Below are 55,208 nucleotides of genomic sequence, written 5' to 3' on the forward strand. Positions count from 1 at the left end.
CGTCTGGCACTGGACGCCCTTCGTGTTCCTCCTGACGCTTGCCGGCCTGGAATCGCTCGACCAGGAAGTGTTCGAGGCTGCCAAGCTGGACGTCAAGAACCGCTGGCAGGAATTGCGCTACGTGACCATCCCGCTGATGATGCCGACCATCCTGATCACGCTGGCATTCCGCATGATCCTTTCCTTCAAGGTCTTCGACGAGGTCTTCCTGCTGACGGGCGGTGGTCCCGGTACGGCGACCGAAGTCATCAATTTCTCGATCAACCGCGTTTTCTTCGCGCAGGATCGGGTCGGAATGGGATCGGCAATGTCTCTCCTGACGATCTTCGGCGTCGCCGCACTGATCGTCGTTGCAAATACCGTGGTCCGCCGCCGCCGCAAACAGAAGGATGCCGCAGCATGAATGCCAAGAGAAGCCTCAGCGGCATCGGCGGAAACGTGATGGCTTGGGGTTATGCCCTGATCATTCTGGGCCCGATGTTGTGGATCCTGTCCAATTCGTTCAAACGGCAGATCGACATCCTGATGGGCACAACGATTGCGCCATTCACGTTCGTCAATTACCAGCTCATCATCAATTCACGGCAGTCGCACTTCCTCTGGAATCTCTGGAATAGTGCCGTTGTGGCGGTGATCTCGACACTGCTGGTACTGGCCATCGCAACAGTTGCGGCCTTCACCGTCGCGCGCCTCCAGCCGCCGCGCTGGGTGACCTTCATCCTGCTCGGCTGGGCGCTGGTCTTCCACATGCTGCCGACACTGACATTCGTCGGGTCCTGGTACGTGATGTTCACGCAGGTCGGCCTGCACGGTACCTATACGGCGCTTACTCTGGCGCAGGTGGTGCAGGGGCTGCCGATGGCGCTGTTCCTGATGATCGGCTTCGTCATGAACATTCCGAAGGAACTCGTTCAGGCGGCGCGGCTTGACGGCTGCACCTATGCGCAGGTCTTCCGTCACCTGATCTTCCCCCTGTCGCTCGGCGGCATGGCAGCGGCCGGTGCGCTCGCCTTCATCTCGGCCTGGAGCGATTTCGCGATTGCCCTTAATCTCTCCAACAAGGATACCATGACCGCACCCGTGGCGATCGCTACCTTCGCCCAGGAACACCAGATCCTCTATGGGCAGATGGCCGCCGCCTCCATGCTCTCCATGATCCCGGCGCTCGCCTTCATCATGTTCGGGCAGCGTTTCGTCGTGCGCGGTCTTCTCGCCGGCGCCGTTAAATAGGAAAACCAATGGCACACTTGCAGCTTCATAAAGTCGGTAAATCCTACGGCGCGGTCGAGGTCATTCCCGGCATTGATTTTGAGATCAATTCCGGCGAGTTTCTGGTTCTGGTCGGGCCTTCCGGCAGCGGAAAATCGACACTGCTCAAGATGATTGCGGGGCTGGAGGAAACGACGTCCGGCAAGATCATGGTTGATGGCGAGGACATTACCCATCTCGACCCGTCGGCCCGCGACCTTGCGATGGTTTTCCAGTCCTATGCGCTCTATCCACATATGACGGTCAGGGACAACATGTCCTTTGCGCTCCGGATGCGTGGCGAGGATCCGGCCGAAATCGACCGGCGGGTCAAGGAAGCTGTCGTCATGCTCGATCTCGGCGGCCTTGAAAACCGCAAGCCGGGACAGCTCTCCGGCGGCCAGCGTCAGCGCGTCGCAATGGGGCGCTGCGTCGTGCGCAATCCGAAACTCTTCCTGTTCGACGAACCGCTTTCCAACCTCGATGCAAAGCTGCGCGCCCAGACCCGCATCGAGATCCGCCGCCTGCACGAAAGGCTCAACGCAACCTCGATCTTCGTCACCCACGACCAGGTGGAAGCGATGACGATGGCGGACCGCATCGCGCTCCTGAAGGACGGCAAGCTGCAGCAGATCGGCTCGCCGCAGGACCTCTATCTGAGGCCGAAAAATACCTTCGTGGCGACCTTTATCGGCACGCCGGAGATGAATCTCGTGGCGAGCCAGGTCGAGATGATCGACGGTGGACTCTGGCTCGGTGGCGCCAGCGGAATGTCGCTGCCGGTGTCGCCGGAGCGGCAGGCGAAGCTTGCTGGCGGGATGGCCTCCCGCAGGCAGGTCAAAGTCGGTATCCGACCGGAGCATTTCGAGATCGTTGCGACCGGCACGAAGGGCGCGCTCGAGGTCAAGGTCAATGTCACGGAATGGTTGGGCCACGAGATATTCATCTTCGGCCAGTCGGCGCTCGGGCCGATCGGCGTGCGCGTGCCGGAAGGAATGGCGGCGGCGCCGGCGGCGAACGATGTCCTGAACATCCGCCCGGTCGCAGATCGCTGGCACGTTTTCGATACCGCAAGCGGCGACAGCCTTCTGGCCGAATGACAAATCAATTGGTCAGGTGCGAGGTGCTGAAATGGTGATATTGTTCGGCCAGACGTTCACGAAGCGCGAACTCGGACGAGTTTTTCCCGATCTCATGCAAGTGGCGGGCTTCAAGAGGATGACGGTCGAGGACGGGGCGGGCCGCGGCATGCGGCTCCTCCAGATCGACAGCGGTGGCGGATTGCGGATCGATCTCCTGCCGGACCGGTGCTGCGATATCGGCCAGGTCTGGTGCGACAATATCCCGTTCGGCTGGATCAGCCCGATGGGGACGCCCCTCCCGTCCCTGATCGGCGAGAACAACGCTCTTTCCGGTCTGATGATGACCTGCGGCTTTGACCATATCCGCCAGCCGGACACCGATCAGGGGCGCAGTTTCCCTTTACACGGCAACATGATGAACCTGCCGTCGAAGATCACCACCACGGATACGGTCTGGGATGGTGACGAATGCCTCTTCCGGGTCAAGGCCGAGGTGACCCAGTTCAACCTGAACCACGGCACGATCCGGCTGCAGCGGCATGTCTATGTGCCGCTCGGAGGCCGCTCGCTGGTGGTTTCCGACCGCGTCACCGTGCTGTCCGGCAATCTGCCGATCATGGCGATGTATCACATCAACCTTGGTTTTCCGGCGATGACCCCGGCAAGCGTGCTGCATCTCAACGGCGAAGATATCTCAGTGGATTGCCTGGGCGAGAATAAGATCAAGACCCGCCCCTCCGGCGCGTCGGTATCGGAGGTCGAGCTAGCGGCTGGTGCCGGCGGCGGTTCGCGCTTCCGCCTGAAATATGACGGGCGGAAACTGCCTTTCCTGCAGACGCTTCGCAACTCGCACGATGGTGTAAATGTGTTCTGCATCGAGCCGGCGACGCATGATCGCCTACCGCGAAAGGAATTGCGCGAGGCAGGCGCTCTGGGGCCGACGGAGCGCGGCGGCACGCATATGTTCCATCTCGAGATGCTTTTCGACAGCGGCAGATAATGTCCGGCAGGGGCTCACCGATATGGGGAGCTTGGAAGAAACAATGAGCGGATGCTGTTCGGCGGTGAGCCGGAATATGGGAAATGAAGTATTGGGCGCTGCTGCGAGGATCACGACGCGCGGCAGGGCCGGCGTGGTTGTCGCGGTGAAGGGCGGCGAAAGCTTTGTTGGAACCTGTGAGCCGATCCTGACCGTCGATGGCGAAGGCCCGGAACGCAGGGTCACAGTCACCGATTTTTTCCTCGAAGCCGAAACCGTCACCGTCTCTCGCTTCGCCGAATTTGTGGCAGCCACCGGTTATGTCACCGAGGCGGAAAAGTTCGGCTGCGCCGCGGTGTTTGTCGGCCTGCTCGAGGATCAGAAGCTCATCGCCGAAAATGTCGCCCGCACGCCCTGGTGGGTACGTGTGGATGGCGCGGTCTGGAACATGCCGGAAGGACCGGGCAGTTCGATCGAAGACCGCATGGATCATACGGTGACGCAGGTGTCTTGGAACGATGCGCTCGCCTTTGCCGCCTGGGTCGGCGGTCGCTTGCCGACGGAGGCGGAATGGGAGCATGCGGCGCGTGGCGGCAATCGCCGGCGGAAATATCCCTGGGGTAACGAGGAGCCGACGGACGACGAAGTGTTCTGCAACATCTGGCAGGGACGGTTTCCGCAGGTGAATACTCTGGCGGACGGTTATTTCGGCACGGCACCCTCGCGCAGTTTCACGCCGACAGGGGACGGTTTCTACAATCTGTCCGGCAATGTCTGGGAGTGGACGAGCGATCCGTTCCGGGTTCGCTCGCTATCGCGTCAGGCGAAGCTGCGCAACGAACAGTCGAAGAAGAGCGCCGACAAGGTGCTGAAGGGCGGCTCTTTCCTCTGCCACAAGAGTTATTGCTACCGCTACCGGATCGCCGCCCGTATGGGGCTTTCGCCGGACAGCGCGTCGAGCAATACCGGCTTCCGCATCGCCTACGATGCGCAGCCGTGCGAGGGCGACGCGATCTGACATGCTAGTTGGCCGGGAGGAAAAAGCTGCCATGCGTCCGAATATCCTGATGCTTTTTCCCGACCAGTGGCGCGGCGACTGGCTGGGCGCGATCAGTAACTTGCCGTTGCGCACGCCGAACATCGATGCGCTGATCGCAAGAGGCGTTTCCTTCGGCCGAGCTTGGACGCCCAGTCCCCTCTGTGCGCCGGCACGCTCCTGCTTTGCAACCGGCAAGGGCTACGGCCGGGCACCCGTCGCCAACAATCTGATGGACAACCCGCCCGACACCCCCACGTTTTATGCCCGCCTGCGTCACGGCGGATATCAGGTCGCCAATGCAGGCAAATCCGATTTGCTCAAGGGCGCTCATAGCTGGGGCATCGACGGCCGGCACGTGGTGAATGGCGTCGATCAGCTTGCCCAACTTGGCTTCAGTCACGGCTTCGACAGCGCCGGCAAGAAGGCGGCCGAAAAAGCCTATGCCGAAGGTTGTCCCGAACCCTATACCGAAATGCTGAAACACCGCGGCCTGATAGACCGCTTCATGGCCGATTATGCGCATCGTTCGGTCGGAAAGGAAAAAACGCCGATGGCGGACTGGATCGAAGGCCGCATCCAAAGGCCGCCCGATGCTTATGCCAACGTGGCGCCGGTCGACCTGCCGGGCGATGCCTATAACGACAATTTCGTCGGAGCGGCGGCGGACCGCATCATCCGTGACTTCGATCCGGCAAAACCCTGGTTCCTGATCGTCAATTTCCCCGGTCCGCACGAGCCGATGGACGTAACTGCAGACATGGCCACCCGCTGGAAGGACGTTGAGTTTCCGCTCCCGCATCTGAGAGACAATGCCGATGCCGCGCTGCAGCAGGACATCCGTCGGCGTTATGCCGCGATGCTCGAGAATGTTGACCGCTGGCTCGGCGTCTATATCGAGACGTTGCGGGAGATCAGGCAACTCGACGAAACGCTGATCGTCTTCGCCAGCGACCACGGCGAGATGCTTGGCGACCGAAATCTTTGGAAGAAACAGGTGCCGTACGAGGCCTCGGTGCGGGTGCCTCTGGTGCTCGCGGGACCCGGCGTAAAGCCGCAGGGACATGTGCCGGGTCTGCTTGCAAACCTTCTCGATCTCCCCGTCACATTCCTTTCCCATGCGGAACTTGCCGTCCCGGGCGACTATGAGGGTTGTGACCTGACCCGCATTCTGAAAGGCGAGAGACCGCCCGAAGGTCGGCTGTTGACCTCCGGCCTCGGCGGCTGGCGGGCAATCACCGATGGGCGCTACAAGCTGCTTGTCGGCTTCACGACCGAAATATTCCAGGAGAACCTGCAATTCGGCAGCTTGACGCCGGAGACGTTCGAGACCGGCTTGCTGTTCGACCTCGAAAAAGATCCGCTCGAAACCGAGAATCTTTGGGAAAGTGCCGCCGAAGTCCGCGATCGATTGCTTGCACAGTTACAGATCGAGGTCGACCGCTAGACATATGGGGGGCAGAAGCCCTCACCAAGGCAGAATCTGGCCATTGTAATTGTAGAATGTGCCGGTCTGATGCGGCCCTGCCTCGGCAATGATTTCCCGCATGCGGTTGACGCTTGCCGATGCGGCAAGCCCCGCATCGGCGGCGAACGGTACGTTGCCGGGATGGATGCCAAGCACGCAGATCTGCCGCGGCGCGAGATCGATCGCGAAGCTTTTCATCACCATGTTGAGGCCGGCCTTGCTGGACCGGTAAGCGTAGGAAATGCCGGTATTGTTGAGGCTGATCGAACCCATGCGGCTGGAGATGAACGCGATCACCTTTTGCTCGCTTCGCGCCACGTTTTCGATGAATGCCTTCGAGACGACGAAAGGGGCGATGAGATTGACTTCCAGCATCCGGCGCCAAAGGTGGAGGTCGGTGTCCGCCAGCGAAAGGTGCGGGCCGGGAATTCCGGCGTTGTTGATGAGGATATCGATCTCCCGGTCCTGAAGATCGGCGGCAAGCTGCAGCACGGCGCCTTCATCCGTTACATCAAGCCCGACGACATCGACATTCGGGCCCAGGCGATGTCTTGCCGAGAAACCAGCGGGGGAGAGACAGGTCGCGATGACATGGTCGCCTTTTGCCGCATATTGTAGCGCAAATTCTTCGCCAAGGCCGCGGTCGCAGCCGGTAATCAGTATGGTCGCCATGAGTCACTCGCAATATTGAATCTGGAAAATTGGTATCGTTTTCACTGCATGCGTCAAGGCAAAAATTGCATTGACCAGCTGCAAAACTGGCATTACGAAGACAAGAAATGAAAACGCTTCCAAAAAGGGCGAGCCGGTGAAAGGCCAGGTGAAACAGCTGCAGTCCGGTCGTCCGAAAATGGCTGATGTCGCCCGCATGGCGGGCGTATCCGTCACGACGGTTTCCCGCTTCTACAATGAGCCTGATGCCGTGTCGGAAAAGATTCGTGCGCGGATCGCAGAGGCGGCGCAGGCGCTTTCCTATGTGCCGAACGTCATGGCGGGCAGCCTGGCTGCAACGCGCAGCAAGATGGTGGCCGTTGTCGTGCCGACGCTCAACAATTCCGTCTTCGCGCTCATGCTGGAAGAGATGAGCAGCGTCCTGAACCGCCGTGGTTATCAAGTTATGCTGGCATCCAATGACTATTCCATCGAACGCGAGGAAGAGCTCGTCAAGTCGCTGCTTTCCTGGTCTCCGGCCGGTATCGTCCTGGTCGGGCGGCATCATTCGCGCGGCACGTTGAAAGTGCTGCTCGAGGACGGTCTGCCGGTCGTGGAAGTAGGCGAATATCTGGACGGCGCGATAGACAGCAATATTGGCTTCTCGCACCGGGATGTCGGGCGGCGGGTCGCCCGGCATTTTGCAAACCTCGGTGTCCGTCGCCTCGGGCTTGTGCTCGTGGCGCTGCCCGGCGACCGTCGGGCAGCTGATCGTGGCGCAGGTTTTCGCGATATCGCGCGGGAGGACGGGCTTCATCTGGAAGAATTCACCGTGCCCGAGCGGGCCTCGTCGAAGGTCGGTGCCACGGCGTTTGGCGAGCTGATGAGCCGGGCAGACGCGCCGCAGGCGATCTTCTTTTCAAACGACATGCTCTGTCTCGGCGCGCTGTTCGAGGCCGTCCGTCTCGGCATCCGCGTTCCGGACGATGTCAGGCTCTGCGGTTATGGCGACTTCGATTTCGCGACGACGACCTCGCCGTCGCTGAGTTCCGTCCGCCCCCCGGATCGCGAGATCGGCCGGCGGGCGGGAGAGCTGTTGCTCGAAAGATTCCGGGGCGAGGGCGCGCCGGTATCCATCGATCTCGGCTTCGAACATATCGTGCGGGCATCCGGCTGACCGGAGATCCGCGATCTTGCAAGCTCAATTCCCGGAGGAACAGGTGCCAAAGTCCCAGGAGCGTCCGAACATCATCTTCGTGATCACGGATCAGCAGCGTTTCGATACGATTGCCGCCGGCGGGTTCCCCTACATGAAGACGCCGACCCTCGACCGGATGGTCGGGGAAGGCACCTATTTCCGGCAGACCTATGTAACGTCGCCGTCCTGCGCGCCGTCGCGGGCGAGCCTTTTCACCGGTGTCTATCCGCACACCAACGGGGTTTTTCGCAATGACGAGCCCTGGGCCTTCAGCTGGGTCCAGCAACTGGCCGAATCCGGCTATCGTTGCGTCAATATCGGCAAGATGCACACTTCGCCCTTCGAGGACTCCTTCGGTTTCCACGAACGACACGTGGTGGAGAACAAGGATCGCGCCACGGCGCGCCTGCCGTTCTTTCTCGATCATTGGGACAAGGCGATCTGGACCCGAGGTTTCGAAAAGCCGAGCCGCGTAACCTATCGCCGGCGGGAGGATTATCGCTCCTCCCTCGGCGCCTTCATCTGGGAACTGCCCGACGAACTGCATTCGGATAATTTCGTGCCGGAATTCGCCCAGATGTGGCTGGATTCCTATACGGGCAACGAACCGTTCTTCCTGCAGATCGGCATTCCTGGGCCGCATCCGCCTTACGATCCGACCCAGGAATATCTCGATCTCTACGCCGATGCCGACCTGCCGGAAGCAATCCTCAGCGACGAGGATCTAGCCTCTCAGCCGACAGCCTTGAAAAAATTGCGGGAGCAGCATCTCGCCGTAGACCATGACGCGGTCGTGCATCTCGCGAACCCGACCAAGGAGCAGTTACGGCGCCAGCGGCAGCACTATTTCGCGAATGTCTCGATGATCGACGCGCAGATGGCCAAACTCATCGAGGCGGTCGAGCGGCGCGGCGTACTCGATGACACGATCATCATCTTCACCTCCGACCACGGCGACAGTCTCAACGACCACGGCCACAGCCAGAAATGGTCGATGTATGAGCAGAGCGTCCGCGTGCCGGCGATCGTCTGGGCGCCCGGCCGCGTGGCGGAGGGCAGGGTGGTCGATGATCTGGTGTCACTCTTCGATTTCGCGCCGACCATTTTGGAGCTCGCCGGCCTGCCGGTTCCGGACTGGATGGAGGCACAGTCGCTCCTGCCTTACCTTGATGGCGAGGAATGCGAGCCGCGGAAATTCGTGTTCTCCGAACATGCGGGAGACCGGATCTTCAACGGCACGGAATTCATGACGATGATCCGCAGCCAGCGTTACAAGCTCGTCCACTTCGTCGACAGCGACGAGGGACAGCTGTTCGACATGGACAACGACCCGAAGGAAATCGACAATCTCTGGGATGATCCGGCGTATCAGGCGACCAGGCAGGAACTCATCACCGAAATCCTGAAATGGCGGATCAGAAGCTCGCTCAAGACGCAAGGGTGGACGTTGGCAAGCGTCAAGCTTGGCGCCAATTCCGGGCGCACACCGGAAAGCAATGCCCGTCAGGGCGGGGGGTAACTTTCAGAGGCGGGAAGGTGCGACACCCACGCCACACCTTCACGAGGGCAGGCGGCGCACAGGCAGGTTTTTTGCGGCCACTATGACAGGCGAACTCTCACTGATTTTGAGAGTCCCGCCGCCGGGTGCTTTCACGGATGATAAGCTCCCAATCGACAACTGTCGTCTTCGGTGCTCCATCGTTGATCCGTGCAAGGATCGCTTCCGCGGTCAGCTTGCCGATGCGCTCACGATCGGGACGGATCGTCGTGAGAGACGGGCTGACGCAGCTTGATGCCTCGTTGTCTCCGAACCCGATGACGCCGATTTCACCCGGTATCCGCCTGCCGCGCCTCTTGAGCGCCCGCAGGGCGCCAAATGCGACGACATCGCTGTTGCAGACAATGGCGTCGACCTCGGGACGCTGCTCCAGCAATTCGTGGGTCAGACGCTCTCCGAGATCCGGGCTGCCGTTTTGCTGGGCGGTGAACCTCACGATTTCCGGAAGCCCTGCCGCGACAACCGCGGCTTCAGCGCCGCGTAACCGCTTCTGGGCGCGTCTGTCGTTTTCGCGAAGGCTGCCGACAAACGCCAGGCGTGCATAGCCTTCAGCGATCAGATGGGCGGCCTGTGCCGCGCCGATGCTCGCGTGATCCATGCCGACCGCCGTATCGATTATCTCGCCCCCGACGTCCCACATCTCGATGATCGGGATGCCTGAGGCCTTCAGGAGTTCCACCACCTTCGGGGGATGATCGACGCCGATGATGGCGACCGCCGCCGGCCTCCAACTGAGTATCGAGCGGACCAGGCGTACCTCCTGGTCGGGATTGTATCTGGTATTGGCCAGCATCACCTGGAGATCCTGCTCCAGCAGGCCCGACTGCAGTGTGTCGACGATACTGGCAAATTCCGAATAATAGAGCGAGGTGACGACGACACCGACGATATCCGAGCGTGTCCCCGAGAGGCCCCCGGCAAGGCGGTTCGGCACGTAGTTCAGCTCTTCCATCGCCGCGTTGATGCGGCGGCGAAGCTCGACCCGCACCGTATTCGGAGCGCGCAGCGCCCGCGAGACCGTGTTGACCGAAACGCCCACCCGCTCCGCAATCGAGGCCAGGGTCGGGACGTTGCGCGTCTCTTTGTCAGCAATGCCCATATTCATTCCGGAGCCCAAAAAAACGTATGAGTGATCGTTGCGTTACCGTTAACTTTGTGCCATCGTTTTGATGGTGAGGCAAGCGGAAGAGGGACAAAACCAGTTTCTTTAGCCCGAAATGATTGGCGCCAGCCGAAAACCGGCGGCGTGGAGGAGCAGGACATATGGCTGAAAGGCCAAACATCATTCTGATCATGACGGATCAGCAGCGCTACGATTCGATCGCGGCGCTCGGATTCCCCTATGCGGTGACGCCCAATATCGATGCTCTCGTCGAGAAGGGCGTGGCGCTGACCAATTGCCATATCACGGCGCCGAGCTGCGTTCCGTCTCGTGCGAGCCTCTTCACCGGCTACTATCCGCATACGACGGGCGTACTGGCGAACGGTCAGAAATGGCAGCGGACCTGGGTCGAGCAGCTTCGGGATGCGGGTTATCGCTGCGTCAACGTCGGCAAGATGCACACCATCCCTTACAATTCGGATTCCGGTTTCCATGAACGTTATGTGGTGGAAAACAAGGACCGCTACATGGAAGGCCGCTGGTATTTCGATGAGTGGGACAAGGCGCTTGCCGCCAATGGCCTCGTCAAGCAGCAACGCGAACTCTACCGCAAGCTCGACGACTACCGCGACCGGCTCGGCTGCTTCGACTGGGAATTGCCCGAAGAGCTGCATGCCGACGCGTTCGTCGGAAACATGGCGAAGTGGTGGGTGGATACCTATCCGCCGACCGAACCGCTGTTCCTGCAGGTCGGCTTCCCGGGACCGCATCCGCCGTTCGATCCGCCGGCCCGTTATTCGGAGCCCTATCTGAAGCGCAACGACCTGCCGCTGCCGGAACCGGCGAAGGAAGAGCTGGATTCGCTTCATCAGGAGCTGAAGGACAAGCGTAGGCATGACGTCGAGGTCGATCATGATTCCGTCGTCTGGAACCTCGATCCGACGCCTGACCAGATGCAGCGGCTTTGGGCGCACTACCTCGGCAATGTCACGCTGATCGACGAGAAGGTCGGCGAACTGCTCGAGGCGCTCAAGGCCCGCGGTTACCTGGAGGATGCGATCGTCATCTTCACGTCCGACCATGGCGAATGCCTCGGCGAACACGGCCTGATCCAGAAATGGTCGATGTACGACATCGTCACGCGCGTGCCCACGGTCATCTGGTCGACGGCAAACCGGTTCGAGGGCGGCCGCTCGATCGACGGGCTCTGCCAGCTCTTCGACCTCGGTCCGACGATCCTTGAATATGCAGGCATCACGCCGCCGAAATCCTTCGAAGCGCAGAGCCTCAAGCCGGCGCTGGAAGGCAAGGACTGGACGCCGCGCGCCCATGTCTTCTGCGAGCAGATCGGTGATGTGGCGATGGCCGGCGGCGTGGAATTCATGACCGGCGTCAGAAGCGACCGATGGAAGCTCGTCCATTTCAAAGGCTCGTCCGACGGGCAGCTTTTCGATCTCGAAAGCGACCCGAAGGAGGTGAAGAACCTTTGGAGCGATCCGGCCTATGTCGAAAAGAAGGGGGAGCTTCTGGACGTGATGCGCGATTGGCTGATCGAGTCGAATTTCAAGACGCGCGATGTGATGGTCGGTGCCCGATGAGCCATCGATATTCGCAAACCGGACAAGCTTTCGTGAGGGAGTCATGACCTTGTCAATTCCAACGACCGAGGAAAAGCCGGAACCCGCACAGCAGCCGTCCCTGCTGTCGCGTCCGATGGGCATGCTGGCGATCAATATCGCCGCTGTTATCGTCGGCATCCTTCTTTGGGCGATCGTGACCGCGCAGGGCGTCGTCGGCCTGCCGACACCGCTCGCGGTTGCCAGGCAGGCAGTCATTCAAGCGCAGAACGGGCTTCTATGGTCCGATGCATTGGCGAGCCTCGGCCGCGTCTTCACCGGCTTTGCGCTCGGCATCGCCGTGGCGATCCCCACCGGTTTCCTGATGGGCTGGTACCGCACCGCCCGCGGCATTATCGAGCCCTATGTGCAGTTCTTCCGCACGATCCCGCCACTCGCCATCATCCCGCTGGCGATCGTCACCATGGGCATCGACGAGACGCCGAAGATCTTCGTCATTTTCCTGGCGTCGTTTCTCTCGAGCGTCGTCGCGACCTATCAGGGGGTCGTCAACGTGGACAAGACGCTGATCAACGCCGCCCGTGTTCTCGGCGCCAACGACTTCACCATCTTCCGTCGGGTCATCGTGCCGGCATCGCTGCCCTATATCATGGTCGGCGTCCGCATCGGCCTCGGTTCGTCCTGGGCGACCGTGGTGGCGGCGGAACTCATCGCGGCGCAGTCCGGCCTCGGTTTCCGCATGCAGCAGGCGCAGCTCTATTACGACCTTCCGACAATCTTCGTCAGCCTCATCGCGATCGGCGTCCTCGGCCTCATCATGGACCGGATCGTCATGGCACTCGATAACGTGCTGACCGCCTGGCAGGAAAAGCTATGAGTATCAAGATCTCGTTCCAGAACGTCACGAAGACGTTCAACATTGCCGGTCAGACGTCCTTCAACGCGTTGCAGAGCCTCAATCTCGATATCGAAGACGGCGAATTCATCACCGTGGTAGGCCCGTCCGGCTGCGGCAAGTCGACCGCCATGAACATCGCCGCCGGCTTGACGGCGCCGTCCTCGGGCCAGGTGCTCGTCGACAATGTGCCGGTAAAAGGGCCGGGGCCTGAACGTGGCGTAATCTTCCAGCAATATGCGCTCTTCCCCTGGCTGACGGTTCGCGAGAATGTCGAGTTCGGCCTGCAGATTGCCGGGCACCCAAAGGCGGATCGCCGCAGGATCGCCGATCACTTCATCGGGCTCGTCGGCTTGAGCGACTTTGCGGGCTCGCTACCGAAGACGCTGTCAGGTGGCATGAAACAGCGCTGCGCGATCGCGCGTGCCTATGCCGTCAATCCGAAGATTTTGCTCATGGATGAGCCTTTCGGAGCACTGGATGCTTTGACCCGCGTCCAGCTTCAGGATCAGCTGCTGGCAACCTGGAGCAAGGAGCGGCGCACGGTGATGTTCATCACCCATGATGTCGACGAGGCGGTCTATCTGGCGAGCCGCGTCGTCGTCATGGCCGCCCGTCCGGGCAGGCTGCACAGGATCATCCCGGTCGATCTGCCCTATCCGCGCACCGAGGAGATGCGCCTTTCGCCGGAATTTTCGACATTGCGCAACGAGGTCTGGCGGTCGGTCTATCACCCGGCCGCGGCCTGAAACACTGCCATATCATCGGCTGTCACAAGGAGGAGATGAACATGCTGACGAGACGAAATATGATCAAGACGACAGCGGCGATCACTGCCGCGAGTGCGTTTTCGATCGGCGGAGGGGCGCGTGCCCAATCCGCCGACATGACCATCGGCTATATTGCCGACTTCCCGAATGCCAGCGTGCTGGCGATCGCCGAGGACCAGAAGCTGTGGGAAGCCGAAGGCATCACGCCATCGGTGAAGGTTTTCACCAACGGTCCGATCCAGATCCAGGCGATGGGCGCTGGCAGCCTGAACTTCGGCACGATCGGTCCGGGAGCCCTGTGGCTGCCGGCGAGTGGCCGCGCCAAGGTGGTCGGCGTCAACGACATCGGCTTCTCCGACCGTGTCATCGTGCAGTCCGGCATCAACTCGATCGCCGATCTCAAAGGCAAGAAGGTGGGCGTGCCCCAGGGGACGTCCGGCGACATGATCCTGCGCATGGCGCTGACCAAGGCCGGCATGACGATCGGCGACATCCAGGTGGTGCCGATGGACCCGGCGACGGTTGTCTCCGCCTTCACGTCGAAGCAGATCGACGGCGCCGGCATCTGGTATCCGCTGATCGACACCGTCAAGCCACGCGTGCCGGACATGAAGGAGCTGGCATCGAACCAGGATTTCTACCCGCAGACCTCGTTCATCAACACATTCGTCGCACGCAACGAGATCGTCCAGGAGAATCCGGACCTCGTGAAGACATTCCTGCGAGTCATGAAGAAGGCGATGGACTATCGCGCCGCCAACCTCGATAGGTCCATCCAGATCACCACGGCCTTCCTCAACGCGCCGGCTGATGCCACCGAGAAGGTTGCCCGCAGCCGCAAGATGCTGACAGCCAAGGAACTGGACGACTTCACCAAGGACGGCACCGTCAACAAGTGGCTGTCGGACTTCAACAAGATGTTCCAGGAATTCGGCACGGTGAAAGATCCGCTGCCGCCGGAGCAATTCTACACGGCTGACCTGTTTACCGGCGCTTGAGCCTTTATCGCTCCTCGCCGAGTCTCTTCGACGGGGAGCGGATACCGTCCAGCGTCGTGAAATCTGTCGGTATGCTACGTTTTGCGCTTAAGCCCAGCAACTGGTGCCTTACAGCGAAAAATCCACAGCTTTCTCTCGCAGGGAGTATTTTCCGTAAATTGACGCTGTAGCCGCGTCAGTTGAAAATCCTCCGATCGATGGCCCCAGGCGGTTGAGCCTTGCTTCTCCGGCAGTTCTACGACATTCGGCTCATACGAGGGGACGCTGCGGACCGTTTGTGACTTCATGAGCAGTCATGAATGGTCCGCGGTTCCAGATCCGTAATCGTAGCTCATGAAGAATTGTTTGGCGGAGATATCGCGCTCAATTTCGGACCCGCGGAGGCGTGAGAATTCATCTACACCCATCGTTACACGGCATTGCCGAATGTTACGGCGGATGACGGGCTCGCTCCGGGGGTTAGAGCGAGCCCACCCGTGGTACGGCCGTAGTACCGGGTACCCGCAAGGAATGGGGGCGCGGGCAATCAAAGAAGGCGCCGAATAGCATTCTCATTCAATTCGTCTATTAGAAGTATAGGCGTTGAACATTTCGTTATCCCTGACGGATTGTCTCGAAGCCGTTCGGTGAGGTCGCGCCCATAAGTGCAAGGCGGCAGTGGACACCAACGGCCGTATGGCGGGGAGCTTGGGCGCCGTCGGCCCTTCGTTCATTTCCTGTTAAGGGAACGCCAGGCCCGCACGTCGTCACCAGTGATCCAGATGCGTCCGTCGAATGCAGCCTTTTCGGTTTCGATCTTTCGGGTTACGATTTCGGCGAAGACATCGAGATATTGCGCAAGCCGGGTAGCATCACACCGGGGAGGGGACTGCATGCCTGTCAAGGCATCGCGTGAGATCTGGACGGGTTGGCAACTTTTGCCGTCGCTCATGATGATGAGCGCATCCCGTCCAACCATGCGATATCCAAGGGCGTTAATTGTCGGTTCCATCCTAAACTCCGTCAGGCGTTTTTGACCGAAGGACGTGAGCTAGGCATCCCTCAGAAGCCGGATCGGGCTGGTGTCTGAGAGGGCAGGAAAATGCGAAGAGCGCTCTCGATCAGGCCTGAGAGCCTGGCCGTGAGCGCCCGCGACGCAGACACAGCGCACGCATCCGGAGGATGCGCAAAGGACGCGGAGCTCTTTCAGTTCATCTTTGCGATACTCTTTGAGGCGGAGAGAGAGCCGGATGGAGCAAGACTTACGCGAACGACATCGCCGGCCTGTATGCGCGTATGCTCCCCCGCCGGCATTTCCCTATATTCGCCGCTGACTGGACGTACGACCGAGAATTTCGTCTCAATCATGTCTTCGAGACTGCTCACGCGCCGTGCCGTCGCGCCGATCTCGGCGATTGTCTGCAAACTGAAAGCGATTTTTTTCTGCAGCCGGATCATGTCGAGCTCGATGTCCCTCAATTCAGTGGCCGCATCATTGTGGCGTTTGCTTTCAAGTTCCAGGATTCGGCGTTCGACTTCGTTCTTGTTCTGTTGCGCGCGAGCGAGGAAGGAGCTTGATTCGAGCAACTGCTGGTTCATTGCCAGCAACTCCCGTTTGCGTTCCCTGAGAGCGGATTGGGAGGCGGCTCCCCGTGTTACGAGCTCTTCCGAGGCATTGACATCGAGCCCCAAGAGATCGAATTGCTCATTGCGCAGGGAGGCGCTCTTTTCGAGAGTATCGATTTCCTGGATAAAGTTCTGCCGCTGCCCTTCTAGGTTGGTCTTTTCGTCCTGCATGACCGACAGCCGGAGCTTGTAAAGGCTTCGCTCCGCATCGACGATCTTCTGAACGACGGCAGGATCCCTGGTCAATCCGATTTCGTTGGTCTTGTACTCGAATTCAGCATTGTTCAGCTCTGCCTCCAGTCGAACGCGCTTGACGTCCTGGGACAGCAACTGCAGCGACATATCCTCGTATTCCTGTTGCGCAGAAATGAGTTGGACGCCGGACATGTCCGTTCGCGCCGTCGGCTCGCGCAATCCACCGCCGAGTGCAAACAGTTCCAGCACGGTCATGCCGGGGCGGTATTCGTACTTTCCGGGTTTCTGAACATCGCCGACAATGAAGATAGGCGCATATTCCTTCACGGCGACGGCAACCGACAGATTGGCCAAATGCTTTGCGAGATCCTGGCCGATCTGGGTGCCGATCTGGTCAACGGTCTTGTCAACGACCTCGATGTTGCCAAGGATAGGATAGCCGATGGTGCCTTCCACGCTGACCGGGAAAAGGCCCGTCAGGCCGTTATCCCCATAGACGGATATCATCAACACATCGCCAATGGCGACCTTGTAGGCCGAGATTTCCGAGGCCGATACTTGCATTGGCGACAAGAGCAGGATCAGGAGCAGGAGGGTATTCTTGAGCCAGGATCGCCGTTGCGGATGTGAGTGTCGGGCGGGACGCGTGAATCGCATGTTCTTCACCTCGTATTCGAGACAGCGATTGGGGGACGGGGATTGTATGCCGGCTTTTGCATGGCCTGGTTTTTTGCCTTGAAGCTCATGATCCAACGTGACCGGCGCCGCTGTTTTTCCCGATGGACGCCGTTGAGAATGATTCCGATGATATGCCTGCCCGCCACGCGAAGCTTGATGACTGCATTCTGGATGATTGCACTGTCGGCAGCGTCTTTTCTGGCCACGAAGGCGACAGTGTCCGCGAGGGTTGCAATGCGCAGCAGATCAAGATCGTGCGACGCCGACGGCGCATCGATCAGCACGAATTCATAGCGTTGCCTCATGTCCGAGACGAGAGCGGCAAATCCCTTGTTGCCAAGCATGAAATCCGGTGGCGCGGCGTCCGCGTGCGCGACAATGACGTCCACGGAAGAGGAGCTATCGTGTTGGACGACATCATCGAAGGGAATCTCACGGGCAATTGCGCGTCCGAAGTTGGGCAAGGGCTGAATTCCGAACTCGCGGCTAAGCCCCGGATTGCGCAAATCCGCATCGATTACGACCAGCCTGACACCGCTCAGGGCCAGTGATCGGGCCAAGTTTGCGATGACGAACGACTTGCCTTCGTGATCAGTGGACGATGTAAACGCAATGACACGGGTTCTGTCGTCGGACAGCTGTATATACGCCTGAAGCTCCGCTACGGCGCTGTAGAAATCGGCAGCGCCGCTACTGAACTTGTCGAAGCTATTCCTGAGCATGTTGGAAGGAACGCGCGGTATGCGGCCGATTACGGCGAGGCCTGTCCTCTGCTGAAGGGAGGAAATGGATCCTATCGACCGATCCGTGAAGTTCAGGACGAAGGCGGCAGCCAGGCCGGTGCTCGCTCCCAGTAGAAGCCCCGCCAGGCCCCAAACCGTCGCGTCCGGGCTGGTTGGCCTGCGGCTCGGCATGGCACGCGAGATGATTCTCGCTTCGGCAGTAGCAATGCCGTCCTGTTCGATGGTTTGCTTGTAGCGCGTAAGATAGGTTTCGTAGATCGTGCGGTTTGCAGTGGCTTCCCGGTCGAGTTGAGCGGATTGGACGAAAGCCATGTTGGCTGCGGATATGGCCTCTTGCACTTCGTTGATCTTGGCCTCAACTTCATCCTGTTGTTTTTCATTCACCTCGATCTCGTTGCGCAGGCTGCCGATGATCTGGGCAATCTCCTGCTCGACCTGCTTCTTCAACGAGGCGAGCTGGGAGGAAAGCTGCGGCAGCTGGGCGTTCATGCGTGCACCGCTTTGGTCAATTTCCGCAATGGCCCTGACCACGCGGGCCTGCTCGGTACGCAGGACCTGAATCGTGGGTGATGAAAGAACCTCGGTCAAACCGATTCCGTCACCGCTCTTTTGCACTTCCAAAGCAGTTGCAAGACGGGCTTTCGCCCCGGCAAGCCTTGCCTGCAAGGATGTCAGTTCGACATTCAGCCCTGAAAGTCGCTGTGCCTGCAGTGTGACGCCGCCGGCGTCAATCAGCCCCGATTTCTCGCGGAACTCCGTTGCCACCCTCTCCGATTCTTCAAGCTTGGTGCGCAGGCTGCCAAGGCGTTCTCCCAGCCATTCGCTGACCCGACGTGTCGCGGTAGTCTGAAGGTCGATCTGGTAGTCGATGTAAGCTTCGCCAAAGGCATTGGCGACCATTGCCGCATAAGCCGGGTCGCTTGCATAGTAGGAAATGTAGATGGTGTAAGATCGTCCGTCGTTGATGACGCGCACGTTCTTCATCAGATCGTCGATCATCTTCCGAGTTTCGGCATCGTTGGGAAGAGAGTCCGGTTCGTTATATAAGCTGGCGTATTTGCCTTGCGGGCCGTTGACCGGAGTGGCCTTCTGGAGGCTCATGAGAACCCGTTCGGCCATCAATCTGGATCCTATGATGTCAAGCTCCGTGCGCAGGACCGGGCTTTCCTGCGGCAGAGGCGAAACGACGGATTCAGTTGGCAAAGCCTGGAGCTTGCGGACGTCGAGTGCAAGAATTGCCTCGGACTTGTATCGCGTAGGGCTGTGAAAATAGCCGAATGCGGCGATGGCGAAGCTGGCGAGCATGCAGAGGAAAATGACCTTCCGGCGTTCCCAGATGATCGAGAGGAAACGAGGGATGCCATCCTGCTCATTAGGAGGCGACGACGACTGGATCATTGCGATACCTGCTGTAAACCGTATTCCGATATGCCTCAAAACATGCGGCTAGTGTTCACACACCACCATATCGCCGATCTTGCAGGCCACCTCAGTTCGATTGGTTGCGCCAAGCTTCTTCATGATATTGCGGATATGCACTTTGATCGTGCTTTCACAAAGGTTGAGCTCCGAGGCGATATCCTTGTTCGCCTTGCCGCAGCGCAGCGCCTGTGCAATGGCGGATTGCCGATTTGTGAATTTCATGGCCGGCATAGTTCTGGGCGACGAAACGCCAAGAAGATCCCTTATATTGACGATACTGCTTGCCGGGATGAACTTGCCGCCGGCGATCGCGAGGCTTATCGCCTGAATGCACACATCTATGCTGACGGAGGTCGGTATATAGCCGCGAACACCGAGCCCGATTATGTCCAGAACCGTGTTGATATCCTGGTTGTCCGACAGGACCACGACCGCGGCCGGGGCCACCGCCTCCACGAGTTCGGCGATCTCTGCGACCAGCTGCTGGTTGCTGGCCGCGCAATTGCCGGCGTTGAAAAGTACCGCCGAGGGTATGCCGAGATCCGCTCTCGCTTCCTGCCATTCCTGAAGATCGGAAAATGTGAAGACCCGTCGATTGATATGATGGCAGTTGAGGCCATGGGCCAGGCATTCGCGCTCCAGCGTTCGCCGGTCTATGAGTGTTATGTATCCGCTTTCCGTCCGGCACCGAAGATCGAGCTGCGGGCTCTCGATGTCGTCTTGTCGTAGTTTTCCTCGCAGCTCATCGTATTTGTCGAGCCGAGCAGAATTATAAATCCCATCGTTCTCTACCATCGCTACGTACTCCCCCTTGTTGTGACATCAGATATTTCAGACGAACATGTGCTCTCTTCTTTCTTGACCGATCGAAGGACCCCCCCTCCGATCAGCCTTTTCATTGAACTCAGACCAGGACAAACTTCCTGACGGTAAATGCCTCTGCAAAACGGGCCGGCGCACGACATTCCATGCCTCTCAGGCGGGCCAGGCCTTTGAACGTATCCGCATCGAACCAGTCTTTGGACCTTTGTGTGCCGAAATGCTCCAGGAGAAGCGCAACCTTCATGTTCAAGGCATCCTCAGTCAGCGGCACGTAGGTGTTGCGACTGCAGAAATCCCCATCCCACTTCGGAATCTCGTATTCCATTACGAGATGATCTCGAAACACGTTGGTCGTTAACTCGTTGATCTCCCGATGATCCTGATGGGCATCCTCACGGCTGTGCGTGAAGATCACATCCGGATCGATCTTCTCACGCAGAGCCAGGAGCCAGGACTTGATCTCGTTGCTTTGGCTCGGGAAGAAGCTGTCCCGAAACGATCCGAGTTCGATGGAATAGGACGCCGCTTTTCTCAGAAACGCTTCAGCAGAGTTCCGCGCTTCGGCCGCGCGTTCCTTCCCACCGCTCAACACGCACCAGTGCACGTCGAGTTGCACGCCCTCCGAAAGCAGACTTAGGATCGTGCCGCCGGCGCCGATCTCAATATCGTCGGAGTGTGCTCCGACACAAAGCACGGACAACCGATCGCCGGGTGCGGCCAGACATATCCTTTTCATGGGATCTGTACCGCCGCCTGGGGAGCCATTCTTGTCGTGGCATTGCGCCTTATCCAAGGCATATCACCACGCTCCACCATGGCTTCCAAAGTTTGCCAGTCGCGAAGCGTATCCATGGATCGCCAGAAGCCCTCATGCTTGTAGGCCATCAGTTTGTCTTCGGCGATGAGACGGGCGAACGGTTCCAGGACGAGTTCCTCACCGTCACGCATGTAGTCGAAGATCTCTCTCCGCATCAGAAAATAGCCGCCGTTGATCCACATGTCGGACGTCTCGGACGATCTGAACTCCTTGACCCGTCCGTTCTCCTCGATATCGGCAAGGTGGTAGGTGAGAGGAGGACGCACCGCGAGGAAACACGCAATCTTGTCGCTTTTTTCAAACCGCTCGATCATGTCATCGAGATCGACATCCGTCAGGCCATCGCTATAGTTCGCCAGGAATATCTTTTCGTTATCGAGGTGATGGCGCACCGCCCACAGACGCTCGCCAATATTGCGCCAGATGCCCGTGTCGATCAGCGACACACGCCAATCTCTGGGCGGACCCTCGAGCATCTCGACCCGTCCGGAGCTCGATATGATGCAATCACTATAGCTTTCCGGCCTGCTGTTGAGAAAGAAGTCCTTGATGGTGCTCGCCTTGTAGCCAAGGCAGAGGATGAAGTCGTCATGCCCAAAGCTGGAGTAATATTCCATGACATGGCGCATGATGGGTTGGGAGCCGAGCGGGATGAGGGGCTTCGGGACGCTTTCCGAATATTCGCGGATGCGTGTGCCTCTGCCGCCGCAGAACAAGACGACCTTCATTGTCCGAGCTCCTTCGGATCGATGACGGAGACGTCCGGTATCGGGATCACGAACTTGCCGCCCCAATTGCCGATGTCCTTCATCTGACTGACGATTTCACTCTTGAGATTCCAAGGCAGGATGAGAATGTAATCCGGTTTGGCACGCTCGATCTCGCTGACGGGCTTGATCGGGATATGCATGCCGGGGGTGAAACGGCCGTGCTTGTAGGGGTTCCGATCCACCGCGAAATCGATGAAATCCGTGCCGATGCCGCAGTAGTTGAGCAGGGTGTTGCCTTTTCCGGGCGCGCCATAGGCGCAGATGGATTTGCGCATCTCCTTGAGACGTATGAGGAACGACAGGAGGTTTCGCTTTGTCTGCTGTATCGCGTCGTCGAATGCGGTGTAAGTTTCAATCTGGTTGAGCCTGGCTTCGCTCTCACGGTGTCGCAATGCGTCCACCCGGGGCTCACGCTGCCTTAGGCTGGAGGCATGGGTGAGATAGACTCGCAGGGACCCCCCATGGGTGGGCAGTTCCTCCACGTCAAACACCTTCAAATCATGCCGCTCAGCCATTTTTTCGATGGTCAGAAGCGAGAAGTAGGAGAAGTGCTCGTGATAGATCGTGTCGAACTGGTTTTCCTCGATCAGCCTCGCGATATGCGGGAATTCGAGCGTGATCACGCCCGATGGCTTGAGCAGAACCTTCATGCCGGCAACGAAATCGTTGAGGTTGGGCACCTGGGCAAGGACATTGTTGCCGATGATGAGATCGGCTTGCCGTCCTTCTGCTACCATCTGCTTTGCCAATGTCTTGCAGAAGAAATCGGTGATGGTCGGAACACCCTTTTGTACCGCGACCTTCGCAACATTGATCGCTGGTTCGATGCCGAGAATGGGAATATCTTTCTTCAGGAAGTGCTGCAGCAGGTAGCCGTCGTTACTGGCAATCTCAACAACAAAGCTATTGTGATCCAATGCAAATCGCTCGATCGACGCTTCGCAATACTGCTTCGCGTGCGCAACCCAGCTATCCGAGTACGAAGAAAAATAAGCGTATTCTTCAAATATATCCCGCGGTTCGACATATTCCTGGAGCTGGACGAGGAAACATTCACTGCAAACGAAAGCGTGCAGCGGATAATATGGTTCCATGTTATTGATAGCCCCTGCAGGCACAAAACTTTCGCAGGGCGGCGACATGCCGAGATCGGCGAATGTATGTTGGAGTGGTGAGCCGCATAGCCGGCACAGCCCCACATTTTGCGCAGTATCCATGCTGAAGGAAACTTCAGTCCCGCCATTCATATCGTCACCCCCGTTTACGTATATTAATTGAATGTCGTTTTTATTATTGGAAAGACTTTATTACGGAAGGACGGAGGAAGCGATATTGTATTCCGATGTAGGGTATCATCCAAAAGATGTATTAGACATCTGTCTTTTAGCGATCTTATCAAATGGTTGTAGTTTTTCAGTTTTGTGATCACATTTGGGGGGCGGTGGCTAATACAACTTATAGATCACTTTGCGGGATGAGCGGGGTGAAGGAAAGTCATTGGTCTGAGGGATGGGGATCACGTCCGCTGCGGAGGTAGCAATGCGGTTTGTCAGAACGAAAATTGAAGGTCTTTGGCTCATTGAGCCCGAGCGGTTCGTTGACCAGCGCGGCTCTTTCGCAAGGACGTTCTGCAAGCAAGAATTCTCTGACCACAACCTGGCGACCGACTTCGTTCAGCACAGCATTTCCATATCGACACTCAAACACACGCTGCGTGGACTTCATTTCCAGAAAACACCGCATCAGGAGACCAAACTGGTCTCCTGTGTAAGGGGAACGATCTGGGATGTGGCGGTGGATTTGCGCCGCAGCTCTTTAACCTACCTGCATTGGGTTGCCGCGGTACTCTCGGCCGAGAACGGATTGCAGTTCTACATTCCCGAGGGATTTGCGCACGGTTTCCAGTCGCTTAGCGGTGACGTCGCCGTTTCTTACATGATCTCAGCACCATATGCCGCAGATAGTGCCTGTGGCATACGCTATGACGAGCCTGCGATCGGTATCAGCTGGCCGGCAAAGCCATCGGTGATTTCGGAGCGGGATCTGAGCTGGCCCAGATGGGCCATGTCCGACATTTCTACTGTTCTGTGAAGCCCAGGTTCGCAATCAGTCCGACTTCCAGAAGCGCGGCGGCCGCAGCGGCGATCTCCGAAAACGGCATCTTCGATCTTTCCGAAATGTCCAGCAACGAGTTGTGTCCATCAGAGAGATTGAGCACCCATAGATATGCCAGGGTTCGGTCGCTGTTGGTCTTGTGTCCTCCGATGACGGAGAAAAGCCCGTACTTGCTCAATTGCGGCTCTCCCTTGGGAGAGAGGTTCAGAGGTGTCCAGTTCCCTTCCAATGCATCGATCATGTCCTTTACCATTCGGAAGGAGGTTCCGAGATGTTCCGGACGAATGAAATCAAGATTGTCAGCTGATGTATGATATTCGGGAAAGGTGCCGAATGCACTTCTCTGCAGAAGGCCCACGGGAAGATCGAAACCCGGCGAACAAAACTGTCGCTCGTCATATCCGTAGGGACTGAAGTCCTTGATGGTGAGAGGGATACTCTCATCTCCGCAACGCGTGCAGGCGGCAATGCGATCGATCATCGTATTGCCTCGCCGGCTTCGCTTGTAGTTCGGAACCGCGCCGTCTCCAATGCAGGACAGAACGAGGCCGTGAGCTATATCCGAAAGACGATGTTCGTTATTGGCCAGCCAGGCGAGCGAACCGATGGTTCCCGGCGCGAATATGAAACGATAGCTATAATGCGTGCTGGCCGCCTTCATGTACGCGGCGAGGCATGTAAGCAATGCCAACCCGGAGCAATTGTCGTTTGCGAGCGACGGATGGCAGATGTGTGCATAAAGGAGGACTTCCTTTTTACTCGCCCCCGCGTGAAGATATTCGCCATAGACGAGATGGCCCGGCCGCTTTTCGGTATCGATGACGACGTCGTAGACGTCATCCCGGAGTTTCAAGAACTCCCGGTGCGCCATGCAGAAGCCCCAGGCATCGGTGTAGTAGGCGGTCTTGTAAGGAATGAGGTCCGGCTGTGCCGGCAAGGTATAGATATGAGTTTTTAGCTCCGCCAACGGCATAACGCGCCGTACCGGAATGCTGTAGCTCATGAGATGGAGGTTGGACGCCGAGAAATCGATGACTTTCCGTCCGCTGGAATCCTTCACATACGCGTCTCTGACAGTCCATTCGTCGGGAATCGTCCAATCGAAAACGCGTATGCCGCTCGGAACCTCCCGGCACTCGACATCGATATAATCTCGCATGATGCGGATCGTATCCCTGACGCCCTTGCCCGTGATGCTGCGGCATATCGGAAAGAGCCGACAGGCGAGCATGTAGATCGCCTGTCCCATTTCTCTGTCATTCCGGGAAGCCGCGGATGAGCCGAGCGTTTTCCCAACGCTATCCATGTCGGCCTCAGATTCCGGCTGCCGCAATATGGGTGGCGGGTTCCGGCATCCGCCGCGGGCGTCGCAGATTTTCATCGATCTCGTGATCACGGATAAGCTTTTGAATCTGGCCGATGCGCTGATAATGCGGGCCTTCAAACTCGGCGAGCGTGAGGCCGGCGCTCGTATAGGCCTTGTAAAGCTGCGCGGCGCCGGCGGCCGCGGTCCAGGTCGGTTTGAAAGCCGGGAGCGTTCGCTTAATCTTACCGAAATCCACGCGATAGGAACGGGTATCCGGACTTGCGTCACTTGCATATTGCAGGCGGCATCCGGGAACCGTCATGGCGACGATCTCGGCGATCTCCTTGATCTGATAATTGTGTGCGTCCTGGCCCACATTGAACGCCTGATTGCGGACGTCGTCAGCCGGTGCCTCCAGCGCCGCCAGAAATGCGCGCGATATATCCTCGATATGAACGATCGGACGCCATGGCGTGCCATCGGACTTCAGCAGGATAAGCTTTTCGGTCACGGCCCAAGCCGTCAGATTGTTGAGCACGATATCGAAACGGAGCATGGGAGAAAGCCCGTAGGCGGTCGCCGGCCGCATGTACACGGGGCAGAAGTTGGCGTCGGCAAGGCCTGCGATTTCCTGTTCGGCGAGAACCTTGGAGATGCCATAGGCCGAGACGGGTTTCAGTTCCGCGGTCTCATTGACGAAGCCTTCGCCGGCTGCGCCATAGTTGCTGCAGGACGAAGCAAACAGAAAGCGCTTCACACCGGCTTTCTTGGCGGCGACCGCCGTGCGGACGCTGCCGCGGTAGTTGATTTCGTAGGTTATCTCCGGATTGAGATTACTCAGCGGGTCATTGGAAAGTGCGGCCAGATGGATGACCGCCTCAAATCCCTCGAGGTCGGCTTGTGTTATGTCGCGAACGTCCTTGCACACGCCCGGGACCCTGGGCAACTGCCCTCCGGGAAAGTAGGTGCAGCGATGGTAGAATTCGCTGTCATACCCGTGAACCTCATGGCCCGCCTTCAGCAGCATGGGCACCATGACCGAGCCGATATATCCTCTGTGGCCGGTAACCAGAACTCTCATTGCCGTTTTCCTTCTCAGCAGCTCTTGACGCGGAGAAGCGTATCGCCTCGACAGGCAGTGTTGGACTGAGGAAACCGGTCGCTGCAGGCATGCGATTTGATGATGCAATCCTAGCCACTACGTCTTTCTGACGATCTCAGAGCGGTTGGCGCAGCTGGCGTTGGCTCCGGGTGGTATGCGACCGGCGATTGTTGGTTGAAGCGCCGGAAGACAACATCGGAGGGTCTCCCGATGAGATATTTCTCGACGCCATGTTCCAGTGCTTTCTTGTAGATGCCGAGCGCCCCATCGATAGCGCCAACCGTTCTTTCTATGTCGTCGTCCATGTGTGTATAGCTGACGACCAGCGACGGGGCGAGAAGACCGCGGCGTATGGTTTCCTGCAGGAAGAGGGAGCGAAAGGCCTGGGAGGCTTTTCCTTCTTGATCAAGGGTCGAATAGGTGAGGCAGGCCGGATGACCGTGGACGCCAAAGTGGTTTGCAAGCCCATGGCCTGCAGCAACCTGGTTGACCGCTGCCCGTAACAGATTTCCCTGGCGGACGAGATGCTCAACGACGGGTTCATGTCGATAGACGTGCATGGTGGCGATAGCCGCCGCCATTGCGTGGGTTTCCGCACCATGGGTCGTCGAAAGCAGAAATACGCGCGGCTTGGAAGTCTGCTCGATACCGCCGCGTTCCATGAATTCTCGCTTTCCGGCAAGCGCGGAAATGGAAAAACCGTTGCCCAGCGCTTTGCCGAAACACGACAGATCCGGCATGATACCATAGGCTTTCTGTGCGCCGCCGGTGTGCCACCGAAAACCGGTGATCATCTCATCAAGAATGAACAAGGTACCGTTTTCGTGACATAGTGTTTTCAGCTCGTGAAGGTAATGGTCCTTCGGATCTTCTCCGCGCGACGCTTCCAGGATGAATGCCGCGATCTGGCCCGGATATCGGCTGAAGAGACTGCGCGCGCTTTCCAGATCGTTGTACTTGAAGCCGACTGTAAGAGACTGAATCGCTTTTGGAATTCCCGCATTCATCTCGGTTGTCCCGATGAACCAGTCATCGACCGAAAAGAATGGGTGATCGCTGCAACGGGCGATGAGATTCCGTCCCGTGACCGCCCTTGCAAGGCGCATGGCCGCTGACGTCGCATCCGAACCATTCTTGCAGAACTTGACCATCTCGGCGGTTGTAATCGTTTCCAGAAATGCGGAGGCGCAATCGATCTCGATCCGGGACGGACGCGTGAAATTGCAGCCTCGCTCCAGTTCCGCTCTGGCCGCATCGACAACGTGGAAATAGGCGTGGCCGAGGCCGACAGCCCTGTTGCCCATTCCGTACTCGATATATTCGTTGCCATCGACATCCCAGACGTGGCAGCCATACCCTTTTTCGATGAAGCCGGGGGAAAGGATGGGATATTGATCATCTCCCTTCGCGTAAGTGTGGGCACCGCCAGGTATGAGCTGGTGTGCCCGCTTGCGAAGACGATCAGAGTTTTCAAAATTTTGGATCAGGTTTTCCATCTACGAGGCCCCCGGTTGCGATCTTCGAATGACGATTAATACCGTATCCGGGCTGCACGTTTTCATTCCACCATTTGACGGGCCGGCTCGATCGAAAGGTTTAGGTTATGCATTCATGAACCGGATCGAAAACGATATGAGCGGATTTCATTGGCTACGAAGAGCAAATGATCTGACAACGCCTCTGTTTTTGAGTCCGTTGCGACAAAGAGCCGGTCACAGGAGATCGTTCTCTTCCGAGGGGCAGATGGCGTGCGACCGGCGCATACCCGTCAGTTATGCGGGGGTGAACCACCAAGATCCATCGAGGCGAGCACGCCTCAGACGAGGATCGACCGCGCGGCCTTGATAGAGAAGCCAGAATGGGGATTTCTACTTAAACAAATCGGATATCTTGAAAATGATCTCCGTCCTGTTTCTGGCATGCAGCTTTTTCATGATATTCCGGATGTGGACCTTGACCGTGCTTTCGCGGAGATTGAGCTCATAGGCAATGATCTTATTGGGCTTTCCGCGTGTCAGTGCGTCGATCACATCGGCTTCACGTTGTGTGAACATGGCTGTCCGGCGCCGCTCCTTGTCCTCGGCTACAACGAGCAACTGACGAAGGTCATCCGGGTTTTCCACCGAGATAAACTTACCTCCCGCCAGAGCCAGTGAAATGGCGCCGACGCAAACATTCAACCCGATCGCCGAGGAGATATATCCTCGGACACCGGCTTCAAAAGCCCGGAGAATTTGCCGGAGGTCACGATTTTCCGCCAGAATGACAATAGGTAGTTCCGGAAATTCCGAAATAAGGCGTTTGAGATCATTTATAAAGAGATCGTCGCAGACGTCGTTCCGGCCGATATTGATCAAAATGCCGGCGTGCCGGGATTCTGCGGTGTTCCTCCACATATCGAGCGACGAGAACAGTTCCACATCCATCCCGAGCCCATGAGCAATCAGACTTTGAGCCAGGCATTCACGGTCTAGCGCTCGATCATCGATAATCGCCAGTTTAGGTGTCTCTGTGTCGGGCATTTCGGAGCCGCGCATCGAATTGGCGACCACCCTAAATCGCGCCGCGTTCGGCATATAGCCATAAGTAGGGATTGCTGTTGCCACTTTTTTCCCCCTTCCAACCCTTATTTCCAGCGAAAGTGCTGGATTCAAGTAAATCTTCGGCTTCACATAATTGTGATCCCGTTGAATTTTTTATTATATTTTAACTCTATTAAATAAAAACTTGCAAATGTAAACACAATACTTTCGTTGAGGTGATTTTTCCGATGTTTGCTTAGAGCTGAGGCGCTACGCGATGCTTCCGACTTGGTGCACAACGTGCCCAGGCACTCTCTCATGGCAGTAAGCTACAATGGAGCGACGCAAGTGGAAAAGCATCGGAAAATACCTAATTCTTCGTATACCTTCATTAATACGACAAAAATCGGGGGCGCGGAATTGCATCAAAATAGGTAAGAAAACGTGAAAAATTACTGGCTTGATCCCCTGCTTAATTATTTGGGCAATGCCCTACAACTTAAGGGTATATCCCTTTCGGGGGCGTATCTAGGTAATATATCGAAACCGAAACTATATAGAAACCTGGCCGAGCCGCTCGATTTCATCGGAAACCGCGGCTGAACGGAAGAGCCTGAAACAATCCAGGATGGCGTCTTTTACCATCGGAGTTGGTCATCACCGAACCCGCTAGTGACAACATGATCTCGAAACCTAAGGAATGCTCGCCGAGCCGATGAAGTCCTCTCACTTCGTCGAGGGACAAGCAACTGGCACCGGCGGTCCTTCATCAAAACAGCAGGCGGGAAGTAAGTATGGTGAAACGCCGCTTCAGTCGAAGAAGAAAGGCGCGGCGATCCGGCAGAGATTCGGACGAACCGTTACATGGCCTCGCGTCGAACCCGATAACCGGCTTCAAGGTGGTTGGCATAGGCGCATCCTCGGGAGGGCTGAATGCGGTCAGCTCGCTTTTGAAAGCCTTGCCCTACCGGACCGAATGCGCATTCATGCTTGTGCAGCATCTCGATGCGGCTCACCGAGGCATGTTGGCCGAATTGCTGTCGGCTGAGACTTCATTGAAGGTGCTCCAAGCAACGGATGGCATCGTCATCAAACCCGAGCATCTCTATATCATTTCGCCGGAACTCTACATGGAGGCGGAAGCGGGCAGGCTTCATCTCGCCCCGCCTCCTACCCAGGGCGATGCGCGGTTATCATTTGATTTCCTGTTATATTCCCTGGCGCGCGAATATGGTGCCCGCGCGGTTGCAGTCATCTTGTCCGGTACCGGGGCTGATGGCTCTGCTGCGGTCGCCTCAATAACGGATGCCGGCGGCCTCGTCGTCGTACAGGATCCGCAAGAGGCCGAGTTCGACGGTATGCCGCGCAATGCGATCAGGTCGGCTACAGATCCGGTCATCCTGCCTGTTGCAAGGATGCCGGAAGCAATCCTCAACCGGACACCTGTGGCTCCAGCAAACCTCCGCGCTCGATTGGCGACCCGTCCCGAGCGCACATTCCCACCCTCCGGAAAAGGTTCCCTGGCTGAATCCGTCTCTCGGGTCTTGCTTGATCGTTATGCTCCGGCGGCGCTTCTTATCGATCGGCGACATGAATGCCTCTATTCGACCGGCTTACTGGCTAAATTCCTCAATGTCGCGCCGGGGTCCGCATCTCACAATCTTTTCGCCATAACCCCCAAGAGACTTCATAGAAAACTCAGATCTGCGATCCAACACGCGACGGAAGACCGAAAGCCTTTCGTCGCAACAGGAGCAATGATCGAAAACAACGGCGACAAGATTCATTTCAGCATTCACATCGAGCCACTGATCGACCACGGGGAACACTATTTTCTGGTTTGCTTCGTCGAGGATATTTCTCCGGACCATGGGATGGAGCGGCCGCAGGGCGCACGTGCAGATGATGCTCGCGTTGCGGAGCTTGTGGCCGAGCTGGAGGAGACGCGGGCCGAATTGCAGGCCGCCATCCGGAACCTGCAGACCGCAGGCGAGGAGCAGCAGATCATCAATGCAGAAGCTCTCTCTCTCAATGAGGAATACCAGGCGGCAAACGAAGAGCTCGTAACCTCCCAAAAGGAATTGCAGTCTTCGAACCAGGGGCTGGCGTCTGTCAACAATCAGCTCCGGGAGGCTTTGGAGAGCCAGCGGGCAATCTCGAAGGATCTCGAGAATATTCTCAACAGTACAGACATTGCTACGCTGTATCTCGATACCGAATTGAATATCCGCTTTTTTACGCCTGCAACCCGGTCTCTGTTCAACATAATATCTTCCGATGTTGGGCGGCCGCTTTCCGACTTCACGACATTGACGGATGATGGGACGTTGCAGGCTGATGCGCTCGACGTCCTGAAAAGTGAGGGGGCAGTCGAAAGAGAGATCAGTGCGCGCGACGACCGCTGGTACATCCGCCGGATAAGGCCCTACCGAACCCAGGAAGGCCGGATCGAGGGGGTTGTGGTTATCTTCATCGATGTGAGCATTCAGAAGCAGATCCTGCAGGATAGAGAGGCGGCGAAGAGATCCGCGGAGCTCGCCACTCAAGCAAAATCTCACTTTCTGGCTGCCGCCAGTCATGATCTTCGTCAGCCTCTGCAGACGCTGAAACTCCTCCAGGGGCTGTTGGAGAAAATGGTCAAAGACGAGCAGCCGCGAACACTTGTACTGAGGATGGAAGAGACGCTCGCCTCGATGTCGGGCATTCTCAATACGGTTCTCGACATCAATCAGATCGAAGCCGGCATGGTGCAGCCGAAGTTTGAGAGCTTTGCAATCACCAATCTCCTGGTTCGGATGCAGAAGGAGTTCTTCTACCCCGCGCGTGCAAAAGGACTCGAACTGCGGGTTGTCCCTTGCGGGCTGGCGGTACGCACGGATCCACGTCTGTTGGAGCAAATCCTCCGCAATCTCATGTCGAATGCGCTCAAATACACGCTGAGCGGAAAGATCCTTCTCGGATGTCGTCGGCATGGCAGCAAACTTCGGCTTGAAGTCTGGGACACCGGCATAGGGATTCCCGAAAATCAGATCGAAAAGATCTTCAACGAATACCATCAGCTCGACATGCCCATTCGGGGCAGAGACCGTGGTCTGGGGTTAGGCCTTTCAATCGTTAAGCGTCTGAGCGATCTGCTCGGATCGAAGATTTCAATACGGTCACAGCTTCAGAAGGGATCGGTTTTCTCGATCGAGATCGATCGCGCTGCTATCGACCAACCCCTGGTGGCGTTGCCCTCGTTGGAACTTCGGACGGAAAGGCCTCAAAACTCTCCAGTGGCATCAATCCTTATCATAGAGGATGAGGATGCAATGCGAGACTTGTTGAGAATGGGGTTGGAGCAGGCCGGGCATACCGTCGCGACCGCAACTAACGCTTTCGAGGCGGTAACCCTTGTCAAGCAGGGACGCTTCATACCGACCTTTGTCCTGGCAGATTACAATATCTCGTCGGCAATGGACGGCCTCGCGACGATTGAGAACATACGCAATATCCTCGGGCGTCGGATTCCCGGATTGATACTGACAGGCAACATATCGAGCAACGCACTCAAAAAATATGCCCAGCACGATATCCCGCACCTGAACAAACCGGTGAAGCTGAGGGAGGTCATTCAGGCGGTCGATGACCTTCTTGCGCATTCCGACAAGGGGAATGCAACAGACGATAGTCATGCCGCGAGGTCGGACGCCGCTCTCAGTCCACTGATCGAGGTGATCGACGATGAGCTAGGCGTTCGGGAGAGTATACGCACCCTCTTCGAGGGGATGGGCTGGGCAGTCCTGACTTACGCCAGTGCAGAAGAGTTCCTGGCCGGCTACGATCCGGACAGACCGGGCTGCCTTGTGCTGGATGCCTATCTGCTCGGCATGAGCGGGCTTGAACTGTTGCGCATATTAAAGGAAAGACAGCATCGTTTTCCCGTCATTGTCATCACCGGTCACAGCGATGTGCGCATGGCCGTCGATGCGATGAAGCACGGGGCGGCGGACTTCATTGAGAAACCTTTTTCCCTTGAGGATATTCAACGGAGCGTCACAACGGCGCTCGAACAGGTGCGCGATACAAATGACCGTTCCGGCCGCCGTGACGCGGCCCGTACCAAGCTCGCTGCCTTGACGCGGAGGCAGCGGCAGATCCTGGACAGAATTATCCTCGGACAGCCGAACAAGATCATCGCTGCAGAGCTGGGATTGAGTCAGCGGACTGTTGAAAACCATCGGGCTTCCATCATGCGCAGAACAGGCTCGTCCTCTTTTCCCGCCTTGCTGCGGCTTGTGGTTATGGCAGAGGAATAGTGTCGGGCCGCATGCATCAATGAAAGCGGCGTCTGAAAATTTCCGGCCATCCTGAAAGAAGAAATCTTATGCGGCGACCGGCGTCGGGCCGATGCAGGAGATAGCCGACAGGTGGCAGAAAAGCCTTAAGTGGTGAGATGCGAAAAGCCTGCCTCAACAATTTGAAAGCCTCGATATCTCCCCGGAGAAGGTGAGAGATGCCGGACCAGTAGGCTCGGTTTGCAATACCCCGCCGGGCCAGCTGCCGCATTGCGTCACTGCCCACCATGTTCTTTCCTTCATGGCTGAAGAAGCTCTCGGCAGCCGCGGCCGTATGAAGGATGTGCTGTATCTGGCGCGACGCAAATGCCTTGGAGCGGTTGTTCGCATGTGACCGAATACCGGCCTGGACACATCCAATCTCGGCTACTGAGCCATGCAACGCCAGCCGCAGCCAGATTTCATAGTCGTCGCTGTGGGGTAAGTCAGTGCGATAATGGCCGACGCGCTTCTGGATGCTCGTCCTTACGACGACAGATGATCCGGGTATCTGGAACACTCCCATCCTGCAGAAGCGTTCGATGAAGGCTCGACCTTCGTGAAGTTCGAACGGCGTTGGATAGGGTTGAGCTGGAATCCGGGGAATTGGCGCGTCGTCTTCAACAGCGACGTCCAGTCCATAGCAGAATGCGATCGACGTGTTGCGCTCCATGAGGTCGACCGCGCGCTTTAGAGCTCCGGGGACGAGAAAGTCATCGGAGAACAGCAGCAGGAAATAGTCGCCCTGGGCCCAATCCACGCCCTGATTGAAGGAGGCATGCGTTCCCAGGTTTTCCTGGCGGAGAATAAGCTCGACACGGTTGTCGTGGGCGAGCGATCGTGCGATCTCCGCGCTGTCGTCCGTCGATGCATTGTCGATAATCAGGACGCGGACCTGGACCTCTTCCTGATTCAGGATGCTTTCCACGCAGGTGCGCAGGTATCTTCCGTAATTATAGTTGGGTACGACGACGTCAACGGTCCTCATCTGTCTATGCTCTCAAGGCCGGAAAGTGTCGGCGCAGCCACGGCGCTGCGTTTGACAGCGTACGCAGGATCAACCGAATTTCCGTCAGAAATGGATGATTTGCGACAATCACGCCCGGGAGCCACCCTGCAGCGGCGGTCAAAAGCATCAGCCCGAAATGCAGGAAGTTCATCTGAAGGTTCCACCCGTTGAAGGCAAGAAACGCCAGCGGTCCCATCAGGGAAAAAAAGGTGACGACGACGCTTGGAAGAATTGCCGCCATCAGTTCCGCGAATGTAAATCCCAGGTGTTTCCTGGCAAAATATAGAGAGATCAGCATCTGTGCGGGTAGCGAGATGAATTGGCTTGCTGCCATGGCCGTGATGCCATAGGTGCTGGCCCCGCAGAGCAGGACCAATGCCAGGCAACGGCACAGGAAACCGGAGAGAAACGCGTCACGGTTGTGCCCGAGTGCAAGCAGCAGCGGATTGGTGACAACGACTGCGAACCAGAAAACTGCCGCAAGCGAAAGAAGTCGAACGAGCAGAATTGCATCACCCCATTGAGGCCCGAGAATGAGATCGACGATGGGGGTGGCTGTCAGTGCGATGAGAAGTACGCCCGGCCAATAGAGTCCTGACAGATAGCTGAGCGTATTGAGGTAGGCTTTCTTGATGTTTCCGCCCCCTCGTACGCTGGCAGCCAGAGCCGGAAAGGCCATCGCATAGAAGGCCGACATGACGATCCTGTCGGGAATTCCGCACAAGGTGTTGGCTCGATTGTAAAGACCGACAGAGGACATCGATATGATCTTGCCGAGGATCAGCTGCGGAACAGTTTCATAGATGCGATCGACTGCCTGAGAAGCTCCCTTGAAACGCCCGAACGCAGCCACCGTCCGCCAGGATTCCAAACTCGGCCGGCATATAAGGACGAGAGAATGGGGAGAGACAAAAGCAGACAAGCCGGCGAGCGTGATTGCGCCGGCGAGCGTAGCCCATGCATAACTGATATAACCGAAACCGAGAAATCCCAGCAGGATCGTCGACGAAGCGGAAACGAGCAGGGCGGCACTGCGGATTTTGGCGAGCACGCCAAACGCCATATTACGCCGCAGGGTTGCGACAATCGGCTGCGAAACCACGTCGGCGAAGGCCGACATCATGATAAGAAACAGAAATAGCGGCAGTTCGGGTGAATCATAAAACTGCGCGATCTCGTTTGAGATGATCAGGATTCCAACAGTGATCAACACGGTGAGCACAAAGAGCATCGTAAAGGAGGTTCGGAGATCCTTTTCCTCGATCTGCGGCCTTTGAATGAGAAATTCCGGCGTCACGAATTCTCGCAGCGACAGGGCGATCGCGCCAATACCAATACCCGTCACCGCGTGCCCGATGGCATCAGGCGTCAACAATCGTGCCATCGCGGCCACGACTGTGATGTTGATAGCCAGGCTCAGATACTGCTCTATCGACGACATAATGAACGCGCGGCGAGGGGTACTCATGTGCCGCTCCGAAATCCGGTGAACCTTGCGATCCAATGGAGATAGTCGGTTCTTTTCCTGTGCCGATACATTTTAAAGACCCCCGGGGCTACTCAAGGATTGGGCATGCGTCATTCCAGATGTTGTTTTGTACTCACGTCAGACCGGAGGCGCTGAAAGCAACTGCTTGCCCAAAATCTGCTGCTGCTCGAGAAGCTGACTTTGGAAACGCTCATTTACGAGGCTGATCTGGTGTTTGATGGCTTCTCGATTATCGAGCATCTCCAGAAACAGGTTCTGAAGTCCGTCCACGTCGAATGCTTCTATATGCCGACAAAATTGCTGTTGGCCGAAATCCCGCATCAGATCATCATTCTTCCTCGCATATCCGAGCGATATCGTCGGCCGGCCAAGCTTCAATGCGCAGACGAGATTGTGATACCGCGAGACGACCGCCAGATCGACGGTTGAGATCCGCTTCATCAGGTCGTGGAGTGATCCTCCTCCCGAAGCGATCTCGACCCGAGCCCAGTCCGCTTTTGCGACCGTGTTTGCGAGGATGTCGACAATATCGTCGCACGCGCGCTGGTCGGTGACGTCCCCCATAAACAGATTGACACGGTATCCTTCCGCGACAAGCCAATTCGTGAAAGCGGAGATCTTGCGGATGTAGTTTTCATAGATCGCGTCGGCATGAGACTCGCCGGGCTGCCATCCGCGATAACGCATGATGCCGACTCCAACGCACAAACCTTCACCGGCCGACTTTTCAGGGCCGCATGCGGGAAGTGGAAGGCTGAAGGCAATGTCCGGGTAGCGGTGATCGCGGGAAACGTCGACACCGAGTGACCGCATATATTCCAAAGAGTAATCGTCGCGATATGACCGGTATGAGGCCATCTTTGCCGCAGACACAAGAAACCATCGGCTGAGGCGGCCTTTTATCGGTCCCGCACCGATGCTGACGAAAGCGATCTCAGTTCGGCATAGCCGGGCGACGAGGCACCAGCAGAAGATCACGAATGGCCAGCCAAACGCATTCTCCTGGAAATCATCGAGGATCCCGGTTCCTGGGATGATCATCAAATCAAACCCGTTCAGTTGTGCAATCGCGATGCCGAGCAACGCCAGCCGACGGGGCAGTTTCAGGAGGAGCCTGTCCAGCCTCCTGGCCCATGGAGCGGAAAGGGCGGGGCCGCCAACGCTCATACACCGTATATTATAACGTGCTTCAATGACGGCCGGGTTGGAGCAGATACATAAAAATTCAGCGTCAGGCCGCAACTTGCGCAAATAGATGAGCATCGCCTCCAATGACCCGTCATTGCCGGAGTTGCCGGATCCGAATTGCCCGAGCAGGCTGATCTTCATCTGGTCTTCCATGAGCGCGAGACTGCAGCCGGTGATACCGTCGCTTCTAAAGACACTGATATCGGCTCGACGAGTGCCTACACACATCGTAATTCGGCTGGAATCATCCCCCAAACGAATACGTGCTCTTGCAGCCATCCTTCTAAGGACGATGCGACTTAACCCAGCATTCGACTACCTCCAGACAGTCGGGGCCCTAGTATCCTCGAACTGAGCGGAAACGGTGCTTTCGATCATCCGGATGGATCGACCGTCGCTTCGCCTGCGATGAGAGAGGCCGTAGATGAAGCTTGCTTATTTCGTGCTTCCGCATGTCGGCGGAACCTATTCCGTTTTTAAACATCTGCGGGCTGGTCTGGCGGTATACGGGATCGATGTTCGGTGGTTCGGTACGTGCCGGCACGGATATGAGCTGCCGGCCGCGATGCGAGAGGAAGGCCTACTTGGATTGTTGCTGGAAATGCCAGCTTCCCTCACGGAAGGCGCCTGTGCCAAGCGAATGGCGGAAGTCATCGAAAGCGAGGGTTTTGACGGGGTCGTCATCAATGTCCTCGGCGACAGGCTGCAGACGAATATCGCCCGATACCTGCCGGAACACATCCTGCGCATTCTGGTCGTCCACAGCATCACCCCGGGTACCTATGCTGCAGCAAGGTCGATCCGCGATTTCGCGCATGCAACGATCGGCGTATCGGAGCGATGCCGCACCGACTTGGTTGAACGTCACGGCTTTCCGGCCGACCGAACCTACGCAATTCCGAATGCGGTCGATACGGCCGCCTTTCGCGAGCAGGAGGGCCGTCGTGTGCGTGCTGGACCGGAATTGCGTACTCTCTTTGTCGGACGGATCGAAGATACATCCAAAGGCGTCCTGTGGCTCCGTGAGATTCTCGATGGGTTGCCGGAGACCGTATCCCTGACGGTGGTCGGTGACGGACCGGATATGCCGAAGCTCAAGCGACGTCTTGCCGGGCATGCGGATCGCGTGCGCTATACCGGAACGATGCCGCTTGCTCTGATTCCGTTGGCGATGGCGGAACATGACGTTCTCATCATGCCCTCCCGTTTCGAAGGCTTCGGACTGACTTTGATCGAAGCAATGGCGGGAGGATGCGTCCCGGTCGTGTCCCATATCCGAGGTGTCACGGATACGATCGTCGAGAATGGCAAGAACGGTATGCTTTTTCCCGTCGGAGACTATACCGTGGCTGCGAATGCCGTAACGCGCCTCCATCAAGATCGCGATCTGCTTGAGCGCATGTCGTTTTCGGCGCGCGCAATAGTCCCGGAGCGTTATAGCATCGAAAGAATGGCGGATCGCTATTACGACGTCATAAGCTCGGCGATGATCGGCTGGCCGAAGCTGTCGCCTGTGCTGGATATTGACAGCTGGTCGATCCCTCCCGGACTGCGGCCAGGGTTGCGCACTTATATCCCGCTGCCGATCAAGAATTGGCTGCGTGTCGTACGTGAGCGGCTGTGATACGATGAAACGCCATCTCCTATCCCCTGGGCGCCGCCTTCAGAAAAGACCGGCGAACGACGGCCGAATGCGCTCCTTGATAAGGATGTCCATCAGCTCCTGTCTGCTGTTCATGCTCACGTCTTCCTCCTTTGCCGAAGGTATCGAATTTCCGCTGCGAACAGCACAGGGTCGTCATTATCTGGAAGACAGCCAGGGCCGTCCATTTCTTATCTCGGGTGACAGCGCCTGGTCGCTGATTGCGGATCTCTCCCTGAACGACGCGGAATTCTATCTCGATACGCGAAAGCGGCAGGGCTTCAACACTGTCCTGGCATCACTGATCGAGCATAGGTTCGCGCATAATGCGCCGGCAAATTTTTACGGTGAAGCGCCATTTCTCGGCCCCGCCTTCGAGGTGCCGAACGAGGCCTATTTCCGAAGGGCCGAGATGGTCATCCAAGCCGCCGCCGACAGAAATCTCCTCGTCCTCCTGTGCCCGGCCTATCTCGGGGCCGGCGGCGGGCCGGACGGCTGGTATCTGGAAATGGTTGCCGCAGGGCCGGAGAAGTTGAAAGCCTACGGGCGGTACATCGCCCGCCGCCTCGCCAAGTTTTCAAATATCGTTTGGGTACAGGGCGGTGATTACGATCCCGCCGACAAGGCTCTGGTGACGGCGATAGCCGAAGGGATAACCGATGTCGCTCCCGATGCGCTTCAGACCATTCACGCCAATCGCGACACGGTCAGCAGCGTCTATTGGCAAGGGGCGGATTGGCTCGATATCGATACTGTCTACACATACGACGATGTCGCCGAGGCAGTTTCCGCACGCCATCGATCCGGGCCTCGGAGGCCTTTCTTCTTTATGGAGGGGAAGTACGAGGGTGAGCATGGCGTTGACGAGCGTGAAGTCCGTTTGATTGCTTACAGTGCGCTCCTTTCAGGCGCTGGCGGCCAGATGTTCGGGAACAATCCCGTTTGGCATTTTTCCGGTCCCGGTCTCTACGGCTCCTCGGAAACCTGGCAGCAGGCGATTTCGAGCCGTGGTGCTGAAAGCCTGAAGCATCTCAATACATTCTTCGGCGGACTGGAATGGTGGAAGCTGACGCCGGATCAGGGTTCCTTGCTAAAAGACGCGGAAGGCATGGGCCACCGCAAGATATCGGCGGCGCGCAGCGTGGATGGCTCCTTTGCCGTGATCTACGTCAGCGACGCCACCAGGTTGACGATCGATCTCGGCAGCCTGGCGAGAGGTGACAAGCTACTTCGATGGTACGATCCATCCAGCGGTGTTTTCATAGAGGGTAATGAGCGGCTTGGCGCTGACGGCGTGAAAGAAATCGCTGTCCCCGGTGCATCAAATGATTCCGGCTTCCACGACTGGGTGGCTGTCTTGTCTCACGACGACGAGGACGTCGCTCGTCCTGCTCAGCATTTGATGCAAACACCTCCAAAATCTCTCGCGGACTAGGTGCCAGGGGGGCACCAGAAGCTCGCCCGCCTACGCCTTTCGAGACTGGAACCGCCATAGGGGTAAAAGGGGTAGGTATCCGCGGCAATACCTCCTTCCTATGTCGGAGAGCTTTGCTCCCTTTGCTCGCGTACCGCCCTCTGCCGAGGTTTTTTAGAATCATGTCGAAGGTCGGCGTAATCGCTCGACCAAAGCTTACGCTCCTCCGTGGCAAGGGAATTCGAGATGTCCGGGCTATTTGTCAATACGATCGCAACATTCATCCTGAGCGTCTCATTGATCGTTGGTCTGCGCCGTCTGGCCGTGGCCTTTCAGCTTGTCGATCGCCCGGATACCGTCAGGAAGCGCCATAGCGGTGCCATTCCGCTTTGCGGGGGGATCGCCGTATTCTCCGCCTTCGCCATTGCCACCTTCTTCGGAGGAAGGCCCGATCTACTCGGATTGAATTTCTGGCTGGGACTGCTGATCATCACGTTCATTGGTGTCGTTGACGACCGCCTGCCGCTTCCCGCCATCGGCCGTCTCGTTCTGCAGCTGTCGATAGCGGTTGCCCTCGTTGGCGGTACCGATATCGGTTCATTATCGGTGGGGGCTCTGCTTTCCGAAGATACCGCACTGTTCCTGCCATTCTTTTTCTTTATTGGCGTTCTGTTCGTCGCAGGGCTTGTGAATTCGTGGAACATGCTCGACGGGGTCGATGGGCTTGCGGGTGGCGTGGCGGCTGTTTCCCTGATCTGGTTGATCGTCATCGCCGGATCGGCAGAAATGACGGAGTTCATTGCGTCGATCGAGACGCTTTTGATCTGCCTCTGCGCGTTTCTGGTGTTTAACATGAGAAGCCCCTGGCGCATGCGTGCCAGCGTGTTCCTCGGCGATGCGGGCAGCACGGCTCTCGGCGCAACAATCGCCTATGTCATCCTTCTACTGGCGACCAGAAGCAGTGCGGTTTCCTTTCCCGCATTGTTGTGGGTCGTGATCGTTCCGATCGTCGATACGCTGAGCCTGATCGCTCGCCGGCTGCTTGCCCACCGCAGTCCGATGTCGGCCGATCGCTGGCATCTCCATCATCTGCTGCTCGACCATGGCCTGGGTCATGCTGCGACAACCAACACCGTGATATTGGCGTCGGCGATCTGCGGCGGAATCGGCTATGCAGGAATTCGGGCAGATGTGCCTGGCGAGATCATGGCAATCGGGCTCATCGTGCCGATTGCCATTCACACGATGTTCGTTCTTGCCGCAAGTGGCTACCGAGTCAAAGTGCAGCCCGACGGAAGCGGGGCGGGATTGCGATCAAGCAGAACGGACGTGCTCGGCGGCGCCACGAGCAGTATGGTTTTCAAGGGGGCGGCAAAGCCGGTCTTGAAAGATGAGTGATTGTTCCTCGGTGACGCTGCACCTTCGGCCGAAACCTGCCGGGACATATGTGCCGCCCCTCATCAGGGCTCAGCCCTTTGGGCGGTTGGCTCGCATCTTGGCCCATCTGGGTGCCGTGGTCGCCGGTATCCTTGTGCTTTATGGCCTGGCGCTCATTTCCGCAGGTTCGTTGCTGATGGCGCGGGACGTTCTCGCGAACGCCGATATCATCGTGGTGCTGGGAGGCGACGGGCCGCCACGAGCAGCGCGAGCGGCGGCACTCTGGCATCAGAGAAGGGCACCACTTGTGCTGGTCACAGGCCGCGGCGACTGCAATTTCATTCGCCAGCTGCTGATTGAGGCCGGCGTGAAGCCCGAGGTGATCACGACGGAGTGCCAGTCCGCCAGCACATGGGAGAACGCCACGTTCTCGCAGCCTATACTCACCGGCATGCAGGTCCGCAGCGCGATCCTGGTGACGAGCTGGTTTCACTCGGGCCGCGCGGTAAAGCGTTTCCGCTCTCTAATGCCGGACATTCGCTGGATCTCTGTACCGGCTGAAAGGGAGAAATCTTATTGGAGGCTCGTTTTTGATATCGACGGCGTCCAGATCGTCAAGGAATATATCAAGACCATCGCCTACGACGTAAGGGGCCAAATCTCCGCTGCTGCTGCTCCCAAAGCGCTGCTGCTGGCCAACACGGATGCCGGGCGATGAACATCTTCCTGGTCTTCTGTCTGATCGGCATCGTACTCCTGCTTCTCGGATGGGGAATGCTGCGTCCAGAAAGGATCTACGAGTTCCCATTCCTCACCGGAGTCATCACATTCAGCTTCATCCTTCCGCAGGTTCCGGGTCTGGCGACGGACAGCTTTCTGCCGGAGACGGCATTCGCCAGGACAATCGCGTTCACGATAGTCTGCCTTTTCATGTGCTGGTGGGGGTGGAGCCAGAAGGCACGGCCGTTGGCATTTTTCCGTCTCGACTTTGATGAAGGCCGCCTCTTGATCATAGCGGCTCTGCTTTCTGTTGTCGGGGCCTATTTTTATTTCAAGCTCAGCCGTCTTCCCGGTGAACTCACCATTGCCGTGCAGATGACCGGTACTCCGGTCATGTATATCTTCTTCTCGCGTCTGTTGAGTTATGGACTGGTCATCGCCACACTCTGCTTCGCGCGACGTTTTTCCTGGTGGGCCGCCACCATCATTGCTTTCGATCTTGTCTTCTATCTCGATCGGATCGTGATCACCGGCAAACGGGCAGAGACGGTCGAACTGATCATGATCTTCATGCTTGCATGGTGGTGGTACAAGGGCCTGGCCATTCCGCGCACCCTCATCATCGTCGGGGTTTTACTTGGCACGCTGCTGATGAACAGCATGGGGGACTATCGCACGATAACCAAAGCGAATTCTGCGCCTGTGTGGGATGAAATCAAGAGAATCGACGTGGTGGATAATCTGTCGAAAGTCTTGAGAGACGGCGGAGAAGAAATGCGCAACGCCATCGTTCGGATCCATCATGCCGCCACGACCATGCAATTCGATTACGGCAAATTCCATTGGAACAGGCTCGTTTTCAGTTTCGTGCCGGCCCAGGTTGTTGGCGTTGAGGTCAAACAGTCTTTTATGTTGCCCGTGCCGCCACAGGCTCGGGACTTTAATCCGGTCGTCGGCACGACCGAAACCGGCATGGCAGATGCGTTCGAATCCTTCTGGTACCTTGGCGCGTTCAAGTTCTTCATTCTCGCTTACCTTCTCCGCCGCATCTGGGTCACGGCCAATAGTGGAGAATTCGCCGCGCAATTTACCTATGCGCTTTCGATCATTCCTTCGATGCATGCGATTTCCCATCAAACCGACTGGGTGCTGATGGTCTGGGTGCACATGCTGATGTTTGCTGCGCCGGCTTTGGCTTTTGCGATCATCCCTTACCGTCGCCGCAACCGGTATGAGATGCATCCTCCCTCGCTTGCGGCCAATGGATAGGTCATGCTGTCAAGATACGACGATCCGACCTTCAAGCACGCCGCCATCCCTTTGCCGCGGTTTGGAGGGCCGACATTCGCCCTGCGTTTCCGGCTGAAGCGACTGGTCTGGATGACGGCCTGGCGTTTTCTCGCCTCTTGGACACCGCCGCCATTGCGACGCTGGCGCAATCTTCTTCTGCGTATGTTCGGGGCAGACATTCACTCGACCGCGATCGTCCACGCAAAGGCAGTGATCTGGTGGCCGGGACATCTCGTCATGGAACGTTACGCCTCGATGGGACCGGGCGTCATCTGCTACAACGTCGACAAAATTACAATTGGTGAGTTTGCCTCCGTCTCGCAGCGGTCGCATCTATGCACTGGTTCGCACGACATCCAGGACAGCGCCTTTCCGCTGATTACCCAACCCATTACGATAGAGGCTAACGCCTGGATCGCGGCGGAAGCCTTCGTAGGCCCAGGTGTCGTGATTGGAGAAGGGGCTGTTTTGGGGGCGCGGGGCGTTGCCGCTAAATCGCTGGCGCCATGGACGATCTATGTCGGCAACCCGGCAAAACCGGTCGGACGGCGGCGATTGGAAGCTGCGGCTTCCTATGCGCTCAAGCGGTAGCTGCGCAATGTCGTGTCGGCAATTGCCGGCCAGGTGAATTTCTCCAGAACCAGCCGCCGTCCATTCTGCCCCATCGATTGCGCTCGCGCGCGATCATCAAGGATCGCCGCCAGAGCTTTTGCAACCTCTCCCTGGTCGAGCGAGACGATGATCCCGGCGTCGGCCGCGGCAACCTCCGGAAAATGGCATTGATCGGTGATCACGACAGGGGTGCCGCAGGCGAGCGCTTCCGTGATCGCCATGCTGAAACCTTCCTGCCTGCTCGGCAGACAGAAGCAGTCGGCATCCACCATCGCCTCGACCTTGGTCTTGCCATAGAGCGGGCCTGTAAGATGTACCCGATCCTCGATGCCGAACTGCCGGACCAGGGATATGAAATCCCCTTCCGCCCCTCCCGCCGGGCCTGCGACGACCAGATCGACATCGGGATACGTTTCACAGATTTCGGCGAAAGCTTTGGCGAGAATATCCAGGCCTTTCTTGAAGTGCAGGCGGGAGAGAAACAGGATGTAGCGCCGGTTCGCCGGAAGGGCAATTTGGGGCCGGAAAAGCCCTTTGGGTGGAAGGGGATCAAATTCCTCGGCAAATACCCCGTTCGGGATGATGAAGTTCGGGGCCTTGAATTCAAGCGGCTTGATTGCCGATGCCTCGTCCACGTTCAGGAGATGGAGGAAGGCCGCATCATTCAGCATCCTTCTGTAGCAAAGGCCCAAGGCGATCTTCTTTTTCCATGATTTTTGCTGGAGGCTCCAATGATCGAGCATTCCGGCCGGGCAGACGCAATAGGGGATGCCGGCCGCTTTCGCCAACTTCGCGGCATACAGGAGGAACGGTTCCCAGATACCATGAATGTGCATGAAGGATGCTTGTTCAAGGACCCTGCGAAGCATTCTTCGGCCCTTGAAGCAGAAGAGCCTCTCAATCCTGTTTGCGTCCGGGAGGATATGCCAGTGGATCTTGGAAAAGCCTGGTATGCTCTGCCCGATCTCCATCACCTGCGTGTTCACCGCTGTGTTCCCATAGGTGACGATGTGGACATCGAGGCCCATGGCCCCTTGCGCAGCGGCGATGCGCATCGCGACTGCCTGCAAGCCGCCGTTTTTGGGGTCGATCGACGCGATTACGTGCACGATCTTCATCGGAAAAATTGCCGTTGAACTTGCGTTTCAGGAACAGTTCTTGTTCCGGTTGGAACGTCTGGCTGGTTTCCATCCGAAATCGACAAGGCCGCAAGCAGTCGCTTTCCGTAAGCTTCCACAGTGAAATCAGCCGCGCGATGCAGTGCGTTGGCGGACATCAATGCCCGCAGCCCGTCATTTGCGGCGAGACGCTCCACCGCCAATGCGATTGCCTCGGCATCGCAAACAGGCACGATGAACCCTTCTATGCCATCGCGCACGACAGTACCGCTATTCTCTGTCGTGATGACGGGCAGGCCGGCGGCGAGCGCCTCATAGGCTGCGGTGGCCGATCCTTCGCAGAGCGACGGAAGGAGGAAGACATCGGCCCAGCGAAATTCATCGGCGACCTGGGACCGGGGAATGATGCCGCGAAGTTCCACCCATCGCGAAATGTCCTGCCGGACGGTTTCGGAGATACTGAGGCGGCCGGCCATCCGGAATGTCGCGGCCCCTCCTACCAGTCGCGCGGCCTCGGCAACATAGGGGGAGCCCTTGCGTAGCCCAACCTCTCCGACCGTCAGAACCCGTAGAGGTCCGGGCGATCGTCTTCTCCGGTCGATAGTGAAAGCCGAATTGACGCCGTAGGGCACGACGATGCAGCGTTCACCGGGACCTCCGCAGGCGATGACATGTTGTCGGACGAAATCCGAAGGACAGACGATGTAGTCGGCGAGAGCCCACTCTGCCCTTTCCCGGTTGGCGAATATGCGGGCATAAGGGTTGTGGCGAGGCAGCCCGGCCCACTCCGGAAAGCGATGCATCTCGCGATCCACGAGTGTTTCCACCACGTCGCGCGGCGCAATCATCTGTTCGACTGCAGTCCATAGGCCGCGCCGCTTTGCGGCGTGCATCTGTTCGAGGGCATCGCCACTGAAGGCATAAAGTCCTGCGGCGTCGTGGAATCCATTTCTCGCAACCATCCGCGAGAATGTCGATCCTGCCCATACCGCGTGGCCGGTCTCCTCGATGGCATCCTTGACACGCATCCGGCGCAGTGCCGAGCCGATTCCGAAGCCCGAAAAGACCGTGGTGAGCTCTGCTGGAACGCCCCTGGGGCGGCGACCGGCAAGGCGTTTGAGGGGCGCAGGAAAAAGACCGGAGGGCAAATAGTTGACTATTCTTGGCCAGCCCTTCGTCGCGCAGATGTCGGTGTAGAAATGGGCCAGCCGATCCTGCGATGCGAATATCCTGGGCACGGCGTAGTGCATACGGGCGCCGAGCTGGCTGACGACGACCTTTGCGTTCATGGCGAAATACCCTGAGCGATGGGAGAGACGGACGGGCTGGCATTCCGGACCCGCGTGATCAGCGCGCACCAGGCATCGATCGCTTTCTCGCGCGAATATTCTTTCAACAGGAGCTGACGAGCCTTTTGCCCCATCTCCGTGCGGAGCTCAGGACTATTTCGCATGTCGCATATGGCTGCCGTGAGGTCATCGACTGCGCCGATCTCGACACTTCTTCCGCACCCGGTGGAAGCGAGCACGCGCGGTACTTCGCCATCCGGATCCCCGATGAAGATTGTCGGGCGACCGGCCGCGAGGATGCCGTAGAACTTGCTCGGTACGATGCAATGCTCGAGTTCGGGCAGCAGCGACACGAGGTGCACATCTGCAGCGTTCAGGCTTTCGGACAGATTGGCGATAGGCTGCAACGGCTTGAAGATCATGTTGTCCAGCTGGAGCTGCCGTGCGGCCTCCATGACGGCAGCATGCTGATACCCGCCTCCGATCAGAAGAAAGCGGATGTCGTCCCGGTCTTTCAGTCGCCGTGCGGCATCGATGATCGTCTGGAATTCATGCGCTCTTCCAAAATTACCGGAATAGCCGACCACGAATGTGCCGCTTAATCCCCATTGGCTGCGGAGCCTGTTTCGGGACGGTGTGATCGGATAGATCTCCTCGCCATCCGACCAGTGGTGCATGACGACCAGTTGATCTCGCGGAAGTCCCTGTTGTTCGATATAGGCCGCCATCCTGCTCGTAGAACAGACTGCAATTCCGGGCGAGTTCAGTGACCAGTTGCGCGCCTTGCGAGCCAATTGCACGGGTAGCCGCCAACGCCGGAAAAAGCCGAGTTCGACTGCGGTTTCCGGAAATAGATCCATGATCCAGTTTACCATGATCCCGCCCTTCAGGCGCAGCGCAACGGCACTCGTCACAGACAGGAATGGAGGGTCGGTGCATACCACCGCCATATCGCCCGCCGAAACATTGCGCAGAAGCCAGAAGAACGCGAGGACGTGAAAGCAAAGATAATCGATCGCCCTGCCGACCACCGTGTGCCGGCCAAAGCGGAATGTGGCAAGGCGCTTGACCTGCACACCCGCAATGACCTCGTCTGCAGGCAGGTCGGTGGTGCGCTGGTTGTGGATTTCGCGGCTGGCGACAGCCATCACATCGAATCCACGTTGCACCAGTGCGAGCGCAATCGAGGTGGTCATGCGGCTGGTGGCCGACTGATCCGGGAAGAAATAGCGGTTGATGAAAATGATCTTCATGCCGTGCCCCCGCAAGCCACCCAGGGCTTACCGGAGCAATCTTGGCAAGCCGGAGCAAGACCGCAAGCTGATCGAAGGTGATAGGGCCGTCGGAATCATACCTACTGCGATCAGTTCAGGCGTATGTCGCAGAATGTAAAAAGCGGCCCGCCGGCTTGCCCCAAATATTGTTCGAGGGGTGAAGTGGGCGGCGACTGACCGTCGACGAGTGGCGCTCAGGCGACATGGTCACTTAAGGCATTGCGCAGGTCGCAACGCGGATGTCTCGTCGAAAATCGGAAGGTGACATTCCAGCAATATGCCGGAAGGATTTATTGAAGGCGCTGATCGAACCGAAGCCGCTGTCCATCGCAACCTGCAGCACGTTGGCTCCCTCCTGCATGAGAAGGGCCTGGGCACGCGATAGCCGCAGCAGATTGACGTATTTGCCGAGCGTCATCCCGGTGGATTTCCGAAAGATGTTCATCGCATATTTGGGGTGAAGTTCGGCGGCACGGGCGATGTCGATCGTGTCGATATCCTGCATGAAGTTTGCCGCGATGAAATCGCACATGCGTGCGACGCTTCTCGCTGATTGCGCATAGGGCTGGTCGGAGCTGATCGGATCGGCTCCCGATAGCGCATCAGGGACCATGCAATAGGAATCGAAGACAATACGCTCTATCCGCAAGAGCAGTTCATCGACGGCATGTTGCCGTTTGAGGGGATTGCCTGAAGTCACATATTCGAACCAGCGCGCGAAATTCTCCCTGTCCGCCGCGTCTGTGGCGGATGTCAGCAACGTCGCGCCGTGCATCAGTTGCCTGGAAACGTCGCCTGGCAACCTCAAACGGAAGAAATGCACCAGCGGCAGATGGGCGCCGGCATAAAGCGAATCGTCGGAGGACTCGTCCATGCGATGCGGCTGGCCTCCCCAGAAGAGGCACATCTGCCCGGCGTCGAGACGGATGTCGTGTTCCCCCATGCGGTAGCGAACCGTACCCCGGATCACGTAGTTTACCTCCACCTGTGCGTGCCAGTGCGGCATCAGCATGATCGGCGGATGGGTGAAGAACATCTGCAAGGCAGTCGGCAAGCCCTCGATGCTGCTAGCCCCGGGTTGATAGATCGCTCTCGTGGCCACCTTACTTTCCGCCAAATTCATGTTCCCTTTGTCGGAGACAGACGTTTCGCAGACGATAATTTAGGCACGTTTCCGAAGGGACAGCAATTGAAAAGGGAGGATTTTCAATGCGCTTCAAACTTGCAGGGGCGACGGCTGTTGTCGCGTCGCTCATGTCCGGTACTGCTTCTGCGCAGTCCGGCGAAGTGACCATCTGGAGCTGGAACGTAGCCGCGTCGGCGCTCAAGGCCACGCTTGAAGGCTTCAACAAGAAGTACCCGGACATCAAGGTCAAGGTGGAGGACCTTGGCAACGATCAGGTTTACGACAAGACGCTGGCGGCCTGTGCGGCAGGAGGAGAAGGCCTGCCCGACATCGTTTCGATCGAGAACTTCGAAGCCGAGGTCTTCTGGAATCGTTTCCCCGATTGTTTCGCGGATCTGAGCGAAGTGGGATATACACCGGAAATTCAAGCCCTGTTCCCGGAATTCAAGCGGACGGAACTCGAGGTGGATGGCGTATCCTATGCCGTACCATGGGATTCCGGCCCCGTTGCCGTCTTTTATCGACGCGACTTCTACGAGAAGGCGGGCGTCGACCCCGCGACGATCAAGACCTGGGATGACTTTATCGCCGCCGGCAAGAAGGTCATGGAAGCCAATCCGGGAACGGTGATGGCCCAGGCCGATTTCAACGGTGACAGCGAATGGTTCCGCATGATCTCCAATGAACAGGGATGCGGGTATTTCTCGACCGACGGCCAGACCATCACCATCAATCAGCCGGCGTGCGTTGCAACGCTCGAGAAGATCAAGGAGATGAAGGATGCGGGACTGATCACGGCCGCGATCTGGGACGAAAAGATTCAGTCCAACACTGCAGGCAAGGCCGCCAGCCAGATGTACGGCGCCTGGTTCGAAGGTTCGATCCGCTCCAACTCGCCCGATCTCGCAGGAAAATGGGGCATTTATCGCATGCCGAGCCTGACGTTCGACGGGCCGCGTGCCGCAAATCTCGGTGGTTCTTCGTTGGCGATCAGTGCGGCTTCGGAAAACAAGGAGGCAGCCTGGAAGTTCGTTGAATATGCGCTCACCACCAACGAGGGCCAGGTCACCATGCTGAAATCCTTCGGGCTGGTTCCGTCGCTGCTGTCGGCGGTGCAGGACCCGTTCGTAAAGGAGCCGCAGCCCTATTGGGGCGGCCAGGCGGTCTGGGCGGATATCCTTGCCACTTTGCCCCAGATCGTGCCGAGCCGAGGCACGGCTTTCCAGAGCGATGCGGATGCGATCTACCAGGCGACGCAGACGAAGTATTTCGCCGGCGGCTATCCGGATGCCAAAGCCGCGCTCGATGATGCCGCAAAGCAGATAGCGACTGCAACGGACCTGCCGGTTGCTGAATGAGAAGATATCCGGGGAAGGTCTGGCGCTGCCCGGCCTTCCCCGGTCGGCAATCCCTGACAGGAGTACGAAATGCCTTCGAGGAATAGGATGGCCTATGCCTTCCTTGCTCCCTATCTGCTGATCTTCGCGACGTTTTGGCTCTGGCCGATCATCAACTCGCTGCTGATCTCGTTCCAGAATACCCGCGTCAATCCGTGGCGTTTCAGTCTTTCCACCAACTGGGGACGCCTGTTCGGCGATCCGGCATTCTATAACGCGCTCTACAATACGCTGATCATACTGGTGATCCAGGTCCCGGCGATGATCGCGCTTGCCACCGTCATGGCAGTTCTTCTCAATTCACCGCTTTTGAAGGCGCGCCCCCTCTACAGGTTTGCCTTCTTCGCCCCGGTGGTTGTGGGCGAAGTAGCCTATGCAGCAGTCTTCCGGCTCATGTTCAGCGCCGACTTCGGCATCATCAACAAGTTGATTACATCGATCGGACTGGCCCCAGTCTCCTGGTTCGACAATGCCAATGCGGCGATGGCGCTGGTGATCATCGCGATCACCTGGCGATGGGCAGGCTATAACGCCATCATCCTTCTTGCCGGACTGCAATCGATCCCGGACGATGTCTATGAAGCCGCGACACTCGATCGGGTCGGCAAGTTCCAGCAGTTCATTCACATCACGCTGCCGCTGCTCAAGCCGATCATCAGTTTCTGCGTCGTGCTTTCGGTCATCGGCACCATGCAACTCTTCACCGAACCCTTCCTGATCACCAATCGTGGGGGGCCGGGCGGCGGGACGGAAACACTCGGTCTGCTTCTCTACCGGCAGGGCTTCACCTCGCTCAACTTCGGCTATGCCTCGGCAATAGCCTACACGATCGCGGGTCTGGCTGTGGCGATTTCGCTCCTCAACCTGTTCTTCGGGAGAGAAAGGAAATGAAATCGAAATCCCGCTCGTTCCTGATGCGGAAGATCGCGCTGCACGCAGCGTTGACGCCGCTTGCGATCCTCTGGCTCTTCCCGCTCTGGATGATGTTTGTCTTCTCGACGATGCCGGATCATGGGATATTCAGCCCCGAGATCGTGCTCTGGCCATCCACGGACTTTGCCGCCAATTTTTACAACCTGCAGGCGGACACGAATTTCGTCCGGGCAATGTTCATCTCTATCATCGTCGCGGTCATCTACACCGTCTTGTCGGTCATGTTGACTTCAATGGCAGGCTGGGCACTGGCACGTTATCGCTTCGCGGGCAGATCTCTCGTGATTGCCATTATCCTGGGCACGATCACCTTGCCTTTCGCCGTGGTGGTCATTCCGCAATTCATCATGGTCGCGCGCGAGTTCAAGCTTGCCAACACCTGGGTGGCACTGATTGTTCCGCCTCTGTTCAATTCGCTCGGTGTGTTGTTCATGCGTCAGGCGTTCTCGATGATGCCGACGGAGCTTTTCGACGCGGCCAGGGTGGAAGGCGTGAAGGAGTGGCGGATATTCCTCCACATCGCCTTGCCGTTGGCGCGCCCGACAATGGCAGCACTTGCGATCATTCTGTTCCTCGCGTCCTGGAACAACTACCTGTGGCCGCTGATGATCAATTCGCGGCCGAACATGATGACGGCGCCGGTGGCACTGGGTACCCTGATCGGTCTCACGAAGGTCTCCTGGGGAGGAATCATGGCCGGTGCGGTGCTGCTCACGGCACCGGTCCTCGTCGTTTTCATTTTCCTGCAGCGCCATTTCATCGCCGGTATCTCGGCCGGTGCCGTCAAATAGTCGGGGAGGTCCATGGCAGAAATCGTTCTCGAAAATGTCGTCAAACGCTTCGGTGCATATGAGGTGGTTCATGGCGCCAGCCTGGAGATCGTGGATGGCGAATTCGTCGTCTTCGTCGGGCCGTCCGGATGCGGAAAGTCAACCCTCCTGCGTATGATCGCCGGGCTGGAGGAAATCTCCGCAGGCACGATCAGCATCGGCGGAAAAGTCGTCAACGACACGGAATCGTCGGATCGCGGTATTGCGATGGTTTTTCAGTCCTATGCACTCTATCCTCACATGACCGTCCGCCGGAACCTTTCCTTCGGGTTGGAAATGAACGGCAATCCGAAAGAGGACACGGCCCGGCGTGTCGCGCGGGCTGCCGATATATTGCAGATCAACGAACTCCTGGAGCGACGCCCCGGCCAGCTTTCCGGCGGCCAACGTCAGCGTGTCGCCATCGGACGGGCGATCGTCCGCGAGCCGCAGGTGTTCCTTTTCGACGAACCTCTATCGAACCTCGACGCCGAACTCCGCGTCCAGATGCGTGTCGAGATTTCCAAGCTGCACAAGCAACTTGGCACGACCATGATCTACGTGACCCATGATCAGACCGAAGCCATGACGCTTGCCGATAAAATCGTCGTATTGCGGGCGGGGCGCATCGAGCAGGTGGGAGCGCCGCTCGACCTTTATGACGACCCCGCCAATCAGTTCGTCGCAGGTTTCGTGGGGTCGCCCAAGATGAACTTCCTGAGAGCCGAGGTGGTGGACCTCAGCCCGAACGGGATCACCGTGGCCTTGGTCTCAGAAGATAAGATAAATCTTACCGTACCAATTTCGTCCGACGTCGCGCCGGGCAGTCCTGTAATCCTCGGCATCCGACCGGAGCACTTCGTCAAGGCGGGAGAAGGTGACGCCGGTTTGAGGGTTGCTGTCGAGGTAGCCGAGCATCTCGGCAATACCAGCTATGTCCATGCAAGTCTTTCCGGCGAGACGATCGTCATCGAGCAACCGGGATCCCGCCACAACGGCGATAGCGAGCACCTGACCGTGGGCGTTTCCGCCCGACGCGTCTTTCTTTTCGACGAGACAGGCAATCGTCTCCGCTGAGCAATTTCATCATCCAAGGAAAGAGTCATGACCATGGAAAACAAAATCCGCTGGGGCATTATCGGGCCTGGCACGATTGCGCGCGCCTTCGCCGAAGGGATTACACATTCACAAACCGGCAAGCTCGTTGCCATCGCCACGCGCAATCCGGACAAACCCGGGCTTTCAGAGGCCTTTCCGGGTGCGAGGATCGTCGCCGGTTATGAGGCGCTGCTTGGTGATCCGGAGATAGACGCAGTCTATATCGCGGTTCCCCATACGGGACACGCGGAATGGGCGATCAAGTCCATCCGCGCCGGCAAACATGTGCTGGTCGAAAAGCCGATTGCGCTTTCCGCCTATGATGCCGACGTCGTCTTCTATGAAGCCGGAAAAGCGAAAGTTTTCGCCGGCGAAGCCTATATGTACCGTCTTCATCCGCAGACGGCGAAGCTCGTAGAACTGGTGAAGAGCGGCGTAATCGGAGACGTCAGGATCATCCGCTCGAGCTTCGGCTTCAACATGGGAGGCTTCAAGCCTGAACATCGCCTTTTTAACAACGACACGGCGGGTGGCGGAATTCTGGATGTCGGAGGCTATCCGGTCTCCATGGTCCGTCTGATTGCAGGAGCCGTCGAGGGCAAGGATTTTCTGGAGCCAAAGACAGTCGCCGGCGTAGCCCATCTCGGTCAATCAGGTGTTGATGAATGGGCTTCCGCCGTTCTCAAATTTGACAACGGCATCGTCGCAGAGGTCTCCTGCTCGATCATGGCTCAGCAGGACAACACGCTGCGTATCATCGGCTCCGAAGGACGGATCGAAGTCAAGGATTTCTGGTTCGCTTCGGGCCGACAAGGGGGTGTCGGGCGGATCGAGATCTTCAGAGGGAACGAGCGCGAGACGATTGAGCTTGAGGAGAGGCGGTATCTCTATTCCTTCGAGGTGGATGCGGCCGGCGCAGCTATCCGGGAAGGCCGGACCGAATTCGCCTGGCCCGGCATGAGCGCTGCGGATTCACTTGGAAATTTGCGCGTGCTCGATCAATGGCGGGCTTCGGTCGGCCTGGAATATGGCGTGGAGAAGGCTGCAAAGCGTCTCACGAACCTCGCCGGAGGGACCGTTCGTGCCGGCCGCAATGTGCCCAAGCGGCAGATTCCCGGCTTAGCGAAACCGGTTTCCGTCGTCAGCCTGGGGTTTGAGTTCTTCCCGAACTTCGCTGCGGCATCTTTGACCATGGATGCCTTCTATGAAGCGGGAGGAAATGTTTTCGATACCGCCTATGTTTACGGCGCCGGCAAGACGGAGAAGATTTTCGGCGACTGGCATACGAGCCGAAGGCTGCCTCGCGAGGATTTCATCCTGATCGGCAAGGGCGCTCACTCGCCGCTCTGCTATCCCGATGTGATTGCCAGGCAACTGGATCAATCGCTCGACCGCCTCAAGACCGACTATGTGGATGTCTATTTCATGCATCGCGACAATCCGGATGTTCCGGTCGGTGAGTTCGTCGATGCCATGGATGCGGAAGTGAAACGTGGCAGGATCCGCGGCATCTTCGGCGGGTCGAACTGGAGCCGCGAACGCATGGACGAAGCAATCGCCTATGCCCGCAAGAACGGCAAGGCAGTTCCCGGCGCCCTCTCAAACAATTTCTCGCTTGCCGAAATGCTCGACCCGATCTGGGCAGGATGTGTTGCCGCATCTGACGATGATTGGAAGAGATGGTTGATGGAGAGGCAGATCCCGAACTTTGCCTGGTCGAGCCAGGGGCGCGGCTTCTTCACAAGCCGGGCGGGTCGTGACAAACGCGATGACGAGGAACTCGTTCGCGTCTGGTATTCCGAACGCAATTTCCAACGTCGCGACCGGGCAATAGAGCTTGCTGAAAAGCTTGGGCGTCACCCGATCCACGTCGCATTGGCTTATGTCATCGCACAACCTTTCCCTGTCATACCCTTGATCGGGCCGCGGACCGTGGGCGAGCTCGAGGACAGTCTTTCGGCCCTCGATATCCAGCTGTCGCCGGGGCAGGTGGCATGGTTGGAAAACGGATCATAATATCGAGTGCCGAACGGCCGGGCTTTCGGCTCGGCCGTTGCAAACTCGGGTCATGGTCATGAATGAAAGTCAGCGCCGCTTTGGTGGCTGTCTTTCCGTTCGCATATTCTGTTCATCCTGAGCAAACTTACCTGCCGCGCTGCAGTTCGCCGGACGGCCAAATTCTGGAGCAGTCTCGTCTCCTGGATAGGCTATATCGATCTCACCGATATCGATAACTTCTCGTTAACCAAAAAATCCTTGACGCGACTCGGAGAGGCGTTCAGCTTCCGTAACGGAATTGAGCGGATATTTTTCGTTTCAGCGTAACCGGTGGCGGCCTCTGTTAGTTCGGTTGCTCAGCGTATAAAATCAGACGGGAATCACGTGCCCGGTCAAGCCGGCTTCATATCGGAGGTTTATCCTGCCTCTGGTCATCGAAGGGAGCAAGGC

General features: G+C 57.8%; 45 protein-coding genes (1 of these 45 only partly in view). 25 read left to right on the forward strand and 20 right to left on the reverse strand.

What is annotated here, in order from left to right:
• The 6 genes from QEO92_RS30905 to QEO92_RS30930 all read left to right on the forward strand — a co-directional run.
• Positions 1–403, forward strand: partial view of a carbohydrate ABC transporter permease gene (locus QEO92_RS30905; protein ID WP_227705844.1) — the end only. 524 nt of this gene lie to the left of the window's left edge; only the last 403 of its 927 coding nucleotides appear in the window; its start codon lies beyond the left edge, outside the window; its stop codon occupies positions 401–403.
• Positions 400–1,230 carry a carbohydrate ABC transporter permease gene (locus tag QEO92_RS30910; RefSeq protein ID WP_227705845.1) on the forward strand — a complete coding sequence of 277 codons (831 nt, stop codon included), beginning with the start codon at positions 400–402 and terminating at the stop codon, positions 1,228–1,230. Before QEO92_RS30905 ends, QEO92_RS30910 begins: the two co-directional genes overlap by 4 nt.
• Positions 1,231–1,238: 8 nt before the next feature.
• Complete coding sequence (locus QEO92_RS30915; protein ID WP_227705846.1) at positions 1,239–2,348, forward strand: ABC transporter ATP-binding protein; 1,110 nt, start codon at positions 1,239–1,241, stop codon at positions 2,346–2,348.
• A 31-nt stretch (positions 2,349–2,379) separates the two neighbouring features.
• Positions 2,380–3,330, forward strand: coding sequence for a DUF4432 family protein (locus QEO92_RS30920; protein ID WP_037145545.1), 951 nt, complete (start codon positions 2,380–2,382; stop codon positions 3,328–3,330).
• 76 nt (positions 3,331–3,406) lie between these two features.
• Positions 3,407–4,327 (forward strand): formylglycine-generating enzyme family protein, encoded by a 921-nt coding sequence (locus tag QEO92_RS30925; RefSeq protein ID WP_227705847.1) that lies wholly within the window; start codon positions 3,407–3,409, stop codon positions 4,325–4,327.
• A 31-nt stretch (positions 4,328–4,358) separates the two neighbouring features.
• On the forward strand, positions 4,359–5,792 hold the full coding sequence (locus QEO92_RS30930; RefSeq protein WP_227705848.1) for a sulfatase family protein: 1,434 nt from the start codon (positions 4,359–4,361) through the stop codon (positions 5,790–5,792).
• 21 nt (positions 5,793–5,813) lie between these two features.
• Here QEO92_RS30930 and QEO92_RS30935 read toward each other — a convergent pair whose 3' ends face one another.
• Positions 5,814–6,485, reverse strand: coding sequence for an SDR family oxidoreductase (locus tag QEO92_RS30935; RefSeq protein ID WP_227705849.1), 672 nt, complete (start codon positions 6,483–6,485; stop codon positions 5,814–5,816).
• Positions 6,486–6,633: 148 nt separating this feature from the next.
• Here QEO92_RS30935 and QEO92_RS30940 point away from each other — a divergent pair, with 148 nt between their 5' ends.
• Both QEO92_RS30940 and QEO92_RS30945 read left to right on the forward strand, forming a co-directional pair.
• A complete protein-coding gene (locus QEO92_RS30940) occupies positions 6,634–7,641 on the forward strand; it encodes a LacI family DNA-binding transcriptional regulator (RefSeq protein WP_227705850.1) in 1,008 nt (335 codons plus the stop codon).
• Positions 7,642–7,684: 43 nt separating this feature from the next.
• Positions 7,685–9,181, forward strand: coding sequence for a sulfatase family protein (locus QEO92_RS30945; RefSeq protein WP_227705851.1), 1,497 nt, complete (start codon positions 7,685–7,687; stop codon positions 9,179–9,181).
• 97 nt (positions 9,182–9,278) lie between these two features.
• On the opposite strand, the gene QEO92_RS30950 is transcribed toward QEO92_RS30945, so the two are convergent.
• A complete protein-coding gene (locus QEO92_RS30950) occupies positions 9,279–10,319 on the reverse strand; it encodes a LacI family DNA-binding transcriptional regulator (RefSeq protein WP_227705852.1) in 1,041 nt (346 codons plus the stop codon).
• Positions 10,320–10,483: 164 nt separating this feature from the next.
• Here QEO92_RS30950 and QEO92_RS30955 point away from each other — a divergent pair, with 164 nt between their 5' ends.
• The 4 genes from QEO92_RS30955 (at position 10,484) to QEO92_RS30970 (ending at position 14,562) form a co-directional block, all read left to right on the forward strand.
• On the forward strand, positions 10,484–11,920 hold the full coding sequence (locus QEO92_RS30955) for a sulfatase family protein (protein WP_227705853.1): 1,437 nt from the start codon (positions 10,484–10,486) through the stop codon (positions 11,918–11,920).
• A gap of 115 nt (positions 11,921–12,035) precedes the next feature.
• A complete protein-coding gene (locus tag QEO92_RS30960) occupies positions 12,036–12,776 on the forward strand; it encodes an ABC transporter permease (RefSeq protein WP_227705902.1) in 741 nt (246 codons plus the stop codon).
• The gene (locus tag QEO92_RS30965; protein WP_227705854.1) at positions 12,773–13,543 is read left to right on the forward strand and encodes an ABC transporter ATP-binding protein; all 771 of its coding nucleotides are present in this window, start codon (positions 12,773–12,775) and stop codon (positions 13,541–13,543) included. Before QEO92_RS30960 ends, QEO92_RS30965 begins: the two co-directional genes overlap by 4 nt.
• 44 nt (positions 13,544–13,587) lie before the next feature.
• Positions 13,588–14,562, forward strand: coding sequence for an aliphatic sulfonate ABC transporter substrate-binding protein (locus tag QEO92_RS30970; RefSeq protein ID WP_407722197.1), 975 nt, complete (start codon positions 13,588–13,590; stop codon positions 14,560–14,562).
• A gap of 709 nt (positions 14,563–15,271) precedes the next feature.
• On the opposite strand, the gene QEO92_RS30975 is transcribed toward QEO92_RS30970, so the two are convergent.
• The 7 genes from QEO92_RS30975 to QEO92_RS31005 all read right to left on the reverse strand — a co-directional run bounded on the left by QEO92_RS30975 (position 15,272) and on the right by QEO92_RS31005 (position 22,861).
• Positions 15,272–15,553: a hypothetical protein gene (locus QEO92_RS30975; protein ID WP_227705856.1), complete on the reverse strand. Its 282-nt coding sequence runs from the start codon at positions 15,551–15,553 to the stop codon at positions 15,272–15,274.
• Positions 15,554–15,747: 194 nt separating this feature from the next.
• Positions 15,748–17,019 carry a polysaccharide biosynthesis/export family protein gene (locus QEO92_RS30980; protein ID WP_227705857.1) on the reverse strand — a complete coding sequence of 424 codons (1,272 nt, stop codon included), beginning with the start codon at positions 17,017–17,019 and terminating at the stop codon, positions 15,748–15,750.
• A gap of 5 nt (positions 17,020–17,024) precedes the next feature.
• Positions 17,025–19,181, reverse strand: coding sequence for a GumC family protein (locus QEO92_RS30985; RefSeq protein WP_227705858.1), 2,157 nt, complete (start codon positions 19,179–19,181; stop codon positions 17,025–17,027).
• Between the two features lie 48 nt (positions 19,182–19,229).
• Positions 19,230–20,000 (reverse strand): helix-turn-helix transcriptional regulator, encoded by a 771-nt coding sequence (locus QEO92_RS30990; RefSeq protein WP_227705859.1) that lies wholly within the window; start codon positions 19,998–20,000, stop codon positions 19,230–19,232.
• A gap of 109 nt (positions 20,001–20,109) precedes the next feature.
• A complete protein-coding gene (locus QEO92_RS30995) occupies positions 20,110–20,763 on the reverse strand; it encodes a PIG-L deacetylase family protein (RefSeq protein ID WP_037145561.1) in 654 nt (217 codons plus the stop codon).
• Positions 20,760–21,572, reverse strand: coding sequence for a glucose-1-phosphate cytidylyltransferase (locus QEO92_RS31000; protein ID WP_037145562.1), 813 nt, complete (start codon positions 21,570–21,572; stop codon positions 20,760–20,762). Before QEO92_RS31000 ends, QEO92_RS30995 begins: the two co-directional genes overlap by 4 nt.
• Positions 21,569–22,861 (reverse strand): class I SAM-dependent methyltransferase, encoded by a 1,293-nt coding sequence (locus QEO92_RS31005; RefSeq protein WP_227705860.1) that lies wholly within the window; start codon positions 22,859–22,861, stop codon positions 21,569–21,571. Before QEO92_RS31005 ends, QEO92_RS31000 begins: the two co-directional genes overlap by 4 nt.
• Positions 22,862–23,153: 292 nt before the next feature.
• On the opposite strand from QEO92_RS31005, the gene rfbC reads away from it, so the two are divergent.
• Entirely contained in the window at positions 23,154–23,705 is a 552-nt protein-coding gene (gene rfbC / locus QEO92_RS31010) for a dTDP-4-dehydrorhamnose 3,5-epimerase (protein ID WP_037146077.1), read from the forward strand.
• Here the strand turns inward: rfbC and QEO92_RS31015 are convergent.
• The 4 genes from QEO92_RS31015 to QEO92_RS31030 all read right to left on the reverse strand — a co-directional run bounded on the left by QEO92_RS31015 (position 23,692) and on the right by QEO92_RS31030 (position 28,791).
• On the reverse strand, positions 23,692–25,035 hold the full coding sequence (locus QEO92_RS31015; protein ID WP_037145564.1) for a DUF4910 domain-containing protein: 1,344 nt from the start codon (positions 25,033–25,035) through the stop codon (positions 23,692–23,694). The genes rfbC and QEO92_RS31015 overlap by 14 nt on opposite strands.
• Before the next feature lie 7 nt (positions 25,036–25,042).
• Positions 25,043–26,116: an NAD-dependent epimerase/dehydratase family protein gene (locus QEO92_RS31020; protein ID WP_227705862.1), complete on the reverse strand. Its 1,074-nt coding sequence runs from the start codon at positions 26,114–26,116 to the stop codon at positions 25,043–25,045.
• A 110-nt stretch (positions 26,117–26,226) separates the two neighbouring features.
• Complete coding sequence (locus tag QEO92_RS31025) at positions 26,227–27,633, reverse strand: glutamate-1-semialdehyde 2,1-aminomutase (protein WP_227705863.1); 1,407 nt, start codon at positions 27,631–27,633, stop codon at positions 26,227–26,229.
• Positions 27,634–28,005: 372 nt separating this feature from the next.
• The gene (locus tag QEO92_RS31030) at positions 28,006–28,791 is read right to left on the reverse strand and encodes a LuxR C-terminal-related transcriptional regulator (RefSeq protein ID WP_227705864.1); all 786 of its coding nucleotides are present in this window, start codon (positions 28,789–28,791) and stop codon (positions 28,006–28,008) included.
• Positions 28,792–29,453: 662 nt separating this feature from the next.
• Between QEO92_RS31030 and QEO92_RS31035 the strand changes: the two genes are divergently transcribed.
• The gene (locus QEO92_RS31035; protein ID WP_227705865.1) at positions 29,454–32,957 is read left to right on the forward strand and encodes a chemotaxis protein CheB; all 3,504 of its coding nucleotides are present in this window, start codon (positions 29,454–29,456) and stop codon (positions 32,955–32,957) included.
• Positions 32,958–32,973: 16 nt separating this feature from the next.
• Here QEO92_RS31035 and QEO92_RS31040 read toward each other — a convergent pair whose 3' ends face one another.
• The 3 genes from QEO92_RS31040 to QEO92_RS31050 form a co-directional block, all read right to left on the reverse strand.
• The gene (locus QEO92_RS31040) at positions 32,974–33,963 is read right to left on the reverse strand and encodes a glycosyltransferase (RefSeq protein WP_227705866.1); all 990 of its coding nucleotides are present in this window, start codon (positions 33,961–33,963) and stop codon (positions 32,974–32,976) included.
• Positions 33,964–33,967: 4 nt separating this feature from the next.
• Entirely contained in the window at positions 33,968–35,488 is a 1,521-nt protein-coding gene (locus QEO92_RS31045) for an oligosaccharide flippase family protein (RefSeq protein ID WP_081952651.1), read from the reverse strand.
• 102 nt (positions 35,489–35,590) lie between these two features.
• A complete protein-coding gene (locus tag QEO92_RS31050; RefSeq protein WP_227705867.1) occupies positions 35,591–36,802 on the reverse strand; it encodes a polysaccharide pyruvyl transferase family protein in 1,212 nt (403 codons plus the stop codon).
• A 283-nt stretch (positions 36,803–37,085) separates the two neighbouring features.
• On the opposite strand from QEO92_RS31050, the gene QEO92_RS31055 reads away from it, so the two are divergent.
• From QEO92_RS31055 to QEO92_RS31080, 6 genes are all read left to right on the forward strand, one after another.
• Positions 37,086–38,285: a glycosyltransferase family 4 protein gene (locus QEO92_RS31055; protein ID WP_227705868.1), complete on the forward strand. Its 1,200-nt coding sequence runs from the start codon at positions 37,086–37,088 to the stop codon at positions 38,283–38,285.
• Complete coding sequence (locus QEO92_RS31060) at positions 38,185–39,738, forward strand: glycoside hydrolase family 140 protein (protein ID WP_227705869.1); 1,554 nt, start codon at positions 38,185–38,187, stop codon at positions 39,736–39,738. The genes QEO92_RS31055 and QEO92_RS31060 overlap by 101 nt, the downstream gene beginning before the upstream one ends.
• Positions 39,739–39,963: 225 nt before the next feature.
• Positions 39,964–41,115 (forward strand): MraY family glycosyltransferase, encoded by a 1,152-nt coding sequence (locus QEO92_RS31065; protein WP_227705870.1) that lies wholly within the window; start codon positions 39,964–39,966, stop codon positions 41,113–41,115.
• A 97-nt stretch (positions 41,116–41,212) separates the two neighbouring features.
• On the forward strand, positions 41,213–41,812 hold the full coding sequence (locus tag QEO92_RS31070; protein WP_227705871.1) for a YdcF family protein: 600 nt from the start codon (positions 41,213–41,215) through the stop codon (positions 41,810–41,812).
• A complete protein-coding gene (locus QEO92_RS31075; protein ID WP_037145573.1) occupies positions 41,809–43,083 on the forward strand; it encodes a hypothetical protein in 1,275 nt (424 codons plus the stop codon). The genes QEO92_RS31070 and QEO92_RS31075 overlap by 4 nt, the downstream gene beginning before the upstream one ends.
• Positions 43,084–43,086: 3 nt before the next feature.
• Positions 43,087–43,695, forward strand: coding sequence for a putative colanic acid biosynthesis acetyltransferase (locus QEO92_RS31080; protein WP_037145575.1), 609 nt, complete (start codon positions 43,087–43,089; stop codon positions 43,693–43,695).
• Here the strand turns inward: QEO92_RS31080 and QEO92_RS31085 are convergent.
• From QEO92_RS31085 to QEO92_RS31100, 4 genes are all read right to left on the reverse strand, one after another.
• Positions 43,677–44,834 (reverse strand): glycosyltransferase, encoded by a 1,158-nt coding sequence (locus tag QEO92_RS31085; RefSeq protein WP_037145576.1) that lies wholly within the window; start codon positions 44,832–44,834, stop codon positions 43,677–43,679. The two genes, QEO92_RS31080 and QEO92_RS31085, sit on opposite strands and share 19 nt — an antisense overlap.
• Positions 44,831–46,123 carry a glycosyltransferase family 4 protein gene (locus QEO92_RS31090; protein WP_081952655.1) on the reverse strand — a complete coding sequence of 431 codons (1,293 nt, stop codon included), beginning with the start codon at positions 46,121–46,123 and terminating at the stop codon, positions 44,831–44,833. The genes QEO92_RS31085 and QEO92_RS31090 overlap by 4 nt, the downstream gene beginning before the upstream one ends.
• Positions 46,120–47,376, reverse strand: coding sequence for a glycosyltransferase family 4 protein (locus tag QEO92_RS31095; protein ID WP_227705872.1), 1,257 nt, complete (start codon positions 47,374–47,376; stop codon positions 46,120–46,122). Before QEO92_RS31095 ends, QEO92_RS31090 begins: the two co-directional genes overlap by 4 nt.
• A 232-nt stretch (positions 47,377–47,608) precedes the next feature.
• Positions 47,609–48,520 (reverse strand): helix-turn-helix domain-containing protein, encoded by a 912-nt coding sequence (locus QEO92_RS31100; RefSeq protein WP_227705873.1) that lies wholly within the window; start codon positions 48,518–48,520, stop codon positions 47,609–47,611.
• A gap of 86 nt (positions 48,521–48,606) precedes the next feature.
• Here QEO92_RS31100 and QEO92_RS31105 point away from each other — a divergent pair, with 86 nt between their 5' ends.
• The 5 genes from QEO92_RS31105 (at position 48,607) to QEO92_RS31125 (ending at position 54,776) form a co-directional block, all read left to right on the forward strand.
• On the forward strand, positions 48,607–49,881 hold the full coding sequence (locus tag QEO92_RS31105) for an ABC transporter substrate-binding protein (protein ID WP_227705874.1): 1,275 nt from the start codon (positions 48,607–48,609) through the stop codon (positions 49,879–49,881).
• 69 nt (positions 49,882–49,950) lie between these two features.
• A complete protein-coding gene (locus QEO92_RS31110) occupies positions 49,951–50,811 on the forward strand; it encodes a carbohydrate ABC transporter permease (RefSeq protein WP_227705875.1) in 861 nt (286 codons plus the stop codon).
• Positions 50,808–51,644: a carbohydrate ABC transporter permease gene (locus QEO92_RS31115; RefSeq protein WP_227705876.1), complete on the forward strand. Its 837-nt coding sequence runs from the start codon at positions 50,808–50,810 to the stop codon at positions 51,642–51,644. Before QEO92_RS31110 ends, QEO92_RS31115 begins: the two co-directional genes overlap by 4 nt.
• A gap of 12 nt (positions 51,645–51,656) precedes the next feature.
• Positions 51,657–52,739: an ABC transporter ATP-binding protein gene (locus QEO92_RS31120; RefSeq protein WP_227705877.1), complete on the forward strand. Its 1,083-nt coding sequence runs from the start codon at positions 51,657–51,659 to the stop codon at positions 52,737–52,739.
• A 27-nt stretch (positions 52,740–52,766) separates the two neighbouring features.
• A complete protein-coding gene (locus tag QEO92_RS31125) occupies positions 52,767–54,776 on the forward strand; it encodes an aldo/keto reductase (RefSeq protein ID WP_037145583.1) in 2,010 nt (669 codons plus the stop codon).
• The last annotated feature ends 432 nt before the right edge of the window (positions 54,777–55,208 follow it).

Source organism: Neorhizobium petrolearium, from assembly GCF_029854435.1.
In the GTDB taxonomy this organism is placed as follows: Bacteria; Pseudomonadota; Alphaproteobacteria; order Rhizobiales; family Rhizobiaceae; genus Neorhizobium; species Neorhizobium petrolearium.

What these genes read in the sequence shown, in the direction of transcription:
- QEO92_RS31065 (WP_227705870.1), top strand. Translation starts at nt 39,964, where the DNA reads ATGTCCGGGCTATTTGTCAATACGATCGCAACATTCATCCTGAGCGTC.
- QEO92_RS31005 (WP_227705860.1), bottom strand. Translation starts at nt 22,861, where the DNA reads ATGAATGGCGGGACTGAAGTTTCCTTCAGCATGGATACTGCGCAAAAT.
- QEO92_RS30965 (WP_227705854.1), top strand. Translation starts at nt 12,773, where the DNA reads ATGAGTATCAAGATCTCGTTCCAGAACGTCACGAAGACGTTCAACATT.
- QEO92_RS31100 (WP_227705873.1), bottom strand. Translation starts at nt 48,520, where the DNA reads ATGAATTTGGCGGAAAGTAAGGTGGCCACGAGAGCGATCTATCAACCC.
- QEO92_RS31050 (WP_227705867.1), bottom strand. Translation starts at nt 36,802, where the DNA reads ATGAAGATCAGCCTGCTCGGGCAATTCGGATCCGGCAACTCCGGCAAT.
- QEO92_RS30985 (WP_227705858.1), bottom strand. Translation starts at nt 19,181, where the DNA reads ATGATCCAGTCGTCGTCGCCTCCTAATGAGCAGGATGGCATCCCTCGT.
- QEO92_RS31120 (WP_227705877.1), top strand. Translation starts at nt 51,657, where the DNA reads ATGGCAGAAATCGTTCTCGAAAATGTCGTCAAACGCTTCGGTGCATAT.
- QEO92_RS30955 (WP_227705853.1), top strand. Translation starts at nt 10,484, where the DNA reads ATGGCTGAAAGGCCAAACATCATTCTGATCATGACGGATCAGCAGCGC.
- QEO92_RS31040 (WP_227705866.1), bottom strand. Translation starts at nt 33,963, where the DNA reads ATGAGGACCGTTGACGTCGTCGTACCCAACTATAATTACGGAAGATAC.
- QEO92_RS30935 (WP_227705849.1), bottom strand. Translation starts at nt 6,485, where the DNA reads ATGGCGACCATACTGATTACCGGCTGCGACCGCGGCCTTGGCGAAGAA.
- QEO92_RS31110 (WP_227705875.1), top strand. Translation starts at nt 49,951, where the DNA reads ATGCCTTCGAGGAATAGGATGGCCTATGCCTTCCTTGCTCCCTATCTG.
- QEO92_RS31105 (WP_227705874.1), top strand. Translation starts at nt 48,607, where the DNA reads ATGCGCTTCAAACTTGCAGGGGCGACGGCTGTTGTCGCGTCGCTCATG.
- QEO92_RS31125 (WP_037145583.1), top strand. Translation starts at nt 52,767, where the DNA reads ATGACCATGGAAAACAAAATCCGCTGGGGCATTATCGGGCCTGGCACG.
- QEO92_RS30920 (WP_037145545.1), top strand. Translation starts at nt 2,380, where the DNA reads ATGGTGATATTGTTCGGCCAGACGTTCACGAAGCGCGAACTCGGACGA.
- QEO92_RS30995 (WP_037145561.1), bottom strand. Translation starts at nt 20,763, where the DNA reads ATGAAAAGGATATGTCTGGCCGCACCCGGCGATCGGTTGTCCGTGCTT.
- QEO92_RS31055 (WP_227705868.1), top strand. Translation starts at nt 37,086, where the DNA reads ATGAAGCTTGCTTATTTCGTGCTTCCGCATGTCGGCGGAACCTATTCC.
- QEO92_RS30980 (WP_227705857.1), bottom strand. Translation starts at nt 17,019, where the DNA reads ATGCGATTCACGCGTCCCGCCCGACACTCACATCCGCAACGGCGATCC.
- QEO92_RS31035 (WP_227705865.1), top strand. Translation starts at nt 29,454, where the DNA reads ATGGTGAAACGCCGCTTCAGTCGAAGAAGAAAGGCGCGGCGATCCGGC.
- QEO92_RS30925 (WP_227705847.1), top strand. Translation starts at nt 3,407, where the DNA reads ATGGGAAATGAAGTATTGGGCGCTGCTGCGAGGATCACGACGCGCGGC.
- QEO92_RS31090 (WP_081952655.1), bottom strand. Translation starts at nt 46,123, where the DNA reads ATGAACGCAAAGGTCGTCGTCAGCCAGCTCGGCGCCCGTATGCACTAC.
- QEO92_RS31025 (WP_227705863.1), bottom strand. Translation starts at nt 27,633, where the DNA reads ATGGAAAACCTGATCCAAAATTTTGAAAACTCTGATCGTCTTCGCAAG.
- QEO92_RS30990 (WP_227705859.1), bottom strand. Translation starts at nt 20,000, where the DNA reads ATGGTAGAGAACGATGGGATTTATAATTCTGCTCGGCTCGACAAATAC.
- QEO92_RS30975 (WP_227705856.1), bottom strand. Translation starts at nt 15,553, where the DNA reads ATGGAACCGACAATTAACGCCCTTGGATATCGCATGGTTGGACGGGAT.
- QEO92_RS30915 (WP_227705846.1), top strand. Translation starts at nt 1,239, where the DNA reads ATGGCACACTTGCAGCTTCATAAAGTCGGTAAATCCTACGGCGCGGTC.
- QEO92_RS31080 (WP_037145575.1), top strand. Translation starts at nt 43,087, where the DNA reads ATGCTGTCAAGATACGACGATCCGACCTTCAAGCACGCCGCCATCCCT.
- QEO92_RS30950 (WP_227705852.1), bottom strand. Translation starts at nt 10,319, where the DNA reads ATGGGCATTGCTGACAAAGAGACGCGCAACGTCCCGACCCTGGCCTCG.
- QEO92_RS31115 (WP_227705876.1), top strand. Translation starts at nt 50,808, where the DNA reads ATGAAATCGAAATCCCGCTCGTTCCTGATGCGGAAGATCGCGCTGCAC.
- QEO92_RS30960 (WP_227705902.1), top strand. Translation starts at nt 12,036, where the DNA reads ATGGGCATGCTGGCGATCAATATCGCCGCTGTTATCGTCGGCATCCTT.
- QEO92_RS31095 (WP_227705872.1), bottom strand. Translation starts at nt 47,376, where the DNA reads ATGAAGATCATTTTCATCAACCGCTATTTCTTCCCGGATCAGTCGGCC.
- QEO92_RS31015 (WP_037145564.1), bottom strand. Translation starts at nt 25,035, where the DNA reads ATGGATAGCGTTGGGAAAACGCTCGGCTCATCCGCGGCTTCCCGGAAT.
- QEO92_RS30930 (WP_227705848.1), top strand. Translation starts at nt 4,359, where the DNA reads ATGCGTCCGAATATCCTGATGCTTTTTCCCGACCAGTGGCGCGGCGAC.
- QEO92_RS31000 (WP_037145562.1), bottom strand. Translation starts at nt 21,572, where the DNA reads ATGAAGGTCGTCTTGTTCTGCGGCGGCAGAGGCACACGCATCCGCGAA.
- QEO92_RS31020 (WP_227705862.1), bottom strand. Translation starts at nt 26,116, where the DNA reads ATGAGAGTTCTGGTTACCGGCCACAGAGGATATATCGGCTCGGTCATG.
- QEO92_RS31085 (WP_037145576.1), bottom strand. Translation starts at nt 44,834, where the DNA reads ATGAAGATCGTGCACGTAATCGCGTCGATCGACCCCAAAAACGGCGGC.
- QEO92_RS31075 (WP_037145573.1), top strand. Translation starts at nt 41,809, where the DNA reads ATGAACATCTTCCTGGTCTTCTGTCTGATCGGCATCGTACTCCTGCTT.
- rfbC (WP_037146077.1), top strand. Translation starts at nt 23,154, where the DNA reads ATGCGGTTTGTCAGAACGAAAATTGAAGGTCTTTGGCTCATTGAGCCC.
- QEO92_RS30910 (WP_227705845.1), top strand. Translation starts at nt 400, where the DNA reads ATGAATGCCAAGAGAAGCCTCAGCGGCATCGGCGGAAACGTGATGGCT.